This is a genomic window from Streptomyces tropicalis (assembly GCF_029269835.1).
Lineage (GTDB): Bacteria > Actinomycetota > Actinomycetes > Streptomycetales > Streptomycetaceae > Streptomyces > Streptomyces tropicalis.
In genome coordinates this window covers 1-57671 of record NZ_JARJBB010000025.1, presented here as the reverse complement: position 1 = coordinate 57671, position 57671 = coordinate 1, and the positions used below count along the sequence as shown (strand labels likewise).

Sequence of the window (57671 nt, the reverse complement as noted above, 5' to 3'; positions counted from 1 at the left end):
CGCTCGGAGCGGTCGAACTGCTCGCCGTCCCGCTCGCCGTCGATCTCGTGGCTCCAGGCGACGTCCTCTTCCATCAGGGCATCGGCCCGAAGACCCTCGGGGTGGGGGCGCGCAACGCGCCTGTTGGCCTGGGAAGAGGAAGAAGAGGAGGTCATTGGGTCCTTACGTCGTGGGAATGCCGTGGTCGGCCGGACGGAGCGGGAGGCACGGCCCGACGGCCCCGACAGCCACTCCCTCACTGCGCTCAACGCTCGGGCGCCCCGGGGGATTCCCGGGCGCCGTGCCGCGCCGACCTCATGATGGTCGCACGGCACGGCCCGTCTCGTCACCGTGTTATCACCCGCCCGCCGCCCGCTCCCCCGCGCCGGTCAATTCCGCGGGGCGACCGGCGCGGGGACGGGCTTCCAGTCCGGGTGCCCCGGCATCGGCGGGGTCTTCGCGCCGTACAGCCACGCCCCGAAGAAGGCGCCGAGGTCCCGCCCGGAGACCTGCTCGGCCAGGCGCTCGAAGTCGGCCGTGGTCGCGGTGCCGTCACGGTGGGTGCGCACCCAGGTGCGCTCCAGCCGCTCGAAGGCGGGCCTGCCGATCGTCCCGCGCAGCGCGTACAGGACGAGCGCGGCGCCGTCGTAGACGTTCGGCCGGAAGATGCTGATCTTCTGGCCGGGCTTGGGCGCCTTGGGCCGTGCGGGCGGGCCGCCGGCGGCCCGCCACCGGTCGGAGGCGCCGTAGGCGGCCTTCATCCGGGCGTCCATGGACCGGTGCGCGGTCTCGTCGGAGTACAGGGACTCGTACCAGGTGGCGTGGCCCTCGTTGAGCCAGAGGTCGGACCAGGTGCGCGGACTGACGCTGTCGCCGAACCACTGGTGGGACAGCTCGTGCACCATGATCGAATCGAGGTACCACTCGGGGTAGGCCGGGTTGGTGAAGAGGTTCTTCTCGAAGAGGGAGAGGGTCTGCGTCTCCAGCTCGAAGCCGGTGGCGGCGGAGGCCATGAGCACGCCGTACGTCTCGAAGGGGTACGGCCCGACCTTGCGCTCCATCCAGGCGATCTGGCCGGGGGTCTTCGCCAGGACCGGCTCGAGGGCCTCGCGGTCGGCGGCGGGGACGACGTCGCGCACGGGCAGGCCGTGCGGGCCGGTGCGGTGCAGCACGGCGGAGCGGCCGATGGACACCTGGGCGAGCTCGGTCGCCATCGGGTGCTCGGTGCGGTACGTCCACGTGGTCGCGCCGGCCGTGTGGCGGACGCCGGCGGGCAGCCCGTTCGCCACGGCGGTGTAGCCGTCGGGCGCGGTGACGTGGAAGGTGAACAGCGCCTTGTCGGAGGGGTGGTCGTTGCACGGGAACACGAGGTGGGCGGCGTCGGCCTGGTTGGCCATGACCAGACCGTCCTTGGTGCGCACCCAGCCGCCGTCCTGGCCCTTGGCGGCGACGGGGTCGCTGGTGTGGTGCACGGTGATCCGCATCCAGCTCCCCCGCGGCAGCGGCACGGGCGGATCGATCACCAGGTCCTCGCCGGCGCCGGTGAAGGTGGCGGGCAGCCCGTCGACCTCCACGGCGTCGACGGTGCCGTGGGCGAAGTCGAGGTTCACGCGGCCCAGGTCCGAGGTGACCCGGGCGTCGATGGTGGTGACGGCCCGCAGGGGCTTGCTGTTGCTGCCCGGGTAGGTGAGGGCGAGGTCGTACGCCGTCACGTCGTAGCCGGGGTTGCCCAGGTAGGGGAAGAGCCGGTCGCCGATGCCGAGGGGCGTGGGGGGTGCGCTCGCGGCGACGAGGCAGAGGGAGGCCGCCGAGGCGAGGAGCGCCGCCGCCCTGCGTCCTCGCCGTGCTCCGGTGCGCGGGCCGGGTGCCGGGGCCGCGGGGGCCTGCGCCGCGGGTGCGGGGGCTGAGGGGCGGGCCTGGTTGCGGAAGGTGAGCGCCATGGACCACCGCTACCAGCGCGCGGGGGCCGCGCGGTGGCGGCGCGCGCCGAGCCCACCCGAACGGGTTCTTCCGGGCCGGTTCCCGTGCGGACCGGGCCCCGGCCGGGCCTATCTGCCGGGCGGGTTGGGCTGGGTGCGGCTCACGTCGTAGACGCCGGGGACGTTGCGCATGGCCCGCATCAGGGCGGGGAGGCGGGCGGCGTCGGGGAGTTGGAGCGTGTAGGTGTGGCGCACCCGTTGCCGCATCGGCGGGGCGACCGTCGCCGAGACGACCTCGACGCCGAGCTGGGCGATGGCCTCGGTGAGGTCGGCGAGCAACTGGGGGCGGCCGAACGATTCGGCGAGCAGCGTGACCCGGCACTCGGTGGTGTCGCCCCAGTGCACCGCGACCTCGGCGCGGCCGCCCGTCCGCATCCCCGCCACCGCGGAGCACTCGACGCGGTGCACGGTCACCCCTCCCCCGCGGACCGGGAACGCGGTGATCCCGTCGGGCGGTACGGGTGTGCAGCAGCCGGCGAGGCGCGCGGAGGCGCCGGGCCGGCCGGCGACGACCACGCTGGCGGGGCCGGGCCGGGATGCGGTGCCCGCGCGGGGGCTCTCGGCACGGCTCGGGGCCCGGTCGTCGCCCGGGCCGACCTCGGGCCGGGGCGCGGCCCCGCGGTCGGCGGACTCGGTGGGCGCCGGTGCCGGATGGGACGCGAGCCAGCGCTGGATGGCGATGCGCGCGGCCGGGGTGTGGGCGTGGTCCAGCCATGCGCGTGAGGGTTCGGAGGCGGGGTCCTGCCCCATGAGGGGCTGGACGGTGTCGCCGTCCCTCAGCACGGTGCTCAGGGTGGCAAGACGGCCGTTGACCCGGGCGCCGATGCAGGCGTGCGCGTCCTCCCCGTACTGGGCGTAGGCGGCGTCCACGCAGGTGGCGCCCTCGGGCAGGCCGAGGGTGCCGCCGTCGGGCCGGAAGACGGTGATCTCGCGGTCCTGTGCGAGGTCCTCGCGCAGGGTGGACCAGAAGGTGTCCGGGTCCGGGGCGGCCTGCTGCCAGTCGAGGAGGCGGGAGAGCCAGCCGGGCCGCGTGGGGTCGGCGCGTTCGCCGTCGCCCGGGTCGTCGGCGCCGGGGGCGGACGGGTCGGTGGCCGGGGAGTACGGGTTGCCGAGCGCGACGACGCCGGCCTCGGCGACCTTGTGCATCTGGTGCGTGCGGACGAGGACCTCGACGACCTGCCCGTCCCCGCGGGCGACGGCGGTGTGCAGCGACTGGTACAGGTTGAACTTGGGGACGGCGATGAAGTCCTTGAACTCCGAGACGACCGGGGTCATGCAGGTGTGCAGTTCACCGAGGACGGCGTAGCAGTCGGCGTCCTCGTTCACCAGGACCAGCAGACGGCCGAAGTCGCAGCCGCGCAGGTCGCCGCGTTTGCGGGCCACGCGGTGCACGGAGACGAAGTGCCGGGGCCGGACGAGGACTTCGCCGGGAATGCCGGCCTCGCGCAGGATCCGGCGGGCCTCCTCGGCGACCTCGGTCAGCGGGTCGTCGGCGCGGGCGGTGTTCTCGGCGATCAACTCCCGGGTGTGTTCGTACTCCTCGGGGTGGAGGATCGCGAAGACCAGATCCTCCAGCTCGGTCTTGAGCGCCTGCACGCCGAGCCGTTCGGCGAGCGGGATGAGGACGTCCCGGGTGACCCGGGCGATGCGGGCCTGCTTCTCGGGGCGCATCACGCCGAGGGTGCGCATGTTGTGCAGCCGGTCGGCGAGTTTGATCGACATCACGCGGACGTCGCTGCCGGTGGCGACGAGCATCTTGCGGAACGTCTCGGGTTCCGCGGCGGCGCCGTAGTCGACCTTCTCCAGCTTGGTGACGCCGTCGACGAGGTAGCGGACCTCCTCGCCGAACTCCTCGCGCACCTGGTCCAGCGTCACCTCCGTGTCCTCGACGGTGTCGTGGAGCAGTGAGGCGGTCAACGTCGTTGTCTCGGCGCCCAGTTCGGCGAGGATGAGGGTCACCGCGAGAGGGTGGGTGATGTACGGCTCGCCGCTCTTGCGCATCTGGCCGCGGTGCGAGGACTCGGCCAGGACCCAGGCGCGGCGCAGCGGTTCCAGGTCGGCGTCGGGGTGGTGGGCGCGGTGCGCCTCGGCCACGTGGCCGATGGCGTCGGGCAGCCGGTCGCGCGCCGCGGGGCCGAGCAGCGCGGCCCGGCCGAGGCGGCGCAGGTCGATCCGGGGGCGTGTCCTCCGGCGGGGCGCCGCGGGAGAGACGGGGCCCTGCGCCGCGGGATTCGTGGCATCCGCACTCATGGGGACCTCCGGCTGCGTCGACCGGCGGACGGGGCGCCCCAGGGCGTACACGGCTCAGGGGATGGCAACGGATCCCCCGCCCGGGCCGGTGATTGATGCTACCGAGCCCAGCACGCCCGACCGACCGCCTCTCGGCGAGCGTGAAACGGATCACCCATTCGAGCGACGGTCGGGAGGTTTACGGTTTTCGGTCATCCGTCGGGCGACCGCCCGTCGATTCGCACCTCCGCCCGTCCCGGGGGCACGCGTACGGCCGGCGACGGGGCCGGAACGGTGCGGGGAAGGCAGGCGGACGCGGTGTCAGCGGGGCGCGGTTTCCAGCCACTCGGGGTCGAGCGTGCCCTCGGCGACGATCACCGCCGGACCGGTCATCTCGATCTCACCGTCCGGTCGTTCGGTGATCACCAGCGTTCCGCCGAGCACGTCGACGGTGTACGTGGCCGGGGTGCCGGTGGCGGCCGGGTCGGCGCCGTCCCGCCGCGCCGCGGCGACGGCGACCGCGCAGGCGCCGGTGCCGCAGGAGCGGGTCTCCCCGGAGCCGCGCTCGTGCACGCGCATCGCGACGTGGCGGGGGCCGCGGTCCACGACGAACTCGACGTTGACCCCGTCCGGGTAGGCGGCGGCAGGGGCGAAGGGCGGCGGGGTGTACAGGTCGCTGGCGTGCGCGAGGTCCTCGACGAAGGCGACGGCGTGCGGGTTGCCCATGTTCACGTTCCGTGCGGGCCAGCTGCGCTCGCCGACGCGGACCGTGACCTCGCCCTCGGGCAGGCGGGCCCGGCCCATGCCGACGGTGACGTCCCCGTCCTTGGCGAGGTGCACGTGCTTCACGCCGCCGCGGGTGGCGATCGCGAGGTCGCCCTCGGCCACGTGCCCGGCGTGCTGGAGGTAGCGCGCGAAGACCCGCACGCCGTTGCCGCACATCTCCGCGACGGAGCCGTCGCCGTTGCGGTAGTCCATGAACCACTCCGCCTCGGCCGCCATGGACCGCGCCTCGGGGTGCGCGGCCGAGCGCACGACGTGCAGCACGCCGTCGCCGCCGATGCCCGCCCGGCGGTCGCACAGCGCGGCGACGGCGGCCGGGGACAGGTCCAGGGCGTTCTCCGGGTCGGGGAGGATCACGAAGTCGTTCTCCGTGCCGTGCCCCTTGAGGAAGGCGGTCCGCGTGCTCATCCCTCGATCGTACGGGGTGGCCGGGGAACCCGGCGGTCATGCCGCAGTGCGGTCGGCGTACGGGGCGCGAGACGGGCGTGCGTCGGCGGGGCGGCGCGGGCTCCGGGGCCGGTGAGGCCGCCGGGCGGCGGCCGGGTCAGCGGAGCCGGGCGACGCGCCAGACGGCGAGGACCGCGACCACGGCGACCAGCACGGCGTACACGCCCACGAGACGCCAGTCGGTGCGGCGGCCGGAACCGCGCGGCGGGAGGCCGGGCCAGGTGTGGCCGACCCTGCGGGCGGCCATCATGCCCCAGCCGGCCGCGCAGGAGCAGATCAGCAGGCCCAGCATGGCGATCACGGCGCCGCTGTCGCCGAAGTCGAAGGCCAGCGGGAAGGCGAACATCAGCGAGCCGACGGCGGCCAGACCCACGATGGGCGCGAGCTGCCAGATGCGCAGCCGGCGCTGCGGACGCAGTTCGACCTCGACCTCCGGCCCGGCGTACATCTCGTCGGGGTCCGGGCCGTCGGCGGTGACCCCGCCCTCCTCGTCGGGCCCGTCGGGGCTCAGCGAGCCGTCGTCGGGTTCCGCGCCACCCCGGTCCACGGTGATGTGCTCGGTGCCTTGTGCGGTGTCGCGAGGGCCGGCCTCCATCGCCACGCGCCCTCCCAACTCGGACTCCATTTGGTCGATCGAAGCTCGATGATGGCACGGCGCCGAAGGCCCGGATGACGGCCTGGGCGTCCCGATGCCATCACGTGATCAGGCTGTGACCGGTCGTTCGACCAACGTCAGCGCCCGCTCGGGAAGTTCTGTGAGATCCGCCGCAGCCCCGCTCAGCCAGTGCACCCGCGCGTCCCGACGGAACCAGGAGTCCTGCCGGCGCGCGAAGCGCTTGGTGGCGCGTACGGTCTCGGCGCGGGCCTCGTCGAGGGTGCACTCCCCGGCGAGCGCGGCGAGTACCTGCTGGTAGCCGAGCGCACGCGACGACGTGCGCCCCTCCCGCAGGCCCTGCGCCTCCAGCGCGCGCACCTCGTCCACCAGCCCGGCCTCCCACATGCGGTCGACCCGGCGGGCGATGCGCTCGTCGAGCTCGGGGCGGGCCACGTCGACGCCGATCTGCACGGTGTCGTAGACGGAGTCGTGGCCGGGGAGGTTGGCGGTGAAGGGCTGCCCGGTGATCTCGATCACCTCCAGGGCCCGGACGATACGGCGCCCGTTGCCGGGCAGGATCGCCCGTGCCGCCTCGGGGTCCACGGCGGCGAGCCGCGCGTGCAGCGCCCCCGAGCCGCGGACGGCGAGCTCCTCCTCCAGCCGGGCCCTGACCACGGGGTCCGTGCCGGGGAACTCCAGGTTGTCCACCGCTCCGCGGACGTAGAGGCCGGAGCCGCCGACGAGGATCGGCCAGCGCCCCTCGGCGAGCAGCGCGTCGATCCGCTGCCGTGCGAGCCGCTGGTACTCCGCGACGGAGGCGGCGACCGTGACGTCCCAGATGTCCAGCAGGTGGTGCGGCACGCCCTGGCGCTCCTGCGGCGTCAGTTTCGCGGTGCCGATGTCCATCCCGCGGTAGAGCTGCATGGAGTCGGCGTTGACGACTTCTCCGCCGAGCCGGCGGGCCAGGAAGACGCCGAGATCCGACTTTCCGGCTGCGGTGGGGCCGACGACGGCGATGACACGGGGGGCGGTGGGTGCACTGCTCACCGCACCAGTTTCGCAAACGTCCGCCCGCCGCCTCGAACGAGTGAGGTGTCGGTGCGGTTCCGGGGTCGTTGCAGGTTGCGAGGCACTCGTCGCCGGATTCCGGCCGGGTTGCGGCCCGTTCCGGGGCGCCGGCCGTGGAGCCGGCCGACCGGTCGGCTATTCGTCCGTACACGTAATATATGGAGTTGATATGGGCATTTTTGCGCGACTTCTCGGCAGGGCGAAGGCCACGGAGGAGGCCGGGGAGGAACTCGCGGCGATGTCCGATGCGGGGCGGTCGGCCGCGGCGGAGCGCGGTGAGGACGCGTCCGGTGGGGGCGCCGCCGGGACGGACGGTGCCGGGTCCGACGGCGCTGGAACGGACGGTGCCGGGGCGGAGGGTGCCGGGGCCACGGGGAGCGCCGAGGGCGCGGAGAACGGCGCGGCTGAGGGCGCCGAGGGCGCGGAGGCGGTTTCGACCGGCTCGGTGTCGCAGGCCGAGGAGGGTGCAGGGGCCGAGGTGGCGCGGGACGGCGCGGAGGAGACGGGGACCGGTGCGGCCCGGGAGGCCGGGGGCGCGGACGGCGCTGCGGGCGAGCGGGAGGAACGGGAGCAGGGCCCGTCCTCGGCGGTGGACGGGGAGGCCGGCGCCGCTGCGGACCGCACGGACGGCGCGACCGCGGGCCGGGACGGCGTGGAGGACCACGAGGAGGGCGGGTCCGGAGACGGGGCCGGGCGCCGCGACGGGGTCGGGATTCCCCGGCAGCAGACGGCCGGCGGGGCGGCCGAGCAGGAGACCGGCGAGGGCGTCCGCAGGTGACCGCCCGGAGGGAGAGGCCGACGATGAGTCTGCGGGACGAGATGAAGGCCGGGCTGGACCGCGCCCGGCACACGGTCGCGGACCTGGCGCACCGGCACGAGGACCGGATCGGGCACGGACTCGACCGGGCGGCCGAGTTCGTCGACGCGCGGACCGGCGGCAAGTACGGCACGCGGCTGCAGGCCGGCGCGGGCAAGGCGAAGGAGGCGGTGGCGCGGCTGGCCCACGAGGACGAGCGGGACACCGGCCCGGCGCGCGGCACGGATCCCTCCGGCGCCGCGCCGGGCACCGGCTCCGCGGGCTCCCGCCCGGGCGGGGGCCCCACGCGCACACCGCCGTCCGGCGACGACACGGCGCCCCGGCCGGACGGCCCCGGGGGCGACTCGCCCGAGCCGCCGCCCGCCGCCTGAACGCACCGGACGCGACCGCGTGCCCGCGCAACCGCCGAGCCTCAGGCCACGGCGCCGCCCCGGCCGGCCGCGCCACGCGACCCCGGGTCCTCCCGGCCGAGGACCGGGGGAGCATCCGGCGGTCCGAGGAGCCGCGGGGCCGGGGGCCCGAACGTCCGTGAGGCCGTACGTCCGTGCGCCCGTGGGTGGGTACGTCCGTAGGGCCTCGGGTCCAGGCCCCTCAGGTCCAGGTCGCGACGAGGTACTCCACGCCGTACGGGGCGTCCTCGTGCAGCAGGGAGCCCGAGAGCCCGGCCCCCTCGGCGGCGCCCGCGAGCACCTGCCAGGGTGCCCGGCCCGCGGCCTGTACCTCTCGGGCCAGCTCGGCGTCGATCGCCATGAGGGCCGCCGGGTCCGCCGCCCCGAGGGCGCGTGCCACGGCGGCGTCGAAGGGGGCCGCGCGCTCGTCGAGGTAGCCCGGCGCCTTGAGCGTCCGGCAGGCGCTGCCGTCGCCCATCACCAGCAGCGCGACGCGGTCGGAGGACGCGGCGATCTCCCGACCGGCCGCCGCGCACCGCGCGGGTTCCAGGTCCTGCCCGACCGCCAGCCCCTCGACCGGGGCGTCGGACCGGCCGACCCGCTCCAGCAGCCAGGCGGCGACGGCGAGCGAGGCCGGCAGCTCACGCCCGGGCGCCGCGCCCCGGTCGCGGCCCAGGCGTACGTCCAGGTCCACGCCGAACCCGCGGAACGAGCCACGGGCGCCCTCCGGGTACGGGCCGTCGGCGGCGGGCCCGGCCGGTCCCACGACCACGAGCCGGTCCGGGCGTGCGGCGGCGAGGACACCCAGCGCGTCCGTGCACGCGGACCGCGTCGCGTCCAGCTCGTGCGCGGCCCCTCCGGCGACCGGGGGGACGAGCAGGGGTGGGCAGGGACAGACGGCGGCGGCGACAAGCATGATCGGCAGCGTAACGCCGTCCGCCGCCCGGACGGCACTCGGCGTCCCCGCGCCGCCGCGGCGGCCGCGCCCCCGGGCACCGACTCGGGAAAGGGCCCCGGACGGCGGCCGGGGAAAGGGAGGCCGAGGCGCCTGTCGCCCGCATGCGGCACGGCGGCGCACACCGGCCGCGCGTCCCCGCGGACGCCCCCGGCCGTGCGCCGGAACACGGCCGGGGCGTGCACGGGGACGCGCGCCGGAAACGCGGTGTCCGCGGTGGCGCAGGGCGGCGGGTCGGGGTCAGTCGCAGCCGCAGCCGCTGCCCGCGGCGGCCGGCAGCGGCTCGGGGACGCCGATCTTCGGCAGACCGAGCATCACGCCGGCGGGCTTGGCGGCCTCCGCCGCGTTGCGCTTCTCCCAGGCGTCGCCCGCGCGGGTGCGGCGCACGGCCCGCACCGGACCCTCGGCGAGGAGGTGGTGCGGGGCGGCGTAGGTGATCTCGACGGTGACCACGTCGCCGGGACGCACGTCCTCGTCCGGCTTGGTGAAGTGGACCAGGCGGTTGTCGGGGGCGCGCCCGGAGAGCCGGTGGGTGGCGCCGTCCTTGCGGCCCTCGCCCTCGGCGACCATGAGCTCCAGGGTGCGGCCGACCTGCTTCCTGTTCTCCTCCCAGGAGATCTCCTCCTGGAGTGCGACCAGGCGCTCGTAGCGGGCCTGGACGACCTTCTTGGGGATCTGGTCCTCCATATCGGCGGCCGGGGTGCCGGGCCGCTTGGAGTACTGGAAGGTGAAGGCCTGGGCGAAGCGGGCCTCGCGCACCACGTGCAGGGTCTGCTCGAAGTCCTCCTCGGTCTCGCCGGGGAAGCCCACGATGATGTCGGTGGTGATGGCCGCGTCCGGGATGGCGGCCCGGACCTTCTCGATGATCCCGAGGTAGCGCTCCTGGCGGTAGGAGCGGCGCATGGCCTTCAGCACGGTGTCGGAACCGGACTGCAGCGGCATGTGCAGCTGCGGCATCGCGTTCGGCGTCTCGGCCATGGCGGCGATGACGTCGTCGGTGAAGTCGCGCGGGTGCGGCGAGGTGAAGCGGACCCGCTCCAGGCCCTCGATCGTCCCGCAGGCCCGCAGCAGCTTGCTGAACGCCTCGCGGTCGCCGATGTCGGAGCCGTAGGCGTTGACGTTCTGGCCGAGCAGGGTGATCTCGGAGACGCCCTCGGCGACCAGGGCCTCGACCTCGGCGAGGATGTCGCCGGGGCGGCGGTCCTTCTCCTTGCCGCGCAGCGCCGGGACGATGCAGAAGGTGCAGGTGTTGTTGCAGCCGACCGAGATGGAGACCCAGGCCGCGTACGCGCTCTCACGGCGGGTGGGCAGTGTGGAGGGGAAGGCCTCCAGGGACTCGGCGATCTCGACCTGCGCCTCCTCCTGGACGCGGGCGCGCTCCAGCAGCACCGGGAGCTTGCCGATGTTGTGCGTGCCGAAGACGACGTCCACCCACGGGGCCCGCTTCACGATGGTGTCGCGGTCCTTCTGCGCCAGGCAGCCGCCGACCGCGATCTGCATACCGGGCCGGGCGGCCTTCTTCGGTGCGAGGTGGCCGAGGTTGCCGTAGAGGCGGTTGTCCGCGTTCTCCCGGACGGCGCAGGTGTTGAAGACGACGACGTCCGCGTCGCCGTCGGCGCTCTCCGGCGCGCGCACGTAGCCGGCGTCCTCCAGCAGCCCGGCCAGCCGCTCGGAGTCGTGGACGTTCATCTGGCACCCGTAGGTGCGGATCTCGTAGGTCTTGGAGGAGAGGACGTCCACTGCCGGGCTCCGGTCGCTGCTGCTGGTCATGGCTCAAGGGTAGGCGGTTGCGGTGACGGCCCCGCCCGCGGTGGCCGGCGGCCGGCCGGGCCGGAACGGCGCGACACGACCGCAGGCTGCCCTCCCCCGGGCGGACAACTGGCCCAAAATGGGCAGGCCCCGTCTCAGCAGCGCCGGTCCGCCCCTCGCGGCCCTCTCCGGACAGGTACGTGTGATGCAGCTTCGTGACGCCCTGCGGACGGCCGGCTCCGACGCCCCCGGGGACGGGACGATGCGCGCGTGGTTCCTGCGTCCGGCCGGTCCGGTCGCGGTCGCCCTCCTCGCCGCGGTGCTGATCGCCCGTGCCGTGCGGGTGGCCGTCGCGTTCGCGGGCGGCGGCATGGACAACGCGTTCGTGGTGCACGCCGGGCAGGTCTGGCTGCACGGCGGCGCCCCCTACGCGGACCGGCGGTTCCTGTACCTGCCGAGCGCCGTGCTGTTCGCGGGCGGGCAGGCGGCGCTGCCGCCGGAGGCGGTCCGGGTCGGGGCGCCCGTGGTGTGCGTGGCGCTGCTCGTGGCGGGCTGGTGGTGCGCCGTACGGCTGTTCCGGGTGCCGCCGGGCAGCCGGTTCGCGGTCCTGGGGCTGCTGGGGCTGGTCCTGCTGTGGGCGCCCGTCGGCCATCTGGTGAACCTGGGGAACTGGACGGCCGTCAGCGCCCTCGCCCTGCCGGCGGCACTGCTGCTGGCGGACCGCGGGCGCTGGGCGGCGGCGGGTGCCGTGCTCGGGGTCTCGGTGGCGGTCAAGCCGCTGCTGCTGCCCGTCGCCCTGCTGTTCGTCCTGGCCCGGCGGTGGCGGGGCCTGGCCTGGATGGTGGCGCTGCCCGCCGTGCTGTCGCTGGGCGCGGCCCTGGTGATGCCGGATCCGGGGCGGTTCTTCACCCACACCCTGCCCTTCCTGCTGCAGGGCGGGGACGGTCTGATGCGGCCGTTCGACGCCTCGCTGCCCGCGGTGCTGCCGCGCCTCGGGATCCCGCCGGCCGTCGCGGAGGCGGTGGCGCTGGCCGCGGCGGCCGGCGGTGTGGTGTGCGCGTGCCTGCGCTGGCGGCGCGCCGACCCCGGTCCGGCGCGGCTCGCGGACACGGCGGCGCTGCTGATGCTGGCGTCGTACCTGGTGGCGCGGCCGTCCTACGACCACTACCTGGTCGTGGTCGTGCCGCTGCTGTGCGCCGGCGCGCTGGAGGCGGGGTCGGTCGCGCGCTCACCGTGGTTCTGGGCGGCCCTCGTACCGCAGGTTCCGGAGTTCACGTTTCCGTATCTGGACGCGTCCACGCGCAGGGCGTTCAAGGACGCGCTGACCCTGTGCGGTCTGACGCTGGTCCTGGCCGCGGCGTGCGCGCGCCCGGGGACGCGGACCGCGGGCGGGAGGGCCGCGTCGCACGACGGACGCGCCGCCGCCGCGGCGGAAGCGGAGGCCGTCACGGCGCACGCCGCCGGGGAAGGCGTCGCCGCCCGGCGGAGGCGCGCGCAGAGCTGACCGGAGCGGGTGCCCCGGCGACGGGACCGGGCATCCCCATGAGCCGCCCCCCGCAGGCAGCACCACCGTAGGCGGCACCCCCCACCGCCGGGCCCTCACGGTATGCACCTCCTCGAGCAGCCGCCCGGCCCGCACCCCACCGCCGGCACCTCCGTAACCCGCATGCCCGTCGCCGTGGCGGACGACGGCGGCGCCAACGGGAGCGGCCGGGGTGCGCCCGCCCGCGCCCGCGCACGGCGAGGAGCGCCGCCCCGCCCCCGCCCGCGGTGGCCGGATCGTGCGGTGCCAGTGGGACGCCATGGCATGCTCCCGACTTGTTACTCATCGGTAGACAGGCGGAGTTCCGCCGTCCGCCGAGGTGCCGTCCGCGCTGCCGCGTCCGGCACCCGCATGCCACCCCCCACCCTCCGAACCGGGACCGACCTTGCGCAGACGCACCCGGCACAGACGTGCCCTGATCCCCGCCCTCGCCGTGACCGGCCTCCTGCTGGCCGCCGGCTGCTCCTCGTCCCCGCCCCCGTCCGGCGGCGCCCCCGCCGCGTCGTCACGGCCGGACCCGGACGGAACGGCCGGCGCCGCGGACCGCACGGCCGCCGTGGCGGCCGCCCCGGCAGGCACCGCCGCCACCGCGACCGGCGGCCCCGCGCGGAGCCTGGCGCACAGGACCTCGCTGACCGTCCGGTCGTACGACAGCCGGACCGGGCGCGCCGTCGTCGCCCCGCACGACGACCGCCCCGGCCCCTCGCCCTCGCCCGGCGCCACCGGCCGCCCCCACCGCACCGCCGTCGGGGAGGTGATCGCCAGCGCCACGGCACCGGGGGCGCCGCACGGCCTGCTCGCCCGGGTGACCCGGGTGGTCGGCGAGACCGGCCGGGGCACCGAGGTGCAGACCGAACCCGCCGCGCTGAACGCGGTGCTCGGCGACGAGACGGCCCGCGGCGCGGTGCCGGTCGCCCCGGCCTCGTTCGCCGTCGACCGGCTGCTGCCCGGCGTCCAGGTGTCGTGGGCCCAGGCGGGCCGCGTGCGGGTGGGTCCGCACGGCGCGACCGTGCCGCTCGGCAGCCCGGACCGTCCCGCTGGGCACGCTGCACCGCGAGTGGAAACTGGCGGGCGGCGCCTCACCCTCGTAGGGCGCCCCTGAGGTGACGTCCCCCGTACGGGACGCCGTCACGCGCCGCCCGGGGTCCACCCCTGGCGGCGCAACACGGCCGCCACGTCCGGCGCCCGGTAGTGGTCGCCCTTGAGCACCTTGCCGTCGGCGCGGCGGGCGACCTGCCCGTCGGGGCCGAGCTTGGTCATGTTGGAGCGGTGGATCTCGGCGATCACCTCGTCGAGGTCGATGCCGTGGACCAGCGCCGTGCCGTAGGCCACGTAGACGACGTCGGCCAGCTCGTGCGCGAGCCGGTCGAGCGGGCCGTCCACCGCGATCTCGGCCGCCTCCGCCGCCTCCTCGGCGAGCAACTTACCGCGATGGGCCGCGAGTTCCGGGGACACCTCGGTCGGCGTACGGCGGGCCGCGAGCCCGAGGGCGCGGTGGAACTCGCGGACGAGGCCGGCGGGCGAGGAGCTCATACGGCGACTGTATCCGCCGCCCCGGACGGTCCCCTCCGCGTGCCCGGGAGGCCGGGCCCTGGTCAGTACCGCGCACCGGCTGGCAGGATCACGCGCATGTCCAAGGTGTTCCCCCGGATCGGCAGGCGTCGGGCCCTGCAGGGCTCGGCCGCCGGCGTGGTGGTCCTGGGGCTGCTGCTGTGGTGGCTGCTCCCGCTGGGCGACGAGCCGCCGCGCGGCACGATCACCTTCAGCACCGGCACGCCGCGCGGCGTCTACCAGGAGTACGGCAAGCTGCTGCGCTCCGAGTTCGACAAGGACATGCCGCACCTGGAGGTGCGGCTGCTGACCAGCGCCGGCTCGCAGGAGAACGTCGCGCGGGTGGCGACCGGCCGCGCCGACTTCACGATCGCCGCCGCCGACGCCGTGGACACCTACGAGCTGGCGGGCGGCCCGGGGGCCGCGCGGCTGCGCGGTGTCGCCCGCCTCTACGACGACTACGTGCAGCTGGCCGTCCCCCGCGGCTCGTCCATCACCTCCGTCGCGGACCTGCGCGGCAAGCGGGTGGCCATAGGGCCGCCGAACTCGGGTGTGCGCCTGATCGCCACGCGGGTGCTGAGGGCGGCCGGGATGGATCCGGCGAAGGACGTCCGGCCGACCGGCGACGGCATCGACACCGGGCCGGACCAGCTGCGCCGCGGCGCCATCGACGCCTTCTTCTGGTCGGGCGGACTGCCCACCGACGGCCTCGGCCGACTGGCCTCGACGTTCGCGTTCCGCTTCGTGCCGATCGAGGCCGACCTGGTGGCCCGGATGCACGCCCAGGGGGACGCCACCCGCTACTACCGCGCCACGAACATGCCGGAGTCGGCCTACCCGTCCGTGCAGCACGGCGAGACGGTGCCGACCATCGCCGTCTCCAACCTGCTGATGACCCGCCGGGACATGGACCCGCGGCTGACCGAGTGGATCACCCGCACCGTGATCAAGAGCCGCGACCGCATCGGCGCCCACGTGCACTCCGCTCAGCTCGTCGATCTGCGCACCGCCATCTACACCGACCCGCTGGCCCTGCACGAGGGCGCACGGCGCTACTACCGCTCGGTCAAGCCGTAGGCCACGTCCGCGGAGTCCCGTCCGCGTCGCGACACCCGGCACGCTCTCCCGAGCTCTTCGGGCAAGGGGACGCCCGGAACACGCACCGGACGCCGTGTCACCCGCCCTGCGGGCGAACGAGGCGACGTCGCGGACATGCCCCGGGCCGACCGCCCCGGCCCGGCTACGGCGCCGAAGGCCCCGATCTCGGCACGGTGACCGTCACCCGGAGCCCGCCCGGCTCGCCGCGTGCGTAGTCGATCGCGCCGCCGCCCGCCGTGATCAGCGCCCGGGCGATGGACAGGCCCAGACCGGAGCCCTTGATGTTCTGGTGCCGGCCGCTGCGCCAGAACCGGTCGCCGACACGGGCCAGTTCGTCGTCGGTGAGCCCGGGTCCGCGGTCGGTGACGACGACCGACGAGGTGTCCCGCTGCGTGGAGACGGTGACCTCGACGCGCTCGCCCCCCGGCGTGAACTTCACCGCGTTGTCGATCACCGCGTCCAGTGCGGAGGACAGCGCCACCGGGTCGGCCCACGCCGTGGTGGCCGGGCACTCCCCGACCAGCTCGACCCCCTCGGCCTCGGCGGCCGGCGCCCAGGCCGCGACCCGCTCGGCGGCCAGGGCCCCGATGTCGGTGAGCCGCAGGTCCGCCTCGGCGTGCTCGGCGAGCGCCAGGTCGAGCAGGTCGTCCAGCACCTGGGTGAGCCGCTTGCCCTCGGTGCGGACCGAGGCGATCTCCTCGTTGCCCTCGGGCAGCTCCAGAGCGAGCAGCTCGATGCGCAGCAGCAGCGCGGAGAGCGGGTTGCGCAGCTGGTGCGAGGCGTCCGCCACGAAGGCCCGCTGCTGCTCCAGCACGTCCTCGACGTGGTCCGCCATCTCGTTGAACGACCGGGCCAGCCGCCGTAGTTCCGGCGGCCCGCCGGACACCGCGACCCGGGACTTCAGCCGGCCGGTGGCGATGTCGTGGGTGGTGGCGTCGAGGACCCGTACGGGCCTGAGCACCCAGCCGGTCAGCCGCAGCGCGGCACCGACGGCGAGCAGCATCGCCGCGATCTCGCCCGCGCCGACGAGCAGCCAGCCCTGCAGGGTCCGGGAGCGCATCTGCCCGGTGGGCGAGTCGGTCACGACGACCGCGACGACGTCGCCGTCCCGGATCACCGGCGAGGCGACCACCAGGCGGCGGCGCTGCCAGGGCCACACCTGTGCGGGGTCGTGGCTGCGCCGGCTGAGCAGTGCCTCCTCGAACGCGTCGCGGACCTCGCCCGCCGGGGGGAGGTACCAGTCGTCGGGAGCGTTGGCCATGGGGGTGCCGGTGCGGTAGAAGACACCGGCCCGGATGCCGTAGACCTCGTAGTAGCTGGTGAGTTCGCGGCCGAGGGTCTCGCGGCGCTCGTCCGGCGTGGTCCGGCGGGACCCGCTGGGGCGGTCGGTGACGAACTGCGCGAGGGCGGCGAAGCGCGCCGTGTCGTCGATGCGGTCGACGACCTCGGTCTGCTGTTCGGCGGCGGCCCCGCCGGCGGCGAGCGGGATGCCGAGGGCGAGCAGGACGGCCGCCATCAGGACGATGAGCAGCGGCAGCAGGCGTGTGCGCACCCGTCCCCGCTACCCGGCCGGTGCGACGAGTCGGTAGCCGACTCCGCGGACGGTCTCGATCAGCGCCGGCATGTGCAGCTTGGAGCGCAGCGAGGCGACGTGCACCTCCAGGGTGCGGCCGGTGCCCTCCCAACTGGTGCGCCAGACCTCGCTGATGATCTGCTCCCGGCGGAAGACCACTCCCGGGCGCTGGGCGAGCAGCGCGAGCAGGTCGAACTCCTTGCGGGTGAGGGCGACGGCCGTGCCGTCCACACTGACCTGGCGGGTGGGCAGCTCGATGCGGACGGGGCCGAGGCGCAGCGCGGTCCGGGTGTCACCGGTGTCGTCCACGTGCGGGGTGCGGCGGCTGACGGCGTGGATGCGGGCGAGCAGCTCGCCGGTGTCGTAGGGCTTCACGACGTAGTCGTCGGCGCCGAGGTTGAGGCCGTGGATGCGGGAGCGGACGTCGGACCGCGCGGTCACCATGATCACCGGGGTGCCGGTGCGCTTGCGGATCTTGCCGCAGACCTCGTAGCCGTCCTGGTCGGGCAGGCCCAGGTCGAGCAGGACCACGCCGAAGCCGGCACCCTCCGGGACGAGCGCCTGGAGCGCCTCCTCGCCGCTGCGGGCGTGGGTGACGTCGAATCCGTGCCGTGCGAGGACGGCGGACAGGGCCGCGGCGACGTGGTTGTCGTCCTCGACGAGCAGCAGTCTCATCCCGGCCCCCTCCGGTTCATCGGTCGTACGATCGTGGTCTGTAGGGCGCGCGCCCGCACGCGTGTCCCAGGGCAGTCACGCCGATGGACTAGGACGGCGTCAAGAGCGTTCCGGTTGCTCGCGGCTTCCGTTATCCAGCCGGTACGCACCCGTACGGCAGCAGCTACGACGTGTGTCCGATTGCTATCGGATCGTGATGCTCAAGTCTCCCTCAGATGTAATGACGCAGGTCGTACCGGGAAATTACTGTCCTCCGCAACCGAGGAGGACGGAGCCGGAGTAGCCATGACCCACGTATCGACGGCCAAGGAAGAAGCGGCCTCGACCGGCGATCTGGTCGCCCTGAGGAGTGTCGACAAGCACTTCGGCGCGTTGCACGTGCTCCAGGACATCGATCTCACGATCGCCCGCGGCGAGGTCGTCGTGGTCATCGGGCCCTCCGGGTCCGGCAAGTCCACCCTGTGCCGCACCATCAACCGCCTGGAGACCATCGACTCGGGCACCATCACGATCGACGGGAAGCCGCTGCCCGAGGAGGGCAGGCAGCTGGCCCGGCTGCGTGCCGACGTCGGCATGGTCTTCCAGTCGTTCAACCTCTTCGCGCACAAGACCGTGCTCGAGAACGTGATGCTGGGCCAGATCAAGGTCCGCAGGACCGACAAGAGGCAGGCCGAGGAGCGGGCCCGGGCCCTGCTCGACCGGGTCGGCGTGGGCGCGCAGGCCGACAAGTACCCCGCGCAGCTCTCCGGCGGACAGCAGCAGCGCGTGGCCATCGCGCGGGCGCTGGCCATGGAGCCGAAGGTGATGCTCTTCGACGAGCCGACCTCCGCCCTGGACCCGGAGATGATCAACGAGGTGCTGGAGGTCATGCAGCAGCTCGCCCGCGACGGCATGACGATGATCGTGGTCACCCACGAGATGGGCTTCGCCCGGTCCGCGGCGAACCGGGTGGTCTTCATGGCCGACGGCCGGATCGTCGAGGAGGCCGCGCCCGACCAGTTCTTCAGCAACCCGCGCAGCGACCGCGCCAAGGACTTCCTGTCGAAGATCCTGCACCACTGACGGTCCGCCGCGCACGGCCGCGCCGCCGCCCCCTGACCGGCGCCGCGGCCCCCGCGGCCCGGCCGCACGGCGCGGGCCGTGCGGCCCGACGCCCCGTCTTCCGGCCCCGACGGCCGCAACCCTCACTCACCAAGGATGTTCACCATGAAGCTCCGCAAGGTCACCGCCGCCGCGGCCGTCGTGCTCGCCCTCACCGTCTCGGCGACGGCGTGCAGCTCGAACGGCAAGAACGGCGGCGGCGCCTCCGGCGACAAGATCAAGGTCGGCATCAAGTACGACCAGCCCGGTCTCGGCCTGAAGCAGCCCGACGGCTCCTTCTCCGGCTTCGACGTGGACGTCGCCACGTACGTCGCCAAGCAGCTCGGCTACAAGCCGAACCAGATCGAGTTCGTCGAGACCAAGAGCGCCGACCGGGAGAACGCGCTCGCCCGCGGCGACGTGAAGTTCATCGTCGCCACCTACTCGATCACCGACGAGCGCAAGCAGAAGGTCGACTTCGCCGGCCCGTACCTGCTGGCCCACCAGGACCTGCTGGTGAAGAAGAACGCGAAGATCATCAAGGGTAAGGACCTCAACGGCAAGAAGCTGTGTTCCGTGACGGGGTCGACCTCCGCGCAGAACATCACCAAGACGATCGCCCCGCATGCCCAGCTCCAGCAGTACAGCGGCTACTCGGAGTGCATCGCGGGTCTGCAGACCGGCGCCGTGGACGCGGTCACCACCGACGACTCGATCCTCGCGGGCTTCGCCGCGCAGGACAAGTACAAGGGCCAGTTCAAGCTCGCCGGCCTGAAGCTGAGCAACGAGAACTACGGGATCGGCGTCAAGAAGGGCGACACCGCGACCGTCAACAAGATCAACACCGCGCTCGAGAAGATGGTCAAGGACGGCTCCTGGGCCGCCGCGGTGAAGAAGAACTTCGGCCCGGCGGACTACAAGAACGAGCCGGCGCCGAAGATCGGCCAGATCGTCAAGTAGCCCAGGGCTCCCCGGCACCCGCAGGGGCCGCAGGGTCCACGGGCGCGCCGCCGCCCGCCGCGATCACGGCGGCGGCGCGCCACGCCCTCCTCGTACGCCACACACCCGGAAGCGCGGGAGATCGTGTTCGACTTTCTTCAAGGTTACGACGTCCTAGGGGCGTTCTGGATGACGGTGAAGCTCACCGTCTTCTCCGCCGTGGGCTCCCTGGTCTGGGGCACCCTGCTGGCCGCGATGCGGGTCAGCCCGGTCCCGGTCATGCGCGGGTTCGGCACCGCCTACGTCAACATCGTCCGGAACATCCCCCTGACGGTCATCATCGTCTTCTCCTCCCTCGGCCTCGCCAACATCTTCGGCGTGACCCTGGGCGCGGCCGACAACTTCGCCGTCCAGGGCTTCCGGCTGGCGGTGCTCGGACTCGTCGCCTACACCGCCGCGTTCGTCTGCGAGGCGCTGCGCTCGGGCATCAACACCGTGCCCGTCGGGCAGGCCGAGGCGGCCCGGGCGATCGGCCTGAGCTTCAGTCAGTCGCTGCGGCTGATCGTGCTGCCGCAGGCCTTCCGGGCGGTCGTGGGCCCGCTGGCCAACGTCCTGATCGCGCTGACCAAGAACACCACCGTGGCCGCGGCGATCGGCGTCGCCGAGGCCGCCACCCTGATGAAGACCATGATCGAGAACGAGGCCCAGACGCTCGCCATCGGCGCCGTGTTCGCCTTCGGTTTCGTGGTCCTGACCCTGCCGGTCGGCCTCCTCCTCGGCTGGCTCGGCAAGCGACTGGCGGTGAAGCGATGAGCTCCGTCCTCTACGACGCCCCCGGCCCGCGGGCCAAGCGGCGCAACGTCGTCCTCTCGGTCGTCTTCGCGGCCCTGCTCGCCCTGCTCCTGTGGTGGGTGTGGCAGGTGATGGACGACAAGGGCCAGCTGAAGTGGGCCCTGTGGCAGCCCTTCACCACCTCCGAGGCGTGGACCACGTATCTGGTGCCCGGCCTTCTCAACACCCTCAAGGCCGCCGCACTCGCCATGGTGATAGCCCTCCCGCTGGGCGCCCTCTTCGGCATCGCCCGCCTGTCCGACCACCGGTGGGTCCGCGCGCCCGCCGCGGTGGTGGTCGAGTTCTTCCGGGCCATCCCGGTGCTGCTGCTGATGCTCTTCGCCAACGAGCTCTACGTCCGCTACTCGGACATCAGCAGCGAGGACCGCCCCCTGTACGCGGTGGTCACCGGCCTGGTGCTCTACAACGCCTCGGTCCTGGCCGAGGTGGTGCGGGCCGGCATCCTCGCCCTGCCCAAGGGCCAGTCGGAGGCCGCCTACGCCATCGGCCTGCGCAAGGGCCAGACCATGGCCGGCATCCTGCTGCCGCAGGCCGTGACCGTCATGCTGCCGGCCATCGTCAGCCAGCTGGTCGTCATCGTGAAGGACACCGCGCTCGGCGGCGTCCTTCTGAACTTCACGGAACTGCTGAACGCGCGCAGCACCCTCGCGGCCAACTACGCCAACGTCGTGGCGAGCTTCATCGTGGTGGGCATCATCTACATCGTGCTCAACCTCATCCTCACCAGCTGCGCCTCCTGGCTGGAGCGCCGGCTGCGCCGCAGCAAGAGGAGCACGGGGGCGGTCCTCACCGCCGAGGACGTCGAGGACCTCAACCCGGCCCACCTGGGCGGCGCGGCGCCGGACGCGGGCGGGCCGATCTGACCGGACCCGGTCCGGCGGTCCGGCTTCGGCCGGGTCCGGCGCCGGCAGGTTCTCCCGGACGGGGCAGGGGCGTGGATGCCGCTGCCCCGTTCCGCCGTCCACGGAGACCCCGTGCCCCGGCCCGCTCGTCGATCGTCCTCGCCGCGGACGGGGCGGCGTCCGCCGCAGGGGGCGCAGGGACCGCGCGCAGGGGGCACCCCGGGGCACCGAGCGTGAGTCCCGCTTGACCGGTCGGCGCCCAGTCTGTTGCATACGTTCTGTGATCGCGCACCCTGCTCCGCCTTCCTGTTCCCCTGCGGCCCCGAGGACACCGACACGGGCAGGGGGCGCTGCGTCGTGGATCCGGTGATCGTCGTCGGAGCGGGGCCCGTCGGGCTCACGCTCGCCCTGGCGCTGGCACGCCAGGAGGTGCCGTCCGTCGTCCTGGACGAGGGGCCCGGCCGGGACACGGCGCGCGCCGCACGCACGGTGGTCCTGGACGACCACACCACGGCCCTGGTCGAGCGCCTGACCGGCGCCGCACTCGGCGAGGCGGGGACGTACTGGGCCGGATGGCGGTCTCTGCGGCGCAAACAGGTGATGCGCGAGACCCGCTTCGAGGAGCCCGGATCGGCCCCCCTGCACCTCGCCCAGCACGTGCTGACGGGTGCCCTGCGCACCGCCGCCGCCCGCGAGCCGCTCGTCGAACTCGCCACGGACAGCCGCCTGGACGCCGTGGAGCAGGAGCCGTCCGGCGTCACGACCCACACCCGTGGCCCCAACGGCACCTGGTGGCGCGGAAGTTACCTCGTCGGCTGCGACGGCCCCCGGTCGACCGTGCGCAAGCTGGAGGACATCCGCTTCCCCGGCCGCACGGCCGTCGAACGGCACGCGGTCGCCGCACTGCGCACCGAACTCCCCCGCCCCGACGAAGCGTTCCTCCACCGGACCCCGCCGTGGCGCGGCTCCGGCCCCTCGGCGGGCGAGATCACCGCCCGCCCCCTGCCCGACGGCGTCTGGCGCCTCGACTGGCTGCTCCCGCCCGGCAAGGACCTGGTCACCCCCGAACTGCTCGTCACCCGCATCCGGGAGACCCTCACCGGCTGGACCGGCGACCCCACGCCGGCGTACGAACTGCTGGACACCGGCGTCCACACCGTGCACCACCGGCTCGCCCGCCGCTGGCGCGCGGGGCGGGTCTTCCTCGCCGGGGACGCGGCACACCTCCTCGGCGCCTTCGGCACCCAGGGCCTCGCCGAGGGTCTCCGGGACGCCGACAACCTCGCCTGGAAGCTCGCCCTCGCCTGGCACCACGGTGCGCACGAGGCCCTCCTGGACAGCTACCAGGCGGAACGACGGGCCGCCGTCGCCGCCCGGCTGCGCGCCGCGGACCAGACGCTGCCGCTGCTGCGCGGGGGCGGCGGGCTGCGCTCCTACGTCCCCGGGGCGTCCCGTGGGAACGACGCGCTGCTGATGGACGCCCACCTCGGACGCGGCCCGCTCGGCGCACCCGGCACGTACGACGGGTCGCCGCTCGCGCCCGCGCCCGTCGAGGCGGAGGTGCCCGTCGGGACGGACGTCGGTGCTCCGGTCGCCGACGTCCCGGTCACCGCGGAGGACGGCGCCCTCGTACCGCTGCGGGAACGGCTGGGCCGCGGGGCCCTGCTGGTGGTGCTGATCGCGCCGGGCACCGTCGTGTGGGAGCGGCGGCACTGGGTGAGCGCGGGGGTGATGCCGCGGCTGGCCGCCGCGGTCACCGCGCTGCCCCGCCCCGCGGAACTGCTCGTTGCCGAGAGCTACCCGGGCGCGGCCGCGCACTCCGTCCTGCTGGTCCGTCCCGACGGCCACCTCGTCACGGCGCTGAACGGCGTGCGCCCGGCCGACCTGTACGCGGCGGCCGAGGCGGCGCTTGGCGGACCGGTCGGCGTGGCGGCCCACGCCGAAGCGGGCGCCCGCTGACGGCACGCCCGCGCTCCACGGGGGTGCGAACGGCCGCTCCGGGGCGGTCGTGCCCCCGCGTCCGGCCTCCCCTTCCCCACGCGCCGCGCCGCGCGGTGTCCGCATGCTGATGGCTGTTTGACCGGCCCGCACCCCCGTGGTGTACTCCGGATCGTGACCGACACCGATGTGCGCCTGTGGCGGAGGGTCCATATGGACCTCGTCCGCTATGCGGGCTGCGTGTGTCGCCGTCCCTGCTGAATTCGCGTTCCTTGCTCCTCGCGCGCGCCCTCGTGCTGCCGCGCGCCTTTGGCGAACACTCCTCAGGACGGTGTACGTGTCTCTCTCTCCCTCCCTGTCCGCGCCCGCCACCGCGCAGGCGCCCGCTCAGGCGGACCTCCTCGACTTCGTCCGGCGGACCGCCGCCGACACCGAGCTGATCTCCTCGCTCCCCCTCGATCCCGAAGGCCGCACCTGGGTACGCCTGGAGGGGCCCGGCGGCAGCGAGGCCTGGCTGATCGGCTGGCCGCCCGGCAGCGGCACCGGCTGGCACGACCACGCCGACTCCCTGGGCGCCTTCCTCACCGCCTCGGGCGAGCTGACCGAGCACTCCCTCGCCGCCCGGCTGCCCACCGACGGCTGGAAGACCCTGGAACTCAGCGACGACGTGGACCGCACGCGCCGGCTCCCGGCCGGACGGGCCCGCTCGTTCGGCCACCACCACGTCCACGAGGTCCTCAACGAGTCGGCGCACCGGCACGCGGTCTCCGTGCACGCCTACTACCCGCCGCTGCCGCAGATCCGCCGCTACAGCCGGGCCGGGCAGGTGCTCCGGCTGGAGCAGGTCGAGCGTCCGGAGCACTGGCAGTGAGCGCCCGGGATCCGCGGCCGACCGGCATCGACGAACTTCTGGAGCGGGTCCGCAGCGGCTACCGGCGGATCGAACCCGACGCGGCCCGTGCCGCACACGCGGCGGGCGACGCCCTGCTGGTCGACATCCGCTACGCGGCACTGCGCGACCGGGACGGCCTGATCCCCGGCGCCCTCGTCGTGGAACGCAACGAGCTGGAATGGCGGCTGGACCCGCAGGGCAGCCACCGCCTCCCCGAGGCCGCCGATCACGAGGTGCGGGTGGTCGTGATCTGCAACGAGGGCTACGCCTCCAGTCTGGCCGCCGTGTCCCTGCACCGGCTGGGGCTGCACCGGGCGACCGATCTCGTCGGCGGCTTCCAGGCGTGGAGGGCGGCGGGCCTGCCGGTGACGGCCCCTCAGAAAGACGCGCCGCCCTCCGCGTGAGCGGATCCGGTCAGTATCCGTCGTCCCCGAGGAAGTCCGGGTCCTCGCCCTCTTCCTCCAGGGCCTGCCGGACCACCCGCAGGGCCACGCCCTCGGGGTAGCCCTTGCGGGCGAGCATGCCCGCAAGGCGGCGCAGTCGCTTGTCGCGGTCGAGGCCGCGGGTGGCACGCAGCTTGCGGGCGACGAGCTCGCGTGCCGTGGCCTCCTCCTGATCGGTGTCGAGCTGGGCGACGGCCTCGTCGATCACGGCCGCGTCGACGCCCTTGGTCCGCAGCTCCCGGGCCAGGGCGCGCCGGGCCAGGCCCCGGCCGTGGTGCCGGGACTCCACCCACGCGTCCGCGAACGCGCCGTCGTCGATCAGCCCGACCTCCTCGAACCGCGCCAGCACCTCCTCCGCCACCTCGTCGGGGATCTCCCGCTTGCGCAGGGCGTCCGCGAGCTGCTTGCGGGTGCGCGGGGTCCCGGTGAGCAGGCGCAGGCAGATCGCGCGCGCCCGCTCCACCGGGTCCCCCGAAGACTCCTCCCGCCCGGCCCTCGACGAGGGAGGGGAGTCCTTGTCCCCGGCCGAAGCCGCCTCGCCGAAGCCGCGCCGGCGCCGCCTCGGGCGGCCCGGTGTCCCGCCGTCCTCGGCGACGCCGGCGTCCGCGGCCGGGCCGGGGCCGGTGCCCCTCCCCCGTGGGGCACCGGCCCCGGCGTCGGTGTGCTCGTGCCCGGCGGCGTACTCGGCCCAGTCGGTTCGTCGCGTCACGGGTCAGCTCTTGGCTGCGGCGGCCTTGGGCTTGGTGGCCTTGCCGGCCGCCGGGGCGGGCGCCGTCTTCGCCGCGTCCTCCGTGCCGGTGGACACCGCGGCGTCCGCACCCGGCTCCGCGGCCGGCTCCTCCGGCCGCACGCCGACGCCCAGCTTCTCCTTGATCTTCTTCTCGATCTCGTTGGCCAGGTCGGGGTTGTCCTTGAGGAAGTTGCGCGCGTTCTCCTTGCCCTGGCCGAGCTGGTCGCCCTCGTACGTGTACCAGGCGCCGGCCTTGCGGACGAAGCCGTGCTCCACGCCCATGTCGATCAGGCCGCCCTCGCGGCTGATGCCCTGGCCGTAGAGGATGTCGAACTCGGCCTGCTTGAAGGGCGGCGCGACCTTGTTCTTCACGACCTTGCACCGGGTGCGGTTGCCGACCGCCTCCGTGCCGTCCTTCAGGGTCTCGATGCGGCGGATGTCGATACGCACCGACGCGTAGAACTTCAGCGCCCGGCCACCCGTCGTGGTCTCCGGCGAGCCGAACATCACGCCGATCTTCTCGCGGAGCTGGTTGATGAAGATCGCCGTGGTCTTGGACTGGTTGAGCGCGCTGGTGATCTTCCGCAGGGCCTGGCTCATCAGACGGGCCTGCAGACCGACGTGGCTGTCGCCCATCTCGCCCTCGATCTCGGCGCGCGGGACGAGCGCGGCGACGGAGTCGATGACGATGAGGTCGAGGGCGCCGGAGCGGACCAGCATGTCCACGATCTCCAGGGCCTGCTCGCCGTTGTCCGGCTGGGACAGGATGAGGTTGTCGATGTCGACGCCGAGCTTCTTCGCGTACTCGGGGTCGAGGGCGTGCTCCGCGTCCACGAAGGCGACCTGGCCACCGGCTTTCTGCGCGTTGGCCACGGCGTGCAGGGTGAGCGTCGTCTTGCCGGAGGACTCCGGGCCGTAGATCTCCACCACCCGGCCGCGGGGCAGGCCACCGACGCCGAGGGCCACGTCGAGCGCGGTCGAGCCGGTCGAGATGACCTCGATGGGCTCCCTGGACCGCTCGCCCATGCGCATGACCGCGCCCTTGCCGAACTGCCGTTCAATCTGTGCGAGTGCGGCGTCGAGCGCCTTCTCGCGGTCGGTTCCTGCCATGGGTTCCACCCGGTTTGCTTGAGTCGATCGCTTCACGTCAAAGACGCTAACGCCTGCCACTGACAATGCGCCCCGACGCCCGCCCGGTCTGTGGATAACTCGGGCACTTACCGCCCGAAACGGAGCGAACCCTCCTCCGTCGAGCCTCGCCGGAACTTCCATAAGAATGGATGTTCGATTTTCGTGTCAAGCGCACCCCGCGACTCCACGCACCGGCCTTCTCCGGGCGTACCGCGGATGTCTCCGACCGGAGGACGACGGGTGCCGGGCGGACCTGGAGCCTTGGCCCATGACCCGAAGGACACCCCGCACCGGATCCACCACGCCCCCGCCGTCCGCCGGACGGGACCGCACCGGCGCCCCGTCCGGCCCGGCCCCGTCCGGCCCGGCCCCGTACGGCTCGGCCCAGGTCGGCCGGGCCGCGCTCCGCCGCCTCCCGCTCCGCCCCGCCGAGCGGCTGTGCCACGGCACGGGACTGGTCCTGATCCTGTCCGGTCTGCTGCACCTCGGGGTGTTCGCCGTCGACGGCGGCCCCTGGGACGGGCCGGTCTCCTGGCGCAAGCCGGTGACGTTCGGGCTGTCCTTCGGCCTCACGCTGATCGCCGTCACCTGGGTGACGTCCTACCTGCGGGTCGGGGAGCGGCTGCGCGCGGCGCTGCTCGTCGTGTTCGCCGCGGACTGCGTCGTCGAGGTCGCCGGCATCACCCTGCAGGCCTGGCGCGGGGTGCCCTCGCACCTCGACACGGAGACCCCCTTCGACACGGCGGTGTCGATGACGCTCGCGCTCGGCGGCGCCGTCCTCGTGGTGGTCCTGACCCTGTTCGCGGTGGTGTCCTTCCGCCACCGGCCGGCCGGGCCCGCCGGGATGGCGCGTGCGGTGCGCGCCGGGTTCGCGATCCTGCTCGTCGGCCTGGCCTCGGGCGCGGCGATGATCGCGCGCGGTGTGGTGCTGAGCCGGGCCGGCCACCAGCAGGCGGCCTACGCGTCGACGGCGCCCCTCAAGCCCCTGCACGGGGTGAGTCTGCACGCCGTCCTCGTGCTGCCCGCGCTGGCCCTGTTGCTGTCCCGCACCTCGTGGAACGAGCGGGACCGGGAGCGGATGGTCACCGGCGCGGTCGCCGCCTACGCCGTGGCGGTCCTCGGCGCCGGGGGCTGGGCGGTCCTCGCCCTCTGAGCCCGTGGTCCCACCCGCCGGCCCCGCGGTCCGCCCACAGGTTCCGCGGTCCCGGCTACGGCTGCGACCGCTCGCCGGGGCCGCTCCGCTCGGACTCCGCCGTGTCCGCGGCCTCCCGCGGGCCGGCCTGCGTCACGACCCGCGGCTCCCCCGGTCCAGCCTCCGCCGCGGGCCGCGCCCACAGCCCCCGCGCGCGGGCGAACATCCCGGGAGCCGTGCCCCGTCTGCGGTGACCGTGCACGCGCGGATCGTCCGTGACGTCGTACCGCTTCACGTAGGCGCCGAGGAAGGCCTGCAGGGTGGCCACCGCGGGGATGGCGATCAGCGCGCCGACGGCGCCGAGCAGCGCAGTGCCCGCGATCACCGACCCGAAGGCGACCGCCGGGTGGATGTCGACGGTCTTCGAGGTCAGCTTCGGCTGGAGCATGTAGTTCTCGAACTGCTGGTACACCACCACGAAGACGAGCACCCACACCGCGTACCAGGGGGCGACGGTGAAGGCGATCAGCATCGGCAGGGCGCCCGCGAGGTAGGTGCCGATGGTCGGGATGAACTGCGAGACCAGGCCGACCCAGACCCCGAGCACGGGCGCGTAGGGCACGCCGAGGGCCTGCAGCAGGATGTAGTGGGCGATCCCCGAGACCAGGGCCATCAGGCCGCGCGAGTAGAGGTAGCCGCCGGTCTTGTCGACGGCGATCTCCCACGCACGCAGCACCTCGGCCTGCCGGGCGGGCGGCAGTACGGAGCACAGGGCGCGGCGCAGCCTCGGCCCGTCGGCGGCGAAATAGAAGGAGAACAGCCCCACCGTCAGCAGCTGGAAGAGGCCGCCGAGGACGTGCGCGGACACGTCGAGCACGCCGGCGGCGCTGGTCTGCGCGTACTTGCGCAGCCAGTCGGAGTGGAGCAGTCCCTCCTGGACGTCGACGCGCCGCAGCTCGGTGCGGAACGTCGTGTTGACCCAGTGGATGAGGGAGTCGAGGTACGCCGGGAAGCCCTCGACCATCTTGATGATCTGCCCGGCGAGCATCGACCCGAGCAGGGTGACGAAGCCCGCCACCGCGATCGCCAGGCCGAGGAAGACCAGGAACGTCGCGAGTCCACGCCGCATGCCGCGGGCGGCCATCCGGCTCACGGCCGGCTCTATGGCCAGGGCCAGGAAGAACGCGATGAGGATGTTGATCAGCAGGCCGGTCAGCTGGTGGAACGCCCAACTGCCCAGCTGGAACGAGGCGACCAGCGCGAGGGCCAGCACCATCGCGCGCGGCAGCCAGCGCGGCATACGGGCGGTCGGCCCGACGGTGCCCGCGGCGCCCTCGGCGGGGGGCCGGGGCGGAGGCGTCGTGCCGGACGGGGAGGCGTGCGGGGCGAGCTGCCCGGTGTCGTCAGTGGGTGCCACGGGGCAAGTCTCGCCCACGCCGCCGACAGCCGGTGCCGGGCGGGTGCTCCACAGCCCCGGCCCCGCGCCCGGTCAGCGCCTCTCCTGCGGCACGTTCATGACGTGGCAGACGACACGCCACACGTCCTTCGCGTCCCAGCCGGCGTCCAGCGCCCCGTGCACGGTGCGTTCCCCGAGCTCCGTCATCACGTGATCGCGCGCGAAGGTGTCGGCGTACCCCGGACCGAAGTGCTCCGCCATCCGCTGCCAGAAGACCGTCAACCGCATGACCCCAGTATCCCGCCCGCGGGGGTGCGCTCCGTCGGGGACCTCCTGCCGGACCGCTTTCCGCCCTACGGTCTGACTCATGCCCGAGACCGGACACTCCCCCGTTCCCCCGGCGCCCCCGGCGTCGTCACCGCTCTTCCGCGCCGAGCACTTCGTGTGGCTCACCGCGCGCGTGCTGGAGCAGCGCCTGTTCGCGTACCACTTCCTGAACGGCGGTCCCGATCCGGTGGACCGCGCGCTGGACGCCTACCGCAACGAGGACGGCGGGTACGGCCACGCCCTGGAGCCCGATCTGCGCGGCCCCGTCAGCCAGCCGCTGCACACCGCGCACGCGCTGCGTGTCCTGGACGCCATCGGGCGCTGCGGCGGCCAGCGCGTGGAACGGGTGTGCCGCCATCTGACGTCGGTGTCCACCGCGGACGGCGCCCTTCCCGCGGTGCATCCCGGGCAGTGGGGCTATCCCGCGGCGCCGTTCGTGCCGATCGTGGACGATCCGCCGAGCGACCTCCTCGCCACCGGCCCCGTGGTGGGCCTGCTGCACCGCAACGAGGTGTGGCACGCGTGGCTGTTCCGGGCCACCGACTGGTGCTGGCGGCGCATCGAGTCGCTGGAGACGTCCCACCCGTACGAGGTCGAGGCGGCGGTCGCCTTCCTGGACTCCGTGCCGGACCGGCCCCGCGCGGAGGCGGCCGCCGACCGGCTCGGCCGCCTCGTCCGCGGTGCCCGCCTCGCCGCGCTGGACCCGGAGAACCTGGCGGCCCACCCGGTGGCGCCCGGCTACGCGCCCGCGGAGCATCACTTCCCGCACGACTATGCGAGGACACCGGACTCCCTCGCGCGCGCGTGGTTCACGGACGCGGAGATGAGCCGCTCGCTGGACTTCCTGGCGAGCCGGCAGCAGCCGGACGGCGGCTGGCCGGTCACCTGGCGCCGTTGGGCTCCGGCGCCGGCCCTGGAGGCACGCCCGCTGGTGACGATCGAGGCCCTGCGCAGGCTCAGGGCGTACGGCCGGGCGATCGGCTGAGACGGGACGGCCTGCGTGCCGCGCCGGGGCACCGGGCGGCGCGTCCCCCGGGCGGCCCTGGCCGTCAGCCGGCCAGGGCCCGTACCCCCGCCGTCACCACCACGGCGGCCGCGACGACGACCAGGAACGGTGCCCTCAGCAGCAGCGCCACGGCGGCGGCCGCCAGCCCGGCCGCCCGCGCGTCCAGCACGAGCCCGTGCCGGTCGGCGAACGTCTGCTGGGCGGTGAGGGCCGCGAGGAGGGCCACGGGCAGCAGCGCGGCGAGCCGCTTCACCAGCGGGCGGTCCAGGACGCCCGCGGGCACGAGCAGTCCCGTCAGCTTGACGGCGTAGCAGCCGGCGGTGGTCGCGCCGATCGCGATCCAGACGTTCACCGGTCCTCCCCACGGGGGTCGGCGCCGACGGGTCCGCGGTCGGGTGCCCCCCGGCGGCGGCCCTCCAGCCAGAGCACGCCCGGGGCGGCCAACGCGGCCAGCAGGACCGGCACGCCGGCCGGCAGCACGGGCAGCAGCCCGAGCCCGAGCAGCACGGCGAGACCGGCGACGGCCCGCTCGGTGGCGGTCCGCAGCATGGGGGCGAGCAGTGCGAGGAACACGGCCGGACCGGCCGCGTCCAGCCCCCAGGCGTCGGTGTCGCCGAGCGCGCCGGCGCCCAGCACGCCGAGCAGGGTGGTCAGGTTCCACAGCACGTACAGGGTCAGCCCGGTGACGGTGAAGCCGATCCGCGCGCTGCGGCGGCCGGGCTGGGCGAGGGTCACGGCGGTGGTCTCGTCGATGACCCACTGGGCGGCGAACGGCCGCACCCTGCGCGGGAGGGCCAGCACCTGGGACAGGCGCAGCCCGTAGAACGCGTTGCGCACGCCGAGGAAGAAGGCGCCCGCGGCGGCCGTGAGCGGGTTTCCGCCGGCCGCCAGCGCCCCGACGAGCGCGAACTGCGACGCGCCGGTGAAGACCAGCAGGCTGAGCGCGCACGTCTGGACCACGTCGAGCCCGCTGCCGGCCGCGGTCACCCCGAAGGCGACCCCGGACAGTCCCACGGCGACCCCGACGCCGAGGGCGTCCCGGACGACGGCCGCGTCGGGTTTGGCGGCGCCGGGCGGGGCGCCGGTGTCTGCTGGTGCTGTCTGTTCTGCCACGCCTCGGACGGTAGGAGCTGCCCGGCCCGCGCGTCTTGTACGTTCTTGCGCTCGCGCTGGTAGGCCCCGGGCGGCACGCCCACGATCCGGGAGAAGTGCCTGCTGAGGTGCGACTGGTCGGCGAATCCGACGGTGAGGGCGGCCTCCGCCGGGGCGGTGCCCGCGTCGAGCAGCCGCCGGACCCGGCGCACCCGTGCGTCGGTCAGCCAGGCGTGCGGCGGCATGCCGTAGGCGTCCCGGAAGGCGCGCAGCAGGGCGAACGGGCCGGTTCCGAGGTCGGCGGCCAGCACCTCCAGGGAGGGCGGGTCGGCCATCCGCTCCTCCAGCACGGCACGCGCGCGTGCCGCGGTCCGGGCGCCCGCCGTCGGCACCTGCCGCGGGGAGGGCGTGCCGCCGTTGCGGCGCAGGAGGCGGGTCACGGCCACCCGCAGCAGTGTGTCGGCGGCCAGGGCGTTGCCCTCCTCGGCGGCCCGCAGCACCTGGTGCACGAGACGTGCGGCGTACGGGTCGTCGAGCACCGGGCTCACGAAGCCGGGCGTGCCGCGGAGCCGGGTCGTCTCCGCGGCGATCGCAGCCACCAGGCCGGGCGCCGGGTACACGGCCCCGTACCGCCACCCCTCGGGCCCGCCGGCCCGGCCGGTGTGGGGTGTGTCGGGGTTGACCAGGGCGAGCGCCCCCGGTCCCGCGTACCGGTCGGCCCCGCGGTGGTGGAACACCTCGACGCCCTCGGCGATCGCGGCGATCACGAAGTGCTCGTGGGTGTGCCGCGCGAACTCCTTGCGGACGTACCGGGCGCGCAGCAGGTCGACACCGGGCAGTTCCGCGTACTGCCAGTGCCGTGCCCGTTCCTCGCCCGAACCCGCCATGCCTCGATTTTCCGCCACGGCGCGGCACCACCGGTATCCGAGGGGCGGTCCCCGGCACCCGTGGGCGCGGCGGACGACGGTCGGGCGCCGCCTGCCCCGTGCCGGCCGCCCGGCGCCCCGGAGCGCGCGACGCCGCAGCTCGGCGCGCACTGTCAGTGCCCGGGTGCAGGATTGATGCATGTCCAGCTCAGCGCACCGGGCCCTCGACGGCTTCTCCCCCGCGACCCGCGGTTGGTTCACGGGGGCCTTCTCCGCGCCCACCGCCGCCCAGGCGGGCGCGTGGCAGGCCATCGGGGAGGGCTCGGACGTGCTGGTGGTGGCCCCGACCGGCTCCGGAAAGACCCTGGCCGCGTTCCTCGCCGCGCTCGACCGGCTCACCTCCGCGCCGCCCCCGGCCGACTCGCGCAAGCGCTGTCGCGTGCTGTACGTCTCCCCGCTCAAGGCCCTCGCCGTCGACGTCGAGCGGAACCTGCGCAGCCCCCTCACCGGTATCCGGCAGGAGTCCGTCCGCCGGGGCCTGCCCGAGCCGGAGGTCAGGGTCGGCATCCGCTCCGGCGACACTCCGGCCGCCGAGCGCCGCGCCCTGTCCACCCGGCCGCCGGACATCCTGATCACCACCCCCGAGTCGCTGTTCCTGATGCTGACCTCGGCCGCCAGGGACGCGCTGACCGGCATCGACACGGTGATCCTGGACGAGGTGCACGCGGTCGCCGGCACCAAGCGGGGCGCCCATCTCGCGCTGTCCCTGGAGCGGCTGGACGAGCTGCTGCCCCGCCCGGCCCGGCGCATCGGCCTGTCCGCCACGGTCCGCCCGGTCGACGAGATCGCCCGCTACCTGTCGCCCCGCCGCAAGGTGGAGATCGTCCAGCCGGAGTCCGGCAAGGAGTTCGACCTGTCGGTCGTCGTGCCGGTCGAGGACATGGGGGAGCTGGGCGGCGCCCCGGCCGCCGACGGCGACGACGGCGCGGAGCGGCCCTCCATCTGGCCGCACGTGGAGGAGCGGATCGCCGATCTGGTCCAGGCGCACCGGTCCACCATCGTCTTCGCCAACTCCCGCCGCCTCGCCGAGCGCCTGTGCAACCGGCTCAACGAGATCGCGTACGAGCGGGCCACCGGCGAGTCCCTGGACGAGCACCACTCCCCGGCGGAGCTGATGGGGGGCTCCGGCGCGGCGCAGGGCGCGCCCGCGGTGATCGCCCGCGCGCACCACGGCTCGGTCTCCAAGGAGCAGCGCGCCCTCGTCGAGGAGGATCTGAAGGCGGGCCGCCTCCCGGCCGTCGTCGCCACCTCCAGCCTGGAGCTGGGCATCGACATGGGCGCCGTGGACCTGGTCGTCCAGGTGGAGTCGCCGCCCTCGGTCGCCTCCGGCCTGCAGCGCGTGGGCCGCGCGGGGCACCAGGTCGGCGCGGTCTCCACCGGGGTGGTCTTCCCCAAGTACCGCGGCGATCTCGTCCAGTCCGCGGTGGTCACCGAGCGGATGCGCACCGGCGCGATCGAGTCCCTGCGCGTGCCCGCCAATCCGCTGGACGTCCTCGCCCAGCAGCTCGTGGCGATGACGTCGATGGACAGCTGGCAGGTCGACGACCTGCTGGCCCTGGTCCGCCGGGCCGCGCCGTTCGCCTCGCTGCCGGAGTCGGCGTTCACCGCCGTCCTCGACATGCTCGCCGGCCGCTATCCGTCCGACGCGTTCGCGGAGCTGCGCCCGCGCGTGGTGTGGGATCGCGTCGCAGGCACCGTCACCGGCCGGCCCGGGGCGCAGCGGCTGGCCGTCACCTCCGGGGGCACCATCCCCGACCGGGGCCTCTTCGGCGTGTTCCTGGCCGGGTCCGACCCCAAGAAGGGCGGCGGCCGGGTCGGCGAGCTCGACGAGGAGATGGTCTACGAGTCCCGTGTGGGGGACGTGTTCACGCTCGGCACCAGCTCCTGGCGCATCGAGGACATCACCCGCGACCGGGTCCTGGTGTCCCCGGCGCCGGGCGTGCCGGGCCGGTTGCCGTTCTGGAAGGGCGACCAGCTGGGCCGCCCGCTGGAGCTGGGCCGCGCGGTGGGCGCCTTCCTGCGCGAGGTGGGGGCGCTGTCCGAGGAGGACGCCCGGCTGCGGCTGCTGGCCGCGGGCCTGGACGCCTGGGCCGCGGACAATGTGCTGGCGTACCTGCGCGAGCAGCGCGAGGCGTGCGGTCATGTGCCGGACGACCGGACCATCGTGGTGGAGCGCTTCCGGGACGAGCTGGGCGACTGGCGGGTGGTGGTGCACTCGCCGTTCGGTGCCCAGGTGCACGCGCCGTGGGCACTCGCCCTGGGTGCCCGCCTCTCCGAGCGCTACGGCATGGACGCGCAGGTCATGCACGCCGACGACGGCATCGTGCTGCGCCTGCCCGACGCCGACCTGATGGGCCTGGACCTGCTGGACGGGGAACCGGCGCGGGCCGGCGCGGAGTACGACTCCGAGCAGGCGCCGGTGGGCGCGGGGGACGTCGTCTTCGACAAGGGCGAGGTGGACCAGGTCGTCACCGACCAGGTCGGCGGCTCGGCCCTGTTCGCGTCCCGGTTCCGGGAGTGCGCCGCGCGTGCCCTGCTGCTGCCGCGCCGCAGCCCCGGCCGCCGTACCCCCCTGTGGCAGCAGCGCCAGCGCGCGGCCCAACTGCTGGAGGTGGCGAGCGAGTTCGGCTCGTTCCCGATCGTCCTGGAGGCGATCCGCGAGTGCCTGCAGGACGTCTTCGACGTGCCGGGCCTGGTCGAGCTGATGGGCGACATCGAGTCCCGCGCGGTGCGCCTGGTCGAGGTCACCACACCCGAGCCGTCCCCCTTCGCCCGCTCCCTGCTCTTCGGGTACGTCGCCCAGTTCCTGTACGAGGGCGACTCCCCCCTCGCCGAGCGGCGTGCGGCCGCGCTGTCCCTGGACTCACGGCTGCTGGCCGAACTGCTGGGCCAGGCGGAGCTGCGGGAGTTGCTGGACGCCGAGGTGCTGGCCGAGCTGGAGCGGGAGCTGCAGTGGCTGGCGGAGGACCGCAGGGTCAAGGACGTGGAGGGCGTCGCGGACGTGCTGCGGCTGCTGGGCCCGCTGACGGAGGCGGAGCTGGCCGAGCGCGGCGCCGCCCCGCCGTGGGTGAAGGAGCTGGCCGCCGCCCGCCGGGCCATCCGGGTCCGGATCGCGGGCGCCGACCACTGGGCGGCCGTGGAGGACGCGGGACGGCTGCGCGACGCCCTCGGCACGGCTCTGCCGGTGGGCGTCCCGGAGGCGTTCACCGAGCCGGTCAAGGATCCGCTGGGCGACCTCCTCGCGCGCTTCGCCCGGACCCGCGGGCCGTTCACGTCGGCCACGGCGGCGGCCCGTTTCGGTCTGGGCGTGGCGGTGACCGAGGGCGCGCTGCACCGGCTCGCGGCGAACGGGCGTGTGGTGCAGGGGGAGTTCCACCCGGCGGGCATCGGCCAGGAGTGGTGCGACGCGACGGTGCTGCGCCGGCTGCGCCGCCGGTCCCTGGCCGCGCTGCGGCACGAGCTGGAGCCGGTGCCGCCGGCCGCGCTCGCGCAGTTCCTGCCGCGGTGGCAGCACATCGGGAAGGGGCACGGGCTGCGCGGGATCGACGGACTGGTCCGCGCCGTCGAGCAGTTGCAGGGCGCCTCGGTGCCGGCCTCGGCCCTGGAGAAGCTGGTCCTGCCCTCGCGTGTCCCGCAGTACACGCCCGCGATGCTCGACGAACTCACCGCCGCGGGCGAGGTGGTGTGGGCGGGCGCGGGCGCCCTGCCCGGGAAGGACGGCTGGGTCTCCCTGTACCTGGCGGACGCGGCCCCGCTGCTGCTGCCGCCTCCGCACCCGCTGGAGCCGACCGCTCTGCACCAGTCGGTCCTCGACGCCCTGTCCGGTGGCTACGGGCTGTTCTTCCGGCAGATCGCCGACCAGGTCCGCGCGACGACCCATCCCGAGGCCACCGACCCGCACCTGGCCGACGCCCTGTGGGACCTGGCCTGGTCGGGACGGCTCACCAACGACACGCTCGCCCCGATGCGTTCCCTGCTGGGCTCGGGCCGGACCGCCGGGTCCACGGCGCACCGCGCCAAGCGGGCGGTCCCGCGCGGGCGTTACGGGTCGCTGACGGCCGCCGCCCGGACCGCGTCCCGCAGCGGGCCGCCGACCGTCGCCGGCCGCTGGTCCCTGCTGCCGGGCCGGGAGGAGGACGGCACGGTGCGCGCCCACGCCCTGGCCCGCGCCCTGCTCGACCGGCACGGCGTCGTCACCCGGGGCGCGGTGTCGGCGGAGGGGGTCGAGGGCGGCTTCTCGGCCGTGTACCGGATCCTGTCCGCGTTCGAGGACTCCGGCCAGGCCCGCCGCGGCTATGTGGTGGAGGGACTGGGTGCCGCCCAGTTCGCGATGGACGGCGCGGTCGACCGGCTGCGCGCGGTGGCCACCGCCCAGGAGCGGGGCTCCGCCCTGCCCGCCCCGGAGGTCGGGGGCGCCGGACCCGACGGCTTCGCGCCCTTCGACGGCGCCCTCCCACCCTTCGGTCCCTGGGACGCCGAGCCGGGTCCCGGCGGCGGAGAACACGCGCCTTTGCGCCCCGGCGAGTACGTCTCGCCGCTCGACACGGCGGCCCCGGGCGCAGGCGGGCCCCGCGGCGGCGGGGTCCCGGACGGCGCCCCCTGGATGCAGGGCGACCGCAGCCGCGCCCCCGGTGCCACGGGCCACGGCGCCCGCGGCCCGCGCGGCCGTGGCGCCGACTCCCCCGCCGTGGTCCTCGCCGCCTCCGACCCCGCCAACGCCTACGGTGCCGCCCTCTCCTGGCCCGAGCCGCCGGGCGGCACGACCCACAAGCCCGGGCGCAAGGCGGGCTCCCTGGTCGTGCTCGTCGACGGCGAGCTGACGCTCTACATGGAGCGCGGCGGGAAGACGCTGCTGGCCTGGCCCGCCGACGCGGACGGTGCGGCGGCCGACGACCCGCGCCTGCAGACGGCCGCGGAGGCCCTCGCCGGTGCCGCGCGGTCGGGTTCCCTCGGCACGATCACCGTCGAGCGGATCAACGGGGCCGCGGCCCTGACCTCCCCCGTCGGCACCCTCCTGGAAGGAGCGGGCTTCATCGCGACCCCCCGCGGCCTGCGCCTGCGCGCGTGAGGCGCGCGGATCCCGCCGGGGCGCATCGGCGGCGGGCGCCGTGGCACCCTTGACGCATGCCCGAAGGTGACACGGTCTGGCAGGCCGCGCGACGGCTGCACGACGCCCTGGCGGGCAGGGTGCTGACCCGCAGCGACTTCCGCGTGCCGAAGTACGCCACGGTCGACCTCACCGGCCGGCGGGTGCTGAACACGATCGCCCGGGGCAAGCACCTGCTGACCCGCGTGGAAGGAGACCTGACGCTCCATTCGCACCTGCGGATGGAGGGCGCGTGGAAGGTGTACGGACGGGGCGAGCGCTGGAGGGGCGGCCCCGGCCACCAGATCCGGGTCGTCCTCGGCACCGACGACCGCTCCGCGGTGGGGTACCGGCTGCCGGTCCTCGAGTTCCTGCGCACCGGCGACGAGGACCGCGCCGTCGGCCACCTCGGTCCCGACCTGCTCGGCCCAAACTGGGACGGGGAGCGCGCGCTGGCCAACCTCCGGACGGACCCCTCCCGCGAGCTCGGGGAGGCCCTCCTGGACCAGCGCAATCTGGCCGGCATCGGCAACGTGTACAAGAGCGAGCTCTGCTTCCTGCTCGGCGTCACGCCCTGGCTCCCGGTCGGCGCGCTGCCCGCCGACCGCGCCGCTGAGCTGCCCGTACTCGCCAGGAAGCTGCTGGAGGCCAACCGGGACCGGGCGGTCCGCCGGACCACGGGCCTGCCGCACCAGGACCTGTTCGTCTACGGCCGCGCCCCGCGCCCCTGCCTGCGCTGCCGGACGTCGGTACGGGTGGCCGACCAGGGAGACGGTTCCCAGGAGCGCCCGACGTACTGGTGCCCGACCTGCCAGGCCGGTCCCGCCCCGGCACCGGGTTCCCCTCAGCGATGGCGGGACCGCTACCACCGCACCGGCACCTGAGGCTCCCCCGTCACACCCGGTCGCGGCCCCCACGGCCATCCGCGCCGCCGTCCCACCCGCTCTCCCCGTTCTCTCCGCTCTCCCCTGGCGCCCCGGGGCTCCCGGACTCCCCGCACCGGCCCGTCCCGCCCCCGTCGCCGTCCTCACGGCCCGGGGCCGCCCCCGCGCCGCCGTAGGGCCACCCGCCGTCCTCGGCGGACAGTGACCGGTCCCCGCCCCCGTAAGGCCACCCCCGCCCCTCCACGAACGAGTCCCCCGAGCCCTCCGGCTGCACCGGAGGCATCCCGTGGTCGCGCTGCGCACCCGGCGGGGTCCCCGCCGCGGCGCCCGGTGCGCCTGCGCACGCCTCCTCCCCGCCCCGCTGCACGCCGTCGGGTATGCCGTACGCGCCCGCCGGTTCCACCGCCCCCGCAGGGACGCCCGGCTCGTCCTGCGCACCGGGGCCGCCACCGGGGATCCGGATGCCGCGAGCGGGCCGCGCACCGGCCTTCGGGACGCAGTGCACCGGCAGCAGGCTCAGACCCCAGCCACCGGCCGCGACGACCCCTTCCAGCACCCCCACGTCGTCCGACAACGCCAGCCGCAGGACCGCCCACCACCACAGCGCCGACAACCCCAGCGCGGCCCCGCGGCGCACTATCGGCACCGTCATCGCACCCACCTCCTGCCCGACGCCGGTATGCGCCGGCTGCCGTGGGGGGCGCGGCGGGGCGCGCGGGGGCGTGTCCCTCGCTGCCAGCGCCGGTCACCCGAACGCAGCCCGCCTCCACCTTGACCGGAGCGCCCCCGACGGGCAAACGGGCCGATCCGCGGCCCATGGACCGCACGCGCCCCGGGCGTACGCCCCTCGCACACGCGAAAGCCCCGGTCGGAGGCCCTCCGATTCATCCGGAGGAGACCCCGACCGGGGCTTCGCGACGTATGCGTCAGTGCAGGCGCGCCACAGCACGCAGGGTCACGCGGCGACCACGTCCACCGCTTCGGCGGGCGCCTTGATGGTCACCCGTTCCGGTGGCACACCGGTCACCGACACGGAACCCAGCATCGGGCGTACCGGCGTGGGGACGGGATCGGTGGCCGCAGCAGACTGGGCGAGCTCGGCGAGCGCGAGTTCGTCGCTCACTTCCCGCATGAGCTCGGACATCCGTACGTCCAGCGCGTCGCAGATGGCGGAGAGCAGCTCGGAGGAAGCCTCCTTCTGCCCCCGCTCCACCTCGGAGAGATAGCCGAGCGAGACTCGGGCGGACGAGGAGACTTCGCGCAGAGTACGGCCCTGGCGCTGGCGCTGCCGACGCAGCACGTCACCCAGCAGGCGACGGAGCAGAATCATCGGTGGCTCCCTCCTCGGACCGCGTAGCCGCATCCTTCACGCCCCACCGTACCGCCTTGCGCCGCGGCCGTGCGGGGAGCGATGTCGTGTTCACTCAGGGCTGCAAACATCAAAGCCCCCCGTTCCGTTCCGTGTCCTGTGCTCGCTCATTTCCGTTCTGTTCGCCCGCAAGCCGCTCCAGGAGCAGCGCGAGCACGCTCCGTACACTCTCCATACGAATTTCCGTCCGGCCGCCGTTCAACCGCAGCGCCGCCGTTTTCACGCCACGTGCGGGGCCGGTCTCCGTCTCGCGGGGCCCGTCCACCGCCACGTAGACCGTGCCGACGGGCTGTCCGTCCTGGGGGTCGGGGCCGGCGACACCCGTGGTGGCCAGACCCCAGTCGGCGCCCAGGGCCTTGCGGACGCCGGCCGCCATCTGGGCCGCGACCTGCGCATCCACCGCGCCACGCTCGGCCAGCAGGGTGGTGTCGACGCCCAGGAGCTCGTGCTTGAGCTCGGTGGCGTAGGCGGTGACCGAGCCCCGGAAGACCTTCGAGGCCCCCGGCACCGACGTGATCTCCGCCGCGACCAGGCCGCCGGTCAGCGACTCGGCGACCGCGAGCGTCTCGCCCCTCACCGTGAGTAGTCTCACCACCTCGGTGGCCGGGGACGTCACGCTCGCGTCTCCTCCAACGCGGTCCGCCGCTCGGCGATTCCCTGCCGGCGCAGCACCATGGCCTGTCTCACATAGTCGAGGCCGGTCACCACGGTCAGCACGACCGCCGCGGCCATCACCCAGAACCGCAGGGTGGCCAGCCAGCCCGTCAGCGCCAGCACGTACATGCCGACGGCCACGCCCTGGGTGAGCGTCTTGAGCTTGCCGCCCCGGCTGGCGGGGATCACGCCGTAGCGGATGACGAGGAACCGCAGCAGGGTGACGCCCAGCTCCCGGCCGAGGACGAGCACGGTCACCCACCAGGGCAGGTCGCCGAGCCCGGACAGGCAGACCAGCGCGGCACCCATGATCGCCTTGTCGGCGATGGGATCGGCGATCTTCCCGAAATCGGTGACCAGGTTGTACGTCCGCGCGAGGTGCCCGTCGAACAGGTCGGTGATCATGGCGACGGCGAAGGCGGCCCACGCCAGCGAGCGCCACGCCGGGTCGTACCCGCCGTCGGCCAGCATCAGGGCCACGAAGCCGGGCACCAGGAGGAGGCGCAGCATCGTCAGCAGATTGGCGACGTTCCACAGGCTCGCCTGGTTGACGGCGGCCGCGGCGATCTTCCCGCCGCGCACCGGCCGGGCGCCGTCCTGCTCGTCCCGCTCACCGTGCTCGTCCTGCTCGCCGGGGCCGTCGTGCCCCGGGTTCTCCTCGCGCATGTCCAGCCCGCCCCGTACGTCCTGGGGGCCGCCGGCACCGCCGGACACCGCCCCGGCACCGGGCCCCGGAGTCCCTTCCGCGTCGCCCCGGCCCGCAGCCGCCGCTCCCCGCGTGCCGGAGGGACCGCCCGCGGATGCCGGGACTCCGGTCATCTGGCCCCCTCCTCACCACGGGCGAGCGTGCCCTGGAGCGGCTCGGCCACCAGGTCCACACCCTCCGTGCCGACCACCTTCGCCTCGACCATACGGCCGACGGCGAGGCCCTCGCCGCTCGTGAGCAGCACCTGGCCGTCGGTCTCGGGCGCCTGGTGCGCGGCCCGGCCGTACACGCCCTCCTCGGCGTCGACGGACTCGACGAGCACGTGCACCGTCTGCCCGACGCGCTCCTCGGCGCGCTGCGAGACCAGTTCCTCCGCGAGTCGGGAGACCCGCTCCAGCCGCTCGGCGACGACCTCCTCGTCGAGCTTGCCGTCGTAGCCGGCGGCCTCGGTGCCCTCCTCGTCGGAGTAGCCGAAGACGCCGATGGCGTCGAGGCGGGCGCCGCTCAGGAAGCGCTCCAGCTCGGCCAGGTCGGACGCGCTCTCGCCCGGGAAGCCGACGATGAAGTTGGAGCGCACCCCGGCCTCGGGGGCCTTGCTGCGGATGGTGTCGAGCAGTTCCAGGAACCGGTCGGTGTCGCCGAAGCGGCGCATGGCCCGCAGCACGCCGGGTGCGGAGTGCTGGAAGGACAGGTCGAAGTACGGGGCGACCTTCGGGGTGGAGGTCAGCACGTCGATCAGGCCGGGCCGCATCTCGGCGGGCTGGAGGTAGCTGACGCGGACGCGCTCGATGCCGTCGACGTCGGCCAGCTCCGGCAGCAGGGACTCCAGCAGGCGGATGTCGCCCAGGTCCTTGCCGTAGGAGGTGTTGTTCTCGGAGACCAGCATGATCTCCTGCACGCCCTGCTCGGCGAGCCACCGCGTCTCGTTGAGGACGTCGGCGGGGCGGCGGGAGATGAAGGAGCCGCGGAAGGACGGGATGGCGCAGAAGGAGCAGCGCCGGTCGCAGCCGGAGGCGAGCTTGACCGAGGCGACCGGGGCTCCGCCCAGCCGGCGGCGGAGCGGCGCGCGGGGGCCGGACTGCGGCGCGAGGCCCTCCGGGAGGTCCTCGGGGGCACCGTGCCCGGGCAGCGCCACGTCGGTCGCCGACTGCCGCTCGGCCGGGCTGATCGGCAGCAGCTTGCGGCGGTCCCGGGGGGTGTGGGCGGCGTGGATGCCGCCGGAGAGAATGGTCTGCAGGCGGTCGGAGATGTCCGTGTAGTCGTCGAAGCCGAGCACGCCGTCGGCCTCGGGCAGCGCCTCGGCCAGCTCCTTGCCGTACCGCTCGGCCATGCAGCCGACGGCCACCACGGCCTGCGTTCTGCCGTGGTCCTTGAGGTCGTTGGCCTCGAGGAGGGCGTCGACGGAGTCCTTCTTGGCGGCCTCGACGAAGCCACAGGTGTTGACCACGGCGACGTCCGCGTCGGCGGCGTCCTCCACGAGCTGCCAGCCGTCCGCCTCCAAACGGCCTGCGAGCTCCTCCGAGTCCACCTCGTTACGGGCGCAGCCGAGAGTGACGAGTGCGACGGTACGGCGTTCAGGCATGGGCTCAAGACTACTTCGTCCCGCCGACACCCCACGTCGACGGGGTTGGCCGATCATGGCCGACCCCGTCGGCAACAGACCCCGTGGGACCGCCCGCGGGCCTATCCGACCTGCGGATCGCCCTTGGTGTACGTGAGGCGTTCCACAGCGCCGGGCTGGAACTGGTCCTCGATCTTCTTGCCGTTGACGTAGAGCTCGATGGCTCCGGCGTCGCCGAGAATCAGGTTGATCTTGTCGCTGTCCTGGAAGGTCTTGGACTGGCCCCTGTCCAGGAGCCCGTCGAAGAGCATCCGCCCGTTGTGGTCCTTCGCGGAGATCCAGCTGCGCCCGTTGGGAGCGCTGACCTGCACGGTGACCTTGTCCTGCGGGGCGGCTGCGATGGCGCTGTCGGACGGCACGGGCTTCGGGGCGGCGGGCTTGCTGCTCTTGGGCGTCGGCGTGACCGGCTTGCTCGAGGCCGGCGTCGCGCCCTCGGCGACCTGGGCGCCGTCGTCGGAACCGCCCTTGAAGGCCGTGAACCCGACGAATCCGACCACGACGACGATCGCGGCGACCATGGCCGCGGTCCAGTTCGGCCCCCGCCGCTCCGGGCGGATGCGTTCCGCCTCGAAGAGCGGGGCCGCCGGGGTCGGGGCGGGGCTGCCGCCGTGCGCGGTGCCGTACTGCTCGAGGAGCGGGGCGGGGTCGAGGCCCACGGCCCTGGCCAGGGTCCGGATGTGCCCCCGCGCGTAGACGTCGCCCCCGCAGGGGCCGAAGTCGTCCGCCTCGATGGCGTGCACGATGCCGATGCGGACGCGGGTGGCGCTGCTGACGTCGTCGACGGTCAGCCCGGCGGCGATCCGGGCCTGTCGCAGGGCGCGGCCGATGGAGGGGCGGTCTTCCGGAGAAACGTCTGCGAACGGACGCTCGTCTTCGGGGGAGTTGCCGATGGACACGGGGGCGCCTTTCGAGCGTGTAGCCGCCTGTGCTGGGGGTTCAGTCTAGGGGGGTGCGAAAGGGTGGAGCGACCCGGCGGTATGACTTTCTACGCCATCGGAATGGCCGGACAATCCGATGATGAGACAGACCTGGATCCCATGGTGGGAGCCGCGTCCGTCCTTTCGCTCAACTTGACGTACGTCCCGGGGAAACGGTTGCCCACTGCTCTCTAACGGGTGGGTCACGGTGCACCCGACCGCAGTAGGCGGCTCCCCGGTCCGGCCGTCGTGCTGCTACCCCTCAGACTCCCCGCGAATCACGGCCAGCACGCCATCCAGCTCGTCGGGTTTCACGAGAACGTCACGCGCCTTGGAGCCCTCGCTGGGGCCGACGATGTTCCGCGACTCCATCAGGTCCATCAGCCTCCCGGCCTTGGCGAAGCCGACGCGCAGCTTGCGCTGCAGCATCGACGTAGAACCGAACTGCGTGGAGACGACCAGCTCGGCGGCCTGGCACAGCAGGTCGAGGTCGTCGCCGATGTCCTCGTCGATCTCCTTCTTCTGCTTGCCGCCGACGACGACGTCCTCCCGGAAGACCGGCGTCATCTGGTCCTTGCAGTGCTGGACGACGGCGGCGACCTCGTCCTCGGTGACGAACGCGCCCTGCATGCGGGTCGGCTTGTTCGCGCCCATCGGCAGGAAGAGCCCGTCGCCCTTGCCGATCAGCTTCTCGGCGCCGGGCTGGTCGAGGATGACGCGCGAGTCGGCGAGCGAGGAGGTGGCGAAGGCGAGCCGCGAGGGCACGTTCGCCTTGATCAGACCGGTGACGACGTCGACGGAGGGCCGCTGCGTGGCCAGCACGAGGTGGATGCCGGCGGCGCGGGCGAGCTGGGTGATGCGCACGATGGCGTCCTCGACGTCCCGCGGCGCCACCATCATCAGGTCGGCGAGCTCGTCGACGATCACCAGCAGGTACGGGTAGGGCTGGAGGTCCCGCTCGCTGCCCTCGGGCGCCTTCGCCTTGCCGCTGCGCACGGCCGCGTTGAAGTCGTCGATGTGCCGGTAGCCGTAGGCGGCCAGGTCGTCGTAGCGCAGGTCCATCTCGCGCACGACCCACTGGAGCGCCTCGGCGGCCCGCTTGGGGTTGGTGATGATCGGCGTGATCAGGTGCGGGATGCCCTCGTAGGCGGTCAGCTCGACGCGCTTGGGGTCCACCAGGACCATGCGGACGTCCTCCGGCGTGGCCCGCATCATGATCGAGGTGATCAGGCAGTTGATGCAGGACGACTTGCCGGACCCGGTGGCGCCCGCGACGAGGACGTGCGGCATCTTCGCGATGTTGGCCATCACGTAGCCGCCCTCGACGTCCTTGCCGAGCGCGACCAGCATCGGGTGGTCGTCCTCGGCCGCGTCCGCGAGGCGCAGCACGTCGCCGAGGTTGACCATCTCCCGGTCGGTGTTGGGGATCTCGATGCCGACCGCGGACTTGCCGGGGATGGGGCTGATGATCCGCACGTCCGGGCTGGCGACGGCGTAGGCGATGTTCTTGGTGAGCGCGGTGATCCGCTCGACCTTCACGGCGGGGCCCAGTTCGACCTCGTAGCGCGTGACCGTCGGGCCGCGGGTGAAGCCGGTGACGCGGGCGTCGACCTTGAACTCGGTGAAGACGGTGGTGAGCGAGTCGACGATCGCGTCGTTGGCGGCGCTGCGCGACTTGCCGGGGCCACCGCGCTCCAGCAGGTCCAGCGAGGGCAGGGAGTAGGTGATGTCCCCGGCCAGCTGGAGCTGCTCGGCGCGCGGGGGCAGCTCGCGGGGCGCGACGGACGGCGACTTGGTCAGGTCGGGGACCCCCGCGGGCCGCTCCGGCCGGGGACGGGGAGCCGGGGCGTCCTTCGCCGGGCGGCCCGCCGGGGCGTCCTCGGCCGGCGTCGCGGCGGGGGCGGTCTTCTCGGGGCGGGCGGCCGGGACGGGCGTCGGCGTCGTCTCCGCGCGGTCGCCCCCGCTCACGCCCTGGGTGAGGTCGGCGACGACCGGGGACGGGGGCATGCCGTGCAGGACCGCGCCGTCGAGTGCGGCGGCCGCCGCGGCCGCGACGTCCACGGCGTCGAGCTGACGGCCCGGGTCGGGCTGGGGCACGGCGGAGCGCCGGGGGCGTCCACGGCGCTGCGAGAGGGCCTCCTGCTCCGCGTCGTCGGGGTCGTACGCCCCGGAGGCGCTCCGGCGCCCACGGGGGCGCGCGGGCAGCGCCTCGCGCCACTGGTCCTCGTAGCGCTCGTCGTCGTAGGCGAACTCGTCGTCCATCGGCTCGGGGTCGTGCAGGATCCCGAGCCTCACGCCGAGCAGCCGCAGCCGCTGCGGGACCGCGTTGACCGGGGTGGCCGTGACCACGAGCAGACCGAAGACGGTCAGCAGCACCAGCAGGGGCACGGCGAGGACGTCGCCCATGGTGTACGTCAGCGGGGTCGCCACGCCCCAGCCGACGAGGCCGCCGGCGTCCCTTATGGCCTGCATCCCCTCGCCGCGGGCCGGCGAGCCGCAGGCGATGTGGACCTGCCCGAGCACGCCGATGACGAGGGCGGACAGGCCGATCACGATGCGGCCGTTGGCCTCGGGCTGTTCGGGGTGCCGGATGAACCGCACGGCGATCAGCGCGAGCAGGATCGGCACGAGCAGGTCGAGCCGGCCGAAGGCGCCGGTCACCAGGATCTCGACCAGGTCGCCGACGGGGCCGTGCAGGTCCGCCCAGGTGCCGGCGGCGACGACCAGCGCGACGGCGAACAGCAGCAGCGCGACGCCGTCCTTGCGGTGGGCGGGGTCCAGGTTCTTCGCGCCGTGCCCTATGCCGCGGAACACGGCGCCGACAGCGTGGGCGACACCCAGCCACAGGGCGCGCACGAGCCGGTACACGCCCCCGGTGGGACTCGGCGCAGGGCGGGGCGGCGCCTTGGCAGGGGCCTTCCTGACGGGAGGCCTCTTCGCCGTGGCCGCCCTGGGGGGTGCCTTCTTCGCGGCGGCGGCCTTCTTCGCCGGAGCCTTCGCGGGAGCGGCCGCCTTCCTGGCGGGCTGCTTCTTGGCTGCGGAGGGACGTGAGGCCATGGAGGTGAGGTTACCGGTGGAGACGGCGACGGACACGTGTGCCCAGTGCTTCACCCGTTCGTGTCGTGCCGACGGGGCCGGGAAACTGACGGGACCTCACCGGGTCGCAGCAGCAGGACAGCAGGCCGTTCGGATTGGACGAAAAGGTGACGACATGGGCGGGCGTGTCCCGGTTTCCGATGTCGAACTCCCGCGCCCCGCACGGCTCGTCGGTCGCGCCCGCCCCCTGGACCCCACGCCGTCCGCGGGCAGCGCCCGGACCGGCTCCGCCCGTTGGCCGCACCCCGCGCCCGGACCCCGCACCACCCACCTGCCCGCCGCGTCCGGCGTGCCGTACGGGCGCGCACGGCCGCACGCGCACGCCGGGCGGCGCTTCACGCGCCGGGCCGGCGGTCGCGGTGCCGGACGCCCGTCCCGCGCGGGACGGCCCCCGGGCCGCGGATCAGCTCGGCGAGGAGACCGAGGACGTGGTGCCGGTACCCGGCTCCAGGGCGTCCAGGGCCCGGCGCAGACCGGTCAGCTTGCGCTCCAGATGCGCCGCCGTGGCCACCGCGGCCGCATCGGCCGCGTCGTCGTCGAGCTGCTTGGACAGGGCCTCGGCCTGCTCCTCCACGGCGGCGAGACGGGCCGAGAGCTCGGCGAGCAGCCCGGCCGACTCCTTGCCCTCGACGGCACCGCCGCGCCCGCCGCCCTCCAGCTGGAGCCGCAGCAGCGCCGCCTGCTCCTTCAACTGGCAGTTCTTCATGTACAGGTCCACGAACACGGAGACCTTCGCACGCAGCACCCACGGGTCGAACGGCTTGGAGATGTAGTCCACCGCGCCGGCCGCGTACCCCCGGAAGGTGTGGTGCGGGCCGTGGTTGATCGCGGTGAGGAAGATGATCGGGATGTCCCGGGTCCTCTCCCGCCGTTTGATGTGCGCCGCCGTCTCGAAGCCGTCCATGCCCGGCATCTGGACGTCCAGCAGAATGACCGCGAAGTCGTCCGTGAGCAGCGCTTTCAGCGCTTCCTCCCCGGACGATGCCCGCACCAGCGTCTGATCGAGCGCAGAGAGGATGGCCTCCAGCGCCAGCAGATTCTCCGGCCGGTCATCGACCAGGAGGATCTTGGCCTTCTGCACCATGGCCCGCCCTCCTCGCCCCGGCTTGGGGCCGCCCCTGTCCGCAGGAAGTGGGGAGACACCGGTCGGTGCCGCCCCGGGGGACGACTCCCTTGCGCCGCCCGTCCTTGTGCCGGTCATCGTAGCCGCACCCCGCCCGTCGCCACACCCTGTCACCGTGATGTCACTGTGCATGTCACTACACCCGTAGCGGAAACGCGGCGGGAGACCAGAAGGTTCCCCGATTCCCGTGCTCGTACACGACGTCGGGCCCGCCGGGTCGGCGGCATCGCGTGTCCACCGCGGATTCCCGCCGCGTTCACGCGGACCGCATCCACTGCCGCATCACGGCCAGCAGATGGTCGGGGTCGACGGGCTTGGTGACGTAGTCGGAGGCGCCCGACTCGATCGCCTTCTCCCGGTCCCCCTTCATCGCCTTGGCCGTCAGCGCGATGATCGGCAGTCCGGCGAACTGAGGCATCCTGCGGATCGCCGTCGTCGTCGCGTACCCGTCCATCTCCGGCATCATGATGTCCATCAGCACGACGGCCACGTCGTCGTGCTGCTCCAGCACCTCGATGCCCTCGCGGCCGTTCTCCGCGTACAGCACGGACAGGCCGTGCTGCTCCAGAACGCTGGTCAGCGCGAAGACGTTGCGGATGTCGTCGTCGACGATCAGCACCTTCTCACCGCCGAACCGGACGTCGCGGTGCCCCTGCCCGGACGCGTCCTGCTCCCCCGACGGCCACGCGTGCTCCGGCATCGGATGCCCGTGCGCGGCGGGCCTCTGGTCCCCGCCGGGCAGCGCCCGGCGGCGGCGCCGGAACAGGGCGGCGGCACCGTTCTGCGTCTCCTGGTACGACTTCACCTCCGCCGGCGTCTCGATCTCCGCGGCGGACAGCCTCGACAGGTCCGCCAGGTCCGCCAGCGGCGACTCGGCGGCCGCGACCAGCTCGTTGGCGTCCAGCGCGGAGCCGGGCTGCTGGTAGCCCTGCGGCGGCAGTTCGCCCGGGTGCAGCGGCAGGTACAGGGTGAAGGTCGAACCGCGGCCCGGCTCGCTCTGCGCGTGGATCTCACCGCCGAGCAGCTGCGCGATCTCCCGCGAGATCGACAGCCCCAGGCCGGTGCCGCCGTACTTGCGGCTGGTGGTGCCGTCGGCCTGCTTGAACGCCTCGAAGATCACCCGCATCTTGCTGCCCGCGATGCCGATGCCGGTGTCCGTGACCGAGAAGGCGATCAGCTCCGCGTCCGGGTCGCTGAGCGACCCCGCCTCCAGCAACTGCTCGCGGATCGCCTGCGGGACGTCGCCCCGCGCCGGCCGGATGACCAGTTCCACCGACCCGGAGTCGGTGAACTTCACCGCGTTGGACAGCAGGTTCCGCAGCACCTGCAGCAGCCGCTGCTCGTCGGTGTGCAGCGTGGCCGGCAGTTCCGGCGACACTCGCACCGACAGGTCCAGGCCCTTCTCCGCGGTGAGCGGCCGGAAGGTCGCCTCCACGTAGTCGATCAGCTGCACCAGCGCGATGCGCGTCGGGGAGACGTCCATCTTGCCCGCCTCGACCTTCGACAGGTCCAGGATGTCGTTGATCAGCTGGAGCAGGTCCGATCCCGCGCCGTGGATCGTCTCCGCGAACTCCACCTGCTTCGGCGACAGGTTCCCCTCGGCGTTGTCCGCGAGCAACTTGGCCAGAATCAGCAGGGAGTTCAGCGGCGTACGCAGCTCGTGCGACATGTTGGCCAGGAACTCGCTGCGGTAGCGCATGGACACCGCGAGCTGCTCGGCGCGCTCCTCCAGGACCTGCCGCGCCTCCTCGATCTCGGAGTTCTTCGCCTCGATGTCGCGGTTCTGCTGGGCCAGCAGCTCCGCCTTCTCCTCCAGCTCGGCGTTGGACGCCTGCAGCGCCTTCTGCCGCTGTTCCAGCTCCTCCGAGCGCAGCCGCAGCTGCTCGGTGAGCTCCTGGGACTGCTTCAGCAGCTGCTCGGTCTTGGTGTTGACGGAGATGGTGTTGACGCTGGTCGCGATCATCTCCGCGATCTGGTTCAGGAAGTCCTTCTGGATCTGCGTGAACGGCGTGAACGACGCCAGCTCGATCACGCCGAGCACCTTGCCCTCGAAGAGCACCGGCAGCACGATCACCTGCGCGGGCGGCGCCTCGCCGAGCCCGGAGGAGATCTTCAGGTACCCGGTCGGCGCGTTCTCCACCAGGATCGTGCGCTTCTCCTCGGCGGCCGTGCCGATCAGCGCCTCCCCCGGCCGGAACGACGCCGGCATGGAGCCCATGGAGTAGCCGTACGACCCGAGCATCCGCAGCTCGTAGTGGTCGCCGCCCTCCACCGCGAGGTCCTGGCCGTCCATCCCGGGCATCGCGACGAAGAACGCCCCGTGCTGCGCGGACACCACCGGCGTCAGCTCGCTCATGATCAGCGACGCCACGTCCTCCAGGTCCCGGCGGCCCTGCATCAGGGCGGAGATACGGGCCAGGTTGCCCTTGAGCCAGTCCTGCTCCTTGTTGGCGATGGTGGTGTCGCGCAGGTTGGCGATCATCTTGTTGATGTAGTCCTGGAGCTCCTGGATCTCACCGGAGGCGTCCACGTCGATCTTCAGGTTCAGGTCGCCGCGGGTCACCGCGGTCGCCACCCGCGCGATCGCGCGCACCTGCCGGGTCAGGTTCCCGGCCATCTCGTTCACCGACTCGGTCAGGTCGCGCCAGGTGCCGTCGACGTCCCGCACCCGCGCCTGGCCGCCCAGCTGCCCCTCGGTGCCCACCTCGCGGGCCACCCGTGTGACCTCCTCGGCGAACGACGACAACTGGTCGACCATCGTGTTGATCGTCGTCTTCAGCTCCAGGATCTCACCGCGCGCGTCGATGTCGATCTTCTTCGTCAGGTCGCCCTTGGCGATGGCGGTGGTGACCATGGCGATGTTGCGCACCTGGCCGGTCAGGTTCGACGCCATCTGGTTCACCGACTCGGTGAGGTCCTTCCACGTGCCGGCCACCCCGGGCACGTACGCCTGACCGCCGAGGATGCCGTCCGTGCCCACCTCACGGGCCACCTTGGTGACCTGGTCGGCGAACGAACTCAGCGTCTTCACCATGGTGTTGAAGGTGTCCGCGAGCTGAGCCACCTCACCGCGCGCCTCGATCGTCACCGTGCGCGTCAGATCGCCGTTGGCGACCGCCGCCGCGACCTGGGAGATGTTGCGCACCTGCATGGTCAGGTTGTTGGCCATCAGGTTGACGTTGTCGCTGAGGTCCTTCCAGATGCCCACGACGCCGGGCACGTGCGCCTGGCCGCCCAGGATGCCCTCCGTGCCCACCTCACGGGCCACCCGGGTCACCTGCTCGGCGAACGACGACAGCTGGTCGACCATCGTGTTCACCGTGGTGACCAGTTCGAGGATCTCGCCCTTGGCGTCGACGGTGATCTTCTTGGACAGGTCGCCCTTGGCGACCGCGGTCGTCACCTCGGCGATGTTGCGCACCTGGATGGTCAGGTTGTTCGCCATGAAGTTGACGGACTGCGTGAGGTCCTTCCAGGTGCCGGACACGCCCTGCACCTCGGCCTGACCGCCGAGGATGCCCTCGGTGCCCACCTCGCGGGCCACCCGGGTGACCTCCTGCGCGAACGACGACAGCTGGTCCACCATCGTGTTCAGCGTGTTCTTCAGCTCCAGGATCTCCCCGCGCGCGTCCACGGTGATCTTCTGGGAGAGGTCGCCGCGCGCCACTGCGGTGGCCACCTGGGCGATGTTGCGCACCTGGGCCGTCAGGTTGCCGGCCATGCCGTTCACGGAGTCCGTGAGGTCCCGCCACACGCCCGCGACACCGGGCACCTGCGCCTGGCCCCCGAGCCGGCCCTCCGTGCCCACCTCGCGGGCCACCCGGGTCACCTGGTCGGCGAACGCGGAGAGCTGGTCCACCATCGTGTTGATGGTGTTCTTCAGCTCCAGGATCTCCCCGCGCGCGTCCACGTCGATCTTCTGCGACAGGTCGCCGCGCGCCACCGCCGTCGTCACCTGCGCGATCTGCCGCACCTGGGAGGTGAGGTTGCCCGCCATGAAGTTGACGGAGTCGGTCAGCTCCTTCCAGGTGCCCGACACGCCGTCCACGCGGGCCTGACCGCCCAGCCGGCCCTCCGTGCCCACGTCCCGCGCCATCCGGGTGACCTGGTCCGCGAACGACGACAGCTGGTCCACCATCGTGTTCACGGTGTTCTTCAGCTGGAGCATCTCGCCGGAGACGTCCACGGTGACCTTCTGCGACAGGTCGCCGTTGGCCACCGCCGTCGTCACCTGCGCGATGTTGCGCACCTGGCCGGTCAGGTTCCGGAAGGCGGTGTTGACGGAGTCGGTCAGGTCCTTCCACGTGCCCGCCGCGCCCGCCACCTGCGCCTGGCCGCCCAGTTCGCCCTCGACGCCGATCTCCCGCGCCACCCGCGTGACCTCGGCACCGAACGACGACAGCTGGTCCACCATGCCGTTGACGGTGTTCTTCAGCTCCAGCATCTCGCCGGCCACGTCCACGGTGACCTTCTGCGACAGGTCGCCGCTGGCCACCGCCGTCGTGACGGCGGCGATGTCCCGCACCTGCGTGGTCAGGTTCCGGAAGACGGTGTTGACGGAGTCGGTCAGGTCCTTCCACGTGCCCGCCGCGCCCGGCACGTTCGCCTGGCCGCCGAGCCGGCCCTCGGCACCGACCTCGTTCGCGACCCGCGTCACCTCGTCGGCGAAGATCCGCAGCGTCTCGGTCATCTGGTTGATCGTCTCGGCGAGCTGAGCGACCTCGCCGCGCGCCGGCACGGTCACCTTCTGCGACAGGTCGCCGTTGGCCACCGCCGTCGTCACCTGCGCGATCCCGCGCACCTGGGCCGTCAGGTTGCCGGCCATCAGGTTCACCGAGTCGGTGAGCTCCTTCCAGGTGCCGTCCACACCGGGCACGTGGGCCTGACCGCCGAGGATGCCGTCCGTGCCCACCTCCCGGGCGACCCGCGTGACCTCGGAGGAGAAGGCGGAGAGCTGGTCCACCATCGTGTTGACGGTGTTCTTCAGCTCCAGCATCTCGCCGGCGACGTGCACGGTCACCTTGCGGGACAGGTCGCCCTTGGCCACCGCCGTCGTCACCAGCGCGATGTCCCGCACCTGCGCCGTCAGCCGGTACGCCATGGTGTTGACCGAGTCCGTGAGGTCCTTCCACGACCCGGACATGCCGCGCACCTGGGCCTGCCCGCCCAGCTTGCCCTCGGTGCCCACCTCGCTGGCCACCCGCGTGACCTCGTCGGTGAACGTCGACAGCTGGTCGACGAGGTTGTTCACCGTCCGCCCGACCTTCAGGAACTCCCCGCGCAGCGGGTGGCCCGCGCCGTCCGGCGTCTGCGTCCGCAGCTCCATCCGCGGCGACAGATCGCCCTCCGCCACCGCGGACAGCACCCGGCCGACCTCGGAGACGGGCCGTACGAGGTCGTCCACGAGGGCGTTGGAGTTCTCCACCGCGGCGGCCCAGGAGCCCTCGCAGGCGCCCGTCTCCAGGCGCTCGGTGAGTTTGCCCTCCCGGCCCACCATCCGCCGCACCCGGGACAGCTCGCCCGTCAGGTGCATGTTGCGGTCCGCGACCTCGTTGAACACGGCCGCGATCTCCGACATCACGCCGTCCCCGGACACCGTGAGCCGCTTGCGGAAGTTCCCGTCCCGCATCGACACCAGAGCCGTCAGCAGCCGGTTCAGCGCCGCCGTGTCCACCGTCGTGGTCCCGCCGCGCGGTTTGCGCTGGTTACTCAGGGGCTGTCCGCCTTTCGCGCGCGTCTTCGTGCTCCGCGTCGCTGCGTCAGACTCCACTGTGTCCCTCCCGCAAGGGTCGACCGTTTGCCGCTTCCCCGGTGTGCCACGCCCGGCGTACCAGTTACTGCCGCGTATTCCTGCCCGATGTAATCAGGACACACGTGAGGACGCTGCCCCACATGCGAAGAACACACTCAGCCTGCCCGGACCTTCACCAGAAGCTTGCCCAGTGTTTCACCCCGGCCGAACCAGGCCATAACAGTTCGGCAGCTTCGCACACCCTCCGCACACCTCCGGGCGGAAACACCCGCGACCGGCATCCGCGCGGACGGCGAAGGTAAGTAACCTTGCATGCGGCTGTCCAGCCACGCCGGTCCGGTCCGGCCTGGGCGGTGGCAGGGGAACGAGCGGGCATCGGAGGGCGGCCGCACACATGACCACCGGAGTGATCCCGGGGGGACAGTCCCCGGAGCCACGGCCGAGCGACCAGCGGCTGCCGGAGCAGCGGCGCGAGCCGGTCGGCCGCGAACCTGTGCACGTAGACAGCCGGACGAGGAGTTCTGTGATCACCGCGCGCGCGGCCGCCAGCTTCGAGCCCGTCGGACGATCGGTCGCCACCGCCCGGTCCTTCGTCCGGGACACGCTCCAGGGGTGGGGCTTCGGCGACATCGTCGACGACGCCGTCGTCCTCACGAGCGAACTGGTCACCAACGCCGTCGTGCACGCCGGCACCGCCGCCGACGTCCTGTGCCTGCGCAGCGACGACGGTGTCCGCGTCGAGGTGTCCGACCGCTATCCGGAGCGCGAGATCCCGCTCCAGGGCGCGGTGACGACCATGGGCAACCCCGACCGGGAGGGCGGCCGCGGCCTGCAGCTGTGCGCCGCCCTGGCCGGCCGCTGGGGCGTGGAGTACACGCCCACCCACAAGAATGTCTGGTTCCAGCTGGACCTGCCCGAGCGCCCGGTCGGCACCCGCGCCGCCGGCCCCGCCCTGCCCGTCGAGCTGCTGCCGCTCGCCGACGGCCGGGTCCGCGTCGCCGTCGTCCAGATCGACCGCGGCGGCTCGATCGCCTCCTGGAACGAGGACGCCGAGGACCTCTTCGGCTACGCCGGCGAGCAGGTCACCGGCAAACCGCTCACCGACCTCGCGGCATGGCCGCACACCCCGGGCACCGGCACGGGCATCGCGGAGGCGCTCCGGCTCTCCCGCTGGGAGGGCAGCTACGGCATCCGCGGCGCCCACGGCCGGGTCATCCCCGTCTACGCCTCCCACCTGCGCGTCCGCGACACCGACGGCGAGCCGTCGACGGTCTGCCTGCTGGTCCGCGACCACGAGCGCGCCGTCCTCCAGACCCCGCTGCGCGTGCCGTCCTCCGACACGGGCACCACGTCCGAGGGCCCCAGCGCGGATCCCTTCGAGGTCTTCATCGGCTCCCCCGCGCCGGACGACCTCGACGGCCTGCTCCAGCGCACCGTGGAGCGCGCCCGCGACATGCTCGACGCCGACGCCGCGTTCCTGCTGCTGGCCACCGACGACGAGACGGAGCTGGAGGTCCGCGCCTCGACCGGCCTGCCCTCCGCCCGTCAGCGCTTCGCCCGCGTCCCCGTGGAGGCGGGCCCCGGCCGCTACGGTTCGGCGCGCATGCCCGCCGTCCACGACGACCTGGCCGCGGTCCCCGGCGCGGTCCCCCTCCTCGGCGGCACCGGCATGCGCTCCGTGGTCACGGTCCCGCTGAAGGTCGAGGGCCGCCTCACCGGCTCCCTCGGCGTCGCCGCGGAGGGCCCCGGCCGGTACTCCAACGAGGAGGCGCTGCGCCTGCAGTTCGCCGCCGACCGCATCGCCCTGGCCGTCGAGTCGGCCCGCCTCGGCGAGCTGGAGCGGCTGCGCCGCGGCTCCCTGAGCTTCCTCGTCGAGGCGTCCGACCTGCTGGCCGGCACCCTGGACCGGGACCAGACCCTGGCGCTCATGGCGCAGATGACGGTCCCCACCCTGGCCACCTGGTGCGCCGTCTACACGATCGCCGACCAGGCCTCCGAGCCCTACCTGTCGTACGTCCTGCACGAGGACGAGGAACTCATCGACGGCATCAAGTCGCTGCTGTCGAAGGTCGCGCCGCCGGACCCCGTCCCGACTCCGGGTGCCCGGGTGTGGAGCGCGCCGGGCGAGGCCGCGCACCAGGCGGCCCTGCGCACTTCCATGCGCAGCCTGAGCCTCGGCGACTCGCCGGGCCGGGTGGGCACCTCGATCGGCCCGACCCTGGCGACGGCGTCCGCGGTCGGCGGCGAGACGGTCGTCCTGCCGCTCGTCGCCCGCAACCGCGTCATCGGCATGCTCACCCTCGGCAAGCCCGCCGACGAGCATTTCCGCCAGGAGATCCTGGAGCTGGCGGAGGACCTCAGCCGACGCGCCGCCCTCGCGCTGGACAACGCCCGCCTGTACTCGGAGCGCACGGCCATCAGCCAGTCCCTCCAGCGCAGCCTCCTGCCGCCCGGCCTGCCCGACATCGACGGTGTCGAGGTCGAGGTCATCTACCGCGCGGCCGGCGAGGGCAACGAGGTCGGCGGCGACTTCTACGACCTCTTCCCGATCCGGGACGGCGCCTACGGCTTCGCGATCGGCGACGTCTGCGGCACCGGCCCGGAGGCTGCGGCGGTCACGGGCCTGGCCCGGCACGCGCTGCGCCTGCTGGCCCGGGAGGGTTTCGGCGGCCCCGCGGTGCTGGAGCGCCTGAACTCCGCGATCCTCGACGAGGGCGCCCGCAGCCGCTTCCTGACCCTGCTCTACGGCGAGTTGTGGCCGCAGGAGGACGGCAGCGCGCTTCTGAAGGTGGTGTGTGCGGGGCATCCGCTGCCGCTGCGCCTGCGCCAGGACGGCACGGTCGTCCCCGCCGCGGACCCGCAGCCGCTGCTCGGCGTCATGGAGGACCTGGAGCTGTACGAGCAGACGGTCACCCTGGACCCGGGCGACGTCCTGCTGTGCGTGACGGACGGCGTCACCGAGCGCCGCGAGGGCACCCGCATGCTCGGCGACGACGGTCTGGCGGACGTGCTGACCACCTGCACGGGCCTGACGGCCGGCGCGGTCGCCGCGCGCATCATGCGTGCGGTGGAGCGCTTCGCCTCGGACGCCCCGTCGGACGACATGGCGATCCTGGCGATGCGGGTGCCGGAGGTCCTGAAGGACTGAGGGGGCCGGCCGGCCGCGGACACGCGAAAGGCCCCGCCCGAAGGGCGGGGCCTTTCTGTCGGAGCCCCCAAACGGAATCGAACCGTTGACCTTCTCCTTACCATGGAGACGCTCTGCCGACTGAGCTATAGGGGCCGGTCGCGTTCGCGAGGTTTCCCCCGCGGCAACGGAATAGATCATACCCCGAACAGGACCGTGCTCCCAACCGCGTCCGGCGGTGGCAGGGCCGCTGACGTGGCCGGTTCCGGACGGCGGGTCAGAAGGCGGGCTGCAGCAGGCCGCCGAGGGCGTTGCACGCCGAGACGACGCGCTGCATCTCGCGGCGCGTCAGTGCGGCGTCCACGGGCAACGCCAGCGTCTCCTCCGCGGCCCGCTCGGTCTCCGGCAGCGAGACGCACCGGCGGAACTCTGGCAGCCGGTGCACGGGGGTCTTCACGGGCACCCGGCACTGAACTCCCCTGGCGCGTACGGCACGTGCGAAGGCGTCCCGGTCCGGCCGGCCGTTCCCGGGGACCCGCACCACGTACTGCTGGTAGGTGTGCCCGTCGCCGTCGTCCGGCGTGCGCACGCCGCGGAGCTTCGTGTCGAGGTAGGCCGCCCGCTCCCGGCGCTGCGCGATCTCGTCGTACGGCGCCTCGGACTCGCCCTGCTCCAGGACGAGGAGGCCGTGTCGCTGCCCGATGCCGTGGAGCCGCCCGAGGTCGGCGGACCGGCCGAAGCGGTGGACGACGACGAGGGCAGCGGTCCGCGGGGTCACGGCGGCCTCGACGTCCGAGGGGTCCAGACAGTAGGTCACCGGGTCTATGTCGGCGAACACCGGCAGCGCGCCCACCTGCACCACGGCCTCGGCGACTTCCACGTTCCCGAAGGCCGGCACGACGACCTCGTCACCGACTCCGACACCGGCAGCTCTGAGCATTGCAGCAGTACCCATGCTGCGGATGGTTGTTGCGCAACGTGAACTTCAAGTGACGGCAAAAAAAAGAGGGTTGGACCTCGAACCGAAGTTCGGGGTCCAACCCTCTTTCACATTTAGTTCGGCGGCGTCCTACTCTCCCACAGGGTCCCCCCTGCAGTACCATCGGCGCTGTAAGGCTTAGCTTCCGGGTTCGAAATGTAACCGGGCGTTTCCCTCACGCTATGACCACCGAAACACTTT

At 73.6% G+C, this 57671-nt stretch carries 45 protein-coding genes, 1 tRNA gene, 1 rRNA gene and 1 pseudogene (1 of these 48 running past the window's edge); 18 read left to right on the top strand and 30 right to left on the bottom strand.

Annotated features, from left to right (window positions below):
* From hflX to miaA, 6 genes are all read right to left on the bottom strand, one after another.
* Window positions 1-155: the beginning of a GTPase HflX gene (gene hflX, locus P3H78_RS29315; protein ID WP_276112193.1), read on the bottom strand. Its footprint begins 1336 nt before the window's first position; 155 of the gene's 1491 nt are visible here — the first part of the coding sequence; it begins with the start codon at window positions 153-155; the stop codon falls past the left edge of the window.
* A 213-nt stretch (window positions 156-368) separates the two neighbouring features.
* Entirely contained in the window at window positions 369-1919 is a 1551-nt protein-coding gene (locus P3H78_RS29310; protein WP_276112192.1) for a M1 family metallopeptidase, read from the bottom strand.
* Window positions 1920-2027: 108 nt separating this feature from the next.
* The gene (locus P3H78_RS29305) at window positions 2028-4208 is read right to left on the bottom strand and encodes a RelA/SpoT family protein (RefSeq protein WP_276112191.1); all 2181 of its coding nucleotides are present in this window, start codon (window positions 4206-4208) and stop codon (window positions 2028-2030) included.
* A 300-nt stretch (window positions 4209-4508) separates the two neighbouring features.
* The gene (gene dapF, locus P3H78_RS29300; protein ID WP_276112190.1) at window positions 4509-5378 is read right to left on the bottom strand and encodes a diaminopimelate epimerase; all 870 of its coding nucleotides are present in this window, start codon (window positions 5376-5378) and stop codon (window positions 4509-4511) included.
* Window positions 5379-5514: 136 nt separating this feature from the next.
* Entirely contained in the window at window positions 5515-6012 is a 498-nt protein-coding gene (locus tag P3H78_RS29295) for a hypothetical protein (RefSeq protein ID WP_276112195.1), read from the bottom strand.
* Between the two features lie 108 nt (window positions 6013-6120).
* Window positions 6121-7059, bottom strand: a complete 939-nt coding sequence (gene miaA / locus P3H78_RS29290) for a tRNA (adenosine(37)-N6)-dimethylallyltransferase MiaA (protein ID WP_276112189.1) — start codon at window positions 7057-7059, stop codon at window positions 6121-6123.
* Window positions 7060-7249: 190 nt separating this feature from the next.
* Here miaA and P3H78_RS29285 point away from each other — a divergent pair, with 190 nt between their 5' ends.
* Window positions 7250-7858: a hypothetical protein gene (locus tag P3H78_RS29285; RefSeq protein WP_276112188.1), complete on the top strand. Its 609-nt coding sequence runs from the start codon at window positions 7250-7252 to the stop codon at window positions 7856-7858.
* Between the two features lie 23 nt (window positions 7859-7881).
* Window positions 7882-8268 (top strand): antitoxin, encoded by a 387-nt coding sequence (locus P3H78_RS29280; protein ID WP_276112187.1) that lies wholly within the window; start codon window positions 7882-7884, stop codon window positions 8266-8268.
* 220 nt (window positions 8269-8488) lie between these two features.
* On the opposite strand, the gene P3H78_RS29275 is transcribed toward P3H78_RS29280, so the two are convergent.
* Together P3H78_RS29275 and miaB are read right to left on the bottom strand one after the other, a co-directional pair.
* Window positions 8489-9202 carry a class III extradiol dioxygenase subunit B-like domain-containing protein gene (locus tag P3H78_RS29275; RefSeq protein WP_276112186.1) on the bottom strand — a complete coding sequence of 238 codons (714 nt, stop codon included), beginning with the start codon at window positions 9200-9202 and terminating at the stop codon, window positions 8489-8491.
* A 279-nt stretch (window positions 9203-9481) separates the two neighbouring features.
* A complete protein-coding gene (gene miaB, locus P3H78_RS29270; protein WP_276112185.1) occupies window positions 9482-11011 on the bottom strand; it encodes a tRNA (N6-isopentenyl adenosine(37)-C2)-methylthiotransferase MiaB in 1530 nt (509 codons plus the stop codon).
* 184 nt (window positions 11012-11195) lie between these two features.
* On the opposite strand from miaB, the gene P3H78_RS29265 reads away from it, so the two are divergent.
* Window positions 11196-12494: a glycosyltransferase family 87 protein gene (locus P3H78_RS29265; RefSeq protein ID WP_276112184.1), complete on the top strand. Its 1299-nt coding sequence runs from the start codon at window positions 11196-11198 to the stop codon at window positions 12492-12494.
* A 424-nt stretch (window positions 12495-12918) separates the two neighbouring features.
* Window positions 12919-13635 carry a hypothetical protein gene (locus P3H78_RS29260; protein WP_276112183.1) on the top strand — a complete coding sequence of 239 codons (717 nt, stop codon included), beginning with the start codon at window positions 12919-12921 and terminating at the stop codon, window positions 13633-13635.
* A 26-nt stretch (window positions 13636-13661) separates the two neighbouring features.
* Here the strand turns inward: P3H78_RS29260 and P3H78_RS29255 are convergent, their stop codons facing one another.
* Window positions 13662-14066, bottom strand: coding sequence for a pyrophosphohydrolase domain-containing protein (locus tag P3H78_RS29255; RefSeq protein WP_276112182.1), 405 nt, complete (start codon window positions 14064-14066; stop codon window positions 13662-13664).
* 96 nt (window positions 14067-14162) lie between these two features.
* On the opposite strand from P3H78_RS29255, the gene P3H78_RS29250 reads away from it, so the two are divergent.
* On the top strand, window positions 14163-15161 hold the full coding sequence (locus P3H78_RS29250) for a TAXI family TRAP transporter solute-binding subunit (protein WP_276112181.1): 999 nt from the start codon (window positions 14163-14165) through the stop codon (window positions 15159-15161).
* Between the two features lie 163 nt (window positions 15162-15324).
* On the opposite strand, the gene P3H78_RS29245 is transcribed toward P3H78_RS29250, so the two are convergent.
* Together P3H78_RS29245 and P3H78_RS29240 are read right to left on the bottom strand one after the other, a co-directional pair.
* On the bottom strand, window positions 15325-16734 hold the full coding sequence (locus P3H78_RS29245; protein ID WP_276112180.1) for a sensor histidine kinase: 1410 nt from the start codon (window positions 16732-16734) through the stop codon (window positions 15325-15327).
* A 9-nt stretch (window positions 16735-16743) separates the two neighbouring features.
* Window positions 16744-17430, bottom strand: a complete 687-nt coding sequence (locus P3H78_RS29240; RefSeq protein WP_276112179.1) for a response regulator transcription factor — start codon at window positions 17428-17430, stop codon at window positions 16744-16746.
* A gap of 285 nt (window positions 17431-17715) precedes the next feature.
* Here P3H78_RS29240 and P3H78_RS29235 point away from each other — a divergent pair, with 285 nt between their 5' ends.
* The 8 genes from P3H78_RS29235 (at window position 17716) to P3H78_RS29205 (ending at window position 24377) form a co-directional block, all read left to right on the top strand.
* On the top strand, window positions 17716-18492 hold the full coding sequence (locus P3H78_RS29235) for an amino acid ABC transporter ATP-binding protein (RefSeq protein ID WP_276112178.1): 777 nt from the start codon (window positions 17716-17718) through the stop codon (window positions 18490-18492).
* A 144-nt stretch (window positions 18493-18636) separates the two neighbouring features.
* On the top strand, window positions 18637-19470 hold the full coding sequence (locus tag P3H78_RS29230; RefSeq protein ID WP_276112177.1) for a glutamate ABC transporter substrate-binding protein: 834 nt from the start codon (window positions 18637-18639) through the stop codon (window positions 19468-19470).
* Between the two features lie 123 nt (window positions 19471-19593).
* Window positions 19594-20262 carry an amino acid ABC transporter permease gene (locus P3H78_RS29225; RefSeq protein WP_276112176.1) on the top strand — a complete coding sequence of 223 codons (669 nt, stop codon included), beginning with the start codon at window positions 19594-19596 and terminating at the stop codon, window positions 20260-20262.
* On the top strand, window positions 20259-21164 hold the full coding sequence (locus P3H78_RS29220; protein WP_276112175.1) for an amino acid ABC transporter permease: 906 nt from the start codon (window positions 20259-20261) through the stop codon (window positions 21162-21164). The genes P3H78_RS29225 and P3H78_RS29220 overlap by 4 nt, the downstream gene beginning before the upstream one ends.
* A gap of 336 nt (window positions 21165-21500) precedes the next feature.
* A complete protein-coding gene (locus P3H78_RS29215; RefSeq protein ID WP_276112174.1) occupies window positions 21501-23102 on the top strand; it encodes an FAD-dependent monooxygenase in 1602 nt (533 codons plus the stop codon).
* Window positions 23103-23255: 153 nt separating this feature from the next.
* Window positions 23256-23342: a putative leader peptide gene (locus P3H78_RS33445; protein ID WP_369015727.1), complete on the top strand. Its 87-nt coding sequence runs from the start codon at window positions 23256-23258 to the stop codon at window positions 23340-23342.
* A gap of 76 nt (window positions 23343-23418) precedes the next feature.
* Window positions 23419-23952, top strand: coding sequence for a cupin domain-containing protein (locus tag P3H78_RS29210; protein WP_276112173.1), 534 nt, complete (start codon window positions 23419-23421; stop codon window positions 23950-23952).
* Complete coding sequence (locus P3H78_RS29205) at window positions 23949-24377, top strand: rhodanese-like domain-containing protein (RefSeq protein WP_276112172.1); 429 nt, start codon at window positions 23949-23951, stop codon at window positions 24375-24377. Before P3H78_RS29210 ends, P3H78_RS29205 begins: the two co-directional genes overlap by 4 nt.
* A 10-nt stretch (window positions 24378-24387) precedes the next feature.
* Here the strand turns inward: P3H78_RS29205 and recX are convergent, their stop codons facing one another.
* The gene (recX, locus tag P3H78_RS29200; protein ID WP_276112171.1) at window positions 24388-25125 is read right to left on the bottom strand and encodes a recombination regulator RecX; all 738 of its coding nucleotides are present in this window, start codon (window positions 25123-25125) and stop codon (window positions 24388-24390) included.
* A gap of 3 nt (window positions 25126-25128) precedes the next feature.
* The gene (gene recA, locus P3H78_RS29195; RefSeq protein WP_276112170.1) at window positions 25129-26256 is read right to left on the bottom strand and encodes a recombinase RecA; all 1128 of its coding nucleotides are present in this window, start codon (window positions 26254-26256) and stop codon (window positions 25129-25131) included.
* Between the two features lie 289 nt (window positions 26257-26545).
* Here recA and P3H78_RS29190 point away from each other — a divergent pair, with 289 nt between their 5' ends.
* Window positions 26546-27430, top strand: a complete 885-nt coding sequence (locus tag P3H78_RS29190; protein WP_276112169.1) for a hypothetical protein — start codon at window positions 26546-26548, stop codon at window positions 27428-27430.
* Window positions 27431-27485: 55 nt separating this feature from the next.
* Here P3H78_RS29190 and P3H78_RS29185 read toward each other — a convergent pair whose 3' ends face one another.
* Window positions 27486-28826, bottom strand: a complete 1341-nt coding sequence (locus tag P3H78_RS29185) for an AI-2E family transporter (RefSeq protein WP_276112168.1) — start codon at window positions 28824-28826, stop codon at window positions 27486-27488.
* Window positions 28827-28898: 72 nt separating this feature from the next.
* Complete coding sequence (locus P3H78_RS29180; protein WP_276112167.1) at window positions 28899-29093, bottom strand: DUF3046 domain-containing protein; 195 nt, start codon at window positions 29091-29093, stop codon at window positions 28899-28901.
* 79 nt (window positions 29094-29172) lie between these two features.
* Here P3H78_RS29180 and P3H78_RS29175 point away from each other — a divergent pair, with 79 nt between their 5' ends.
* Entirely contained in the window at window positions 29173-30117 is a 945-nt protein-coding gene (locus P3H78_RS29175) for a hypothetical protein (RefSeq protein ID WP_276112166.1), read from the top strand.
* 64 nt (window positions 30118-30181) lie between these two features.
* Here P3H78_RS29175 and P3H78_RS29170 read toward each other — a convergent pair whose 3' ends face one another.
* The 3 genes and pseudogenes from P3H78_RS29170 to P3H78_RS29160 form a co-directional block, all read right to left on the bottom strand.
* Window positions 30182-30490: an AzlD domain-containing protein gene (locus tag P3H78_RS29170; protein WP_276112165.1), complete on the bottom strand. Its 309-nt coding sequence runs from the start codon at window positions 30488-30490 to the stop codon at window positions 30182-30184.
* Entirely contained in the window at window positions 30487-31251 is a 765-nt protein-coding gene (locus P3H78_RS29165; RefSeq protein WP_313884434.1) for an AzlC family ABC transporter permease, read from the bottom strand. The genes P3H78_RS29170 and P3H78_RS29165 overlap by 4 nt, the downstream gene beginning before the upstream one ends.
* A gap of 113 nt (window positions 31252-31364) precedes the next feature.
* Window positions 31365-32117, bottom strand: a pseudogene (locus P3H78_RS29160) (AraC family transcriptional regulator); the annotation flags it as partial.
* 178 nt (window positions 32118-32295) lie between these two features.
* Between P3H78_RS29160 and P3H78_RS29155 the strand changes: the two are divergent.
* Window positions 32296-37224 carry an ATP-dependent helicase gene (locus P3H78_RS29155; RefSeq protein ID WP_276112162.1) on the top strand — a complete coding sequence of 1643 codons (4929 nt, stop codon included), beginning with the start codon at window positions 32296-32298 and terminating at the stop codon, window positions 37222-37224.
* Window positions 37225-37280: 56 nt separating this feature from the next.
* Window positions 37281-38126, top strand: a complete 846-nt coding sequence (locus P3H78_RS29150) for a DNA-formamidopyrimidine glycosylase family protein (protein WP_276112161.1) — start codon at window positions 37281-37283, stop codon at window positions 38124-38126.
* Between the two features lie 10 nt (window positions 38127-38136).
* Here the strand turns inward: P3H78_RS29150 and P3H78_RS29145 are convergent, their stop codons facing one another.
* The 9 genes from P3H78_RS29145 to P3H78_RS29105 form a co-directional block, all read right to left on the bottom strand.
* Window positions 38137-38778, bottom strand: a complete 642-nt coding sequence (locus tag P3H78_RS29145) for a hypothetical protein (protein ID WP_276112197.1) — start codon at window positions 38776-38778, stop codon at window positions 38137-38139.
* A 303-nt stretch (window positions 38779-39081) separates the two neighbouring features.
* A complete protein-coding gene (locus P3H78_RS29140) occupies window positions 39082-39456 on the bottom strand; it encodes a helix-turn-helix domain-containing protein (protein ID WP_276112160.1) in 375 nt (124 codons plus the stop codon).
* 109 nt (window positions 39457-39565) lie between these two features.
* The gene (locus P3H78_RS29135) at window positions 39566-40111 is read right to left on the bottom strand and encodes a CinA family protein (protein WP_276112159.1); all 546 of its coding nucleotides are present in this window, start codon (window positions 40109-40111) and stop codon (window positions 39566-39568) included.
* Complete coding sequence (gene pgsA, locus P3H78_RS29130; RefSeq protein ID WP_276112158.1) at window positions 40108-40968, bottom strand: CDP-diacylglycerol--glycerol-3-phosphate 3-phosphatidyltransferase; 861 nt, start codon at window positions 40966-40968, stop codon at window positions 40108-40110. The genes P3H78_RS29135 and pgsA overlap by 4 nt, the downstream gene beginning before the upstream one ends.
* A complete protein-coding gene (gene rimO, locus P3H78_RS29125; RefSeq protein ID WP_276112157.1) occupies window positions 40965-42437 on the bottom strand; it encodes a 30S ribosomal protein S12 methylthiotransferase RimO in 1473 nt (490 codons plus the stop codon). The genes pgsA and rimO overlap by 4 nt, the downstream gene beginning before the upstream one ends.
* A gap of 101 nt (window positions 42438-42538) precedes the next feature.
* Entirely contained in the window at window positions 42539-43372 is an 834-nt protein-coding gene (locus P3H78_RS29120; RefSeq protein ID WP_276112156.1) for a helix-turn-helix domain-containing protein, read from the bottom strand.
* A 276-nt stretch (window positions 43373-43648) separates the two neighbouring features.
* On the bottom strand, window positions 43649-46450 hold the full coding sequence (locus P3H78_RS29115) for a DNA translocase FtsK (RefSeq protein ID WP_276112155.1): 2802 nt from the start codon (window positions 46448-46450) through the stop codon (window positions 43649-43651).
* A 442-nt stretch (window positions 46451-46892) separates the two neighbouring features.
* Entirely contained in the window at window positions 46893-47573 is a 681-nt protein-coding gene (locus P3H78_RS29110; protein WP_276112154.1) for a response regulator, read from the bottom strand.
* 295 nt (window positions 47574-47868) lie between these two features.
* Window positions 47869-53382 (bottom strand): HAMP domain-containing protein, encoded by a 5514-nt coding sequence (locus P3H78_RS29105; RefSeq protein WP_276112153.1) that lies wholly within the window; start codon window positions 53380-53382, stop codon window positions 47869-47871.
* A 376-nt stretch (window positions 53383-53758) separates the two neighbouring features.
* Between P3H78_RS29105 and P3H78_RS29100 the strand changes: the two genes are divergently transcribed.
* A complete protein-coding gene (locus P3H78_RS29100; RefSeq protein ID WP_276112152.1) occupies window positions 53759-56512 on the top strand; it encodes a SpoIIE family protein phosphatase in 2754 nt (917 codons plus the stop codon).
* A 62-nt stretch (window positions 56513-56574) separates the two neighbouring features.
* On the opposite strand, the gene P3H78_RS29095 is transcribed toward P3H78_RS29100, so the two are convergent.
* From P3H78_RS29095 to rrf, 3 genes are all read right to left on the bottom strand, one after another.
* A tRNA-Thr gene (locus P3H78_RS29095) sits at window positions 56575-56647 on the bottom strand.
* 121 nt (window positions 56648-56768) lie between these two features.
* On the bottom strand, window positions 56769-57431 hold the full coding sequence (locus tag P3H78_RS29090; protein WP_276112194.1) for a DegT/DnrJ/EryC1/StrS family aminotransferase: 663 nt from the start codon (window positions 57429-57431) through the stop codon (window positions 56769-56771).
* A gap of 116 nt (window positions 57432-57547) precedes the next feature.
* A 5S ribosomal RNA gene (gene rrf / locus P3H78_RS29085) occupies window positions 57548-57664 on the bottom strand.
* Window positions 57665-57671 lie beyond the last annotated feature (7 nt).

Excerpts from the sequence above, each read along its gene's own strand:
- P3H78_RS29310 (WP_276112192.1), bottom strand. The coding sequence starts at position 1,919 with ATGGCGCTCACCTTCCGCAACCAGGCCCGCCCCTCAGCCCCCGCACCC.
- P3H78_RS29305 (WP_276112191.1), bottom strand. The coding sequence starts at position 4,208 with ATGAGTGCGGATGCCACGAATCCCGCGGCGCAGGGCCCCGTCTCTCCC.
- dapF (WP_276112190.1), bottom strand. The coding sequence starts at position 5,378 with ATGAGCACGCGGACCGCCTTCCTCAAGGGGCACGGCACGGAGAACGAC.
- P3H78_RS29295 (WP_276112195.1), bottom strand. The coding sequence starts at position 6,012 with ATGGAGGCCGGCCCTCGCGACACCGCACAAGGCACCGAGCACATCACC.
- P3H78_RS29285 (WP_276112188.1), top strand. The coding sequence starts at position 7,250 with ATGGGCATTTTTGCGCGACTTCTCGGCAGGGCGAAGGCCACGGAGGAG.
- P3H78_RS29280 (WP_276112187.1), top strand. The coding sequence starts at position 7,882 with ATGAGTCTGCGGGACGAGATGAAGGCCGGGCTGGACCGCGCCCGGCAC.
- P3H78_RS29275 (WP_276112186.1), bottom strand. The coding sequence starts at position 9,202 with ATGCTTGTCGCCGCCGCCGTCTGTCCCTGCCCACCCCTGCTCGTCCCC.
- miaB (WP_276112185.1), bottom strand. The coding sequence starts at position 11,011 with ATGACCAGCAGCAGCGACCGGAGCCCGGCAGTGGACGTCCTCTCCTCC.
- P3H78_RS29265 (WP_276112184.1), top strand. The coding sequence starts at position 11,196 with ATGCAGCTTCGTGACGCCCTGCGGACGGCCGGCTCCGACGCCCCCGGG.
- P3H78_RS29255 (WP_276112182.1), bottom strand. The coding sequence starts at position 14,066 with ATGAGCTCCTCGCCCGCCGGCCTCGTCCGCGAGTTCCACCGCGCCCTC.
- P3H78_RS29250 (WP_276112181.1), top strand. The coding sequence starts at position 14,163 with ATGTCCAAGGTGTTCCCCCGGATCGGCAGGCGTCGGGCCCTGCAGGGC.
- P3H78_RS29240 (WP_276112179.1), bottom strand. The coding sequence starts at position 17,430 with ATGAGACTGCTGCTCGTCGAGGACGACAACCACGTCGCCGCGGCCCTG.
- P3H78_RS29235 (WP_276112178.1), top strand. The coding sequence starts at position 17,716 with ATGACCCACGTATCGACGGCCAAGGAAGAAGCGGCCTCGACCGGCGAT.
- P3H78_RS29230 (WP_276112177.1), top strand. The coding sequence starts at position 18,637 with ATGAAGCTCCGCAAGGTCACCGCCGCCGCGGCCGTCGTGCTCGCCCTC.
- P3H78_RS29220 (WP_276112175.1), top strand. The coding sequence starts at position 20,259 with ATGAGCTCCGTCCTCTACGACGCCCCCGGCCCGCGGGCCAAGCGGCGC.
- recA (WP_276112170.1), bottom strand. The coding sequence starts at position 26,256 with ATGGCAGGAACCGACCGCGAGAAGGCGCTCGACGCCGCACTCGCACAG.
- P3H78_RS29190 (WP_276112169.1), top strand. The coding sequence starts at position 26,546 with ATGACCCGAAGGACACCCCGCACCGGATCCACCACGCCCCCGCCGTCC.
- P3H78_RS29180 (WP_276112167.1), bottom strand. The coding sequence starts at position 29,093 with ATGCGGTTGACGGTCTTCTGGCAGCGGATGGCGGAGCACTTCGGTCCG.
- P3H78_RS29175 (WP_276112166.1), top strand. The coding sequence starts at position 29,173 with ATGCCCGAGACCGGACACTCCCCCGTTCCCCCGGCGCCCCCGGCGTCG.
- P3H78_RS29155 (WP_276112162.1), top strand. The coding sequence starts at position 32,296 with ATGTCCAGCTCAGCGCACCGGGCCCTCGACGGCTTCTCCCCCGCGACC.
- P3H78_RS29150 (WP_276112161.1), top strand. The coding sequence starts at position 37,281 with ATGCCCGAAGGTGACACGGTCTGGCAGGCCGCGCGACGGCTGCACGAC.
- P3H78_RS29145 (WP_276112197.1), bottom strand. The coding sequence starts at position 38,778 with ATGACGGTGCCGATAGTGCGCCGCGGGGCCGCGCTGGGGTTGTCGGCG.
- P3H78_RS29140 (WP_276112160.1), bottom strand. The coding sequence starts at position 39,456 with ATGATTCTGCTCCGTCGCCTGCTGGGTGACGTGCTGCGTCGGCAGCGC.
- pgsA (WP_276112158.1), bottom strand. The coding sequence starts at position 40,968 with ATGACCGGAGTCCCGGCATCCGCGGGCGGTCCCTCCGGCACGCGGGGA.
- rimO (WP_276112157.1), bottom strand. The coding sequence starts at position 42,437 with ATGCCTGAACGCCGTACCGTCGCACTCGTCACTCTCGGCTGCGCCCGT.
- P3H78_RS29115 (WP_276112155.1), bottom strand. The coding sequence starts at position 46,450 with ATGGCCTCACGTCCCTCCGCAGCCAAGAAGCAGCCCGCCAGGAAGGCG.
- P3H78_RS29110 (WP_276112154.1), bottom strand. The coding sequence starts at position 47,573 with ATGGTGCAGAAGGCCAAGATCCTCCTGGTCGATGACCGGCCGGAGAAT.
- P3H78_RS29100 (WP_276112152.1), top strand. The coding sequence starts at position 53,759 with ATGACCACCGGAGTGATCCCGGGGGGACAGTCCCCGGAGCCACGGCCG.
- P3H78_RS29090 (WP_276112194.1), bottom strand. The coding sequence starts at position 57,431 with ATGCTCAGAGCTGCCGGTGTCGGAGTCGGTGACGAGGTCGTCGTGCCG.